The sequence below is a fragment of the Pokkaliibacter plantistimulans genome, from assembly GCF_003194385.1.
In the GTDB taxonomy this organism is placed as follows: Bacteria; Pseudomonadota; Gammaproteobacteria; order Pseudomonadales; family Balneatricaceae; genus Pokkaliibacter; species Pokkaliibacter plantistimulans.
Window position 1 is genome coordinate 1 of record NZ_LAPT01000038.1, and the last position, 55,987, is coordinate 55,987.

Genomic DNA, 55,987 nt, shown 5'->3' on the forward strand with positions numbered 1-55,987 from the left:
GGGCTGGGGGTGGCGCGGGCGGCACTGGATGAACTGCAGGCCATGGCCGGTGGCCGGGTGTCAGTCACCGGCGCGCCCAACCTTGGCCAGCGTCCTATTTCTCAGGTGGAAATCGCCAGAGCCGAAGCCGAATTGCGCTCGGCACGCGCCTTCTTTTACGACGCCATTGATGCGGCCTGGGCCTCGCTGCTGAGCGGTGATGAGGTACCGGCAGAGCAGATCAACCTGCTGCGGCTGTCCTCCACCCATGCGGTACGGGTGGCCGCCGAAGTCGCCCGTTCGGTGCAGATGCTGTCGGGCATGACAGGCGTCTATCGTGACAGCCCATTGTCACGCTTCGTCAACGACACCCTGGTGATCACACAGCATGCCTTTATGGGAGACATCACTTACCAGAACGCGGGAGCGATGTTTTTTGGGCAGCCGCCCTTACCCGGCTATCTCTGAGCCCGGATCTCTCTGATAACGAGGTCAGAAAGATCGTGCTGCAAGCCCGCATCCTGATTCAACCGACTGTTTTCGCTGGAGACTGACTATGACCGACAAGAAACCCCTGCGCGTGCTGTTCTGCATGGGCATCAACCAGAACTTCTTCGATGCACCACGCGCTGAGCAGCTGGAGGTATGGGCTGCGTTTGGCGAAATGTGGAATGGCATTCACGACATGGCCGGTATCGGTGTGCTCGGCAATATGGATGACGACCAGAGCATGGTGGGCCCGTCCGATGGCTGGCCGTGGACGACCTATCTGCTGGCGGATGTTGCTGACATCGACACCGTTCATGCCGCCTGCAATCTGTTTCGCACCACCGCAGTGGGCGATGGCACCTACAAACTGTGGCGGTACGCCAAGGTGGAAGCCCGGGTGGGCCGCGAACTGATCGTGCAGCGTGCCTGAGTCAGACAGAGGAAAGCAGGGCAATGACGACCGATGACGTGGTGACGCTGCAACAGCAGGTGGCGCAGCTGACGCTGCAGGTGGATCGCCTGCAGGCTGCGCAGGCGGTCAGTGCCTGCCTGCACCAGTACATGCAGCTGTGCGATGAGCTTGATGAAGGTTTCGACCTCGCCCCTCTGCTGGCGCTGTTCACCGAGGATGCGGTGTGGGAAGGCAAGGGCAAGCGCTATGCCGGTACCTTCGGGCGCTGTGAAGGCAAGGCGGCAGTGGCGGCGATGTTCGCAAAATATACCCGGCCTCCGGCGCACTTTGCCCTCAATGTGCACTTTCTGACCTCCGAGTGGATCGAGGTAGACAGCGCTGGCGGTTCTGGCGGTTCTGACCTTTCTGATCGTTCAGACAGTGCACGTGGCCGCTGGGTGCTGCTGCAGACCGCGACCTTCGCTGATGGCCGGTCACAGCTCAGCAGTGCCTTGCTGGAGGTGCATTTCCGCCGTCAGCAGGAGCGCTGGCTGATTGCCCATTTCTGTACCACCAGCCGCTTCAACCGGCCAGTAAACAGCCCCTGGGACAACCCGGTCCCTCTGCCCGTACCCAAGTGACCTGCCGGTCCGGTCAGCGGGGCTGGCCGGGTACAGCGATTAGACTGTGAGAGCGTAACGATGAGTGAATTGATCAAACTGCACAACGTCAGCCTCAAGGCGGCTGACATGGTGGAAGAAGGGCGGGTGCACAAGGCGCTGTATTCTGACCCGGCCATTTTCGAGCAGGAGCTGGACAAAGTCTTCAACCACACCTGGGTGTTTATTGGCCATGAAAGCGAAGTGCCTGAGGCTGGTAGCTACAAGACGGCCTGGGTGGGGCGTCAGCCGGTGATTCTCAGCCGTGACCGCAAAATGAACCTGCACGTTCTACAGAACCGCTGTCGCCACCGGGGCGCCACGGTCTGTGAAGGGCGCAAGGGCAAGACCAAAAGCTTCACCTGCCCCTACCACGGCTGGGGGTATGCGCTGGATGGCGAGCTGCGCGCCCTGCCCAAGCCCGAAGAGTACGAAGGCGTGCTGGACAAGGCCGAGCTGCCGTTGATGCGTCTGCGTCATGAGTCCTATCGCGGCATGGTGTTCGCGACCTTCCGTGACGACATCGAGCCGCTGGAGAGCTTCCTTGGCGGGGCGAAAAAGTGGATTGATCTGTTTATGAAACAGGGCGGTGGTTACCCGGTGAAGGTGCTGGGTGAGCATCGCTTCAACTTCCCCGGCAACTGGAAAATCCAGTTGGAGAACACCACCGACGCTTATCACTTCCCGATTATTCACAAGTCTTTTGTGTCATCGCTGGATGATGCCACGGCGGACATTTTTGACTTCCTGCACGGTGACGGCTTCGTCGAAGACCTCGGCAACGGTCACAGTGTGATGGTGATGATTCCTGAGCTGATTGATCTGGAGGCCGATCTCGATCAGCCCATCCCCGAGCGTTTCAGTGAGCTGGCGGTGGCGCTGCGCGAAGAAGGCCGCAGCGAGGAGGAGGTGAAACGTCTGGTACGGGCCGCTCACGGCACCGGCTTCAACCTCAACCTGTTCCCCAATGTGTCCTGCTCCATGGCGTTCTTCCGCGTCCTGCGTCCGGTCTCGGTCAATGAAACGGAAATACAGCATGTGGCGCTGGGCGGTGAGGGTGCACCGTTGCCATTCAACCGCAAACGCATGCGTCTGCATGAGCACTTTCAGGGCCCGATGGGGTTCGGCACGCCGGATGATGGCGAAGCCTGGGAGCGGGTGCAGAAAGGTTCACTGGCTGGCACCGATGGCTGGATTCTGGTTAACCGGGGCATGGGCAAATTGCGTCAGTCTGCCGATGGCAACGTGGCCGGAGCAGTCTGTTCGGAGACCGGCATGCGCGGTGCGTATCGCCAGTACAAGAAGATGATGGCGGCGGCTGAGGAGTAAGCAACGATGACATCCAACACTGAACTGCTGAACAAGGTCGCCGAGTTTATCTGGTACGAGGCCGACCTGCTCGATCACAAGGAATATCAGGACTGGCTCGGCCTGTGGTCCGCCGCTGGCCTGTATATCGTGCCGACCGACATCCACGAAACCGATTACCTCAATACGCTGAATCTGGCGCTGGACGATGCAGACATGCGCCGCATGCGGGTGGCGCGGCTGGAAAGCGGCGAGTCGGTGTCTGCCGATGCGGCCGGTAACACCGTGCGCATGGTGTCGCGGATTCGCCTGCTGGAGGCGGGCGAGGAACTGGTGATCGCCCGCTGTGCCATGACGCTCAACGAGCTGCGTCACGGCAAGCTGATTACCTATCCGGCGGATATGGAGTATCACCTGTTGCCGGTCGAAGGCGGTTTCCGCATCGAGCGCAAGGTTGTCCGTCTGCTGCATGCGGAAGGGTTCCTGCGTACGGTCAGCTTTATTTTTTGACAGTAAGCCATCTGCTTATTTTTACCCGCTCAAGGAGCCCCGTATGAACCCTTCAGAGCAACAGATTGCCCTGGTAACCGGCGCGGCCCGTGGCGTTGGCCGGCACATTGCCCGCCGTCTGCTGCAGGCAGGCTATCGTGTGGTGATCACCGATATCGACGGCGCTGCGGCCGCCCGTACCGCACAGGAGCTGGATGCCAGTGGTGAACAGGTACTGGCGCTGGCCCTCAATGTGGCGCGCAAGGACGATTTTGTCGCGGCACTGAACGCGGTGCTTGAGCACTGGGGCAGCCTGCAGGTGCTGGTCAACAATGCCGCCGTCACCCGTGCCACACCGGTCATGGAGATTGACCTGCAGGAGTTCAACGAGGTGGTCAGCATCAACCTTGGCAGCGTGTTCGCCGGCTGTCAGGTCATCGGTGGCTACATGGCGGAGCAGGGCTATGGCCGCATCATCAATATGGCTTCGCTGGCCGGACAGAATGGCGGCACCTCTACCGGTGCACATTACGCAGCGTCCAAGGGCGGCATCCTGACCCTGACCAAGGTTTTTGCCAAGGAGCTGGCTAAAGGCGGGGTGACGGTCAATGCCGTGGCGCCGGGGCCTGTTGATTCACCGATGGTCAGGGAGCTGGTCAGTGCTGAACGTTTGCCTGCACTGCTCAATGCCATCCCGGCCGGACGACTGGGTGATGCCGACTTTATCGGTGATGTGGTGGTGCAGCTGGCCCGCCCGGAAGCTTATTTCACCACCGGGACAACCTGGGATGTGAATGGTGGCCTGTTTATGCGTTAGCAGCCGACTCACGCGCCTGCGTGAGTCATTACCGTCGGCAAAGGTGCTGATATGTCTGAAGTGATGTCTGATTTACTTAAGGTTGTGGTGCGTCGTCGTGAGCAGCACGGTGAGGCGGTGATCGCGCTGGAGCTGGTCGACCCGAACGGGCAGCCACTGCCTGCCTTTGAAGCGGGTGCCCATATTGATTTGCATCTGGGGGAAGGGCTGGTACGCCAGTATTCCCTCTGTGGTGATCCGGCCGATACCAGCGCTTATCGTCTGGGGGTGCTGCGTGATCCGCAGTCACGCGGTGGTTCGGTGGCTGCTCACGCCCTGCAGGAAAGCAGCGAAGTGCAGATCAGTACGCCGCGCAACCTGTTCCCGCTGGCCAGCAATGCAGGCCATTCGCTGCTGATCGGCGCAGGCATCGGCATTACGCCGATGATCGCCATGGCCTATGCCCTGCATCGTGCCGGGCAGTCGTTCGAGCTGTATTACTGTGGCCGCTCCCGACAGAGCAGTGCCTTTGTCGAAGATCTGCTGCACAGCCCGTTTGCCGCACAGGTACGGCTGCACTTTACCGCCGAGCATGGCGGTGCGCGTCTGGACCTGCCGCAGCTGCTGGCCGGTGTCGCAGCAGAGCGTACCCATCTTTATGTCTGTGGCCCGGTCAGCTTCATGGACGCGGTGATCAGTGCCGGGCAGCAGCGTGGTCTGGCCGACAGCCAGATTCATCGTGAATTCTTTCAGGTTGAGGTCGACAGCCATGGTGACAGCTTCGAAGTGGTGGCCGAGCGCAGTGGCAAGACCCTGACCGTGGCTGGCGATCAGACCATCGTTGAGGCGCTGGCTGAGGTCGGTATCAGGGTCAAGGTGTCCTGCGAGCAGGGCGTCTGCGGCAGCTGCCTGTGTGATGTGCTGGAAGGGGAGCCTGACCACCGGGATGTTTATCTGACCGATGATGAAAAGGCCGATAACGACCAAATGACCCTGTGCTGTTCGCGGGCGAGAAGCCCGCGGCTGGTGCTGGATATCTGAAGCAGGAGAGTGACCATGATCGACTCACAACAATTTCGTAATGGCATGGCCCTGCTGGGCGGTGCGGTCTCCGTCATCACCACTGACGGTGAGGCAGGGCGCTTTGGTTTTACGGCATCGGCTGTATGCAGTGTTACCGACAACCCGCCGACGCTGCTGGTCTGTATGAACCGCAGTTCCTACGCCAACGCCCACTTCAAGGCCAACAAGGTGCTGTGCGTCAACGTGCTGACCGGTGCCCATCAGGGACTGTCAGGCGATTTCGCCAACCGTGACATGACCAGTGATGAACGCTTTGCCAGCCACGGCTGGAGTACGCTGGAAACCGGTGCACCGGCACTGGATGAGGCGCTGGTCAATTTCGACTGCCGCATCAGTGATATCCATGAGATTGGCTCGCACACGGTGTTCTATTGCCAGATCGCAGATATTCGCCTGAGCGGTACGGATCACGGGCTGGTCTATTTCAACCGTGCCTATCACTGTCTGGGGCAGACGCAGCAGTGTGTCGCCAAAGGTTGAAGTGCGTCTGCGGCCGGGATCTATTACCTTCCTTGCACCTGCTCACCCTTGGGTGAGCACCTTCCTACCTTCGCCGTGCACACCCTGGCACCACCTGCCGGTGTGCGCTGGCTGATGCAGATAACAGGGATGAACTATGCGGCGCTACTACCGGGGGCACGACCTGCAGCGGATTCACAGTGTGGCAGAGATGGCGGCGGCTGCGCGGGCGCGGCTACCTCATTTTGCCTGGGAGTACCTGGCCGGTGGCGCAGAGGATGAACTGACCCTGAGTCGCAACGTCAGCGATCTGCAGGCTATCGGCTTGCAGGCCCATACCCTGCGGCCCTGTGCCGAACCGAAGCGGGAAGTGACCCTGCTGGGCAAAGCCCGTCCGCTGCCCATCGGTATCGGCCCCAGCGGTTATAACGGCATGCTGTGGCCCGATGCTGATCTGGCGCTGGCCAGAGCAGCGGCCCGGCGCCGTCTGCCTTTTACCCTCAGTACAGTCTCCAACGCCACCATTGAAGCCGTCCGTCAGGCGGCGCCTGAGCTGGATTTCTGGTTTCAGTTGTATCCGATGAAAGCGGCCGAGATGCAGGAAGACCTGCTGCTGCGGGCGGAACGGGCCGGTTGTGAGGTGCTGGTGGTGACCACGGATGCCTCCATCCTCGGTAACCGTGAGTGGGACCGGCGCAGCTTTGCCCGGCCCCGGCAGCTGAGCCTGCGCAACAAGCTGGATGTGCTGCTACATCCCGGCTGGATGAAACGGGTGCTGTACCCCGGTGGCATGCCGGTGCTGGGTAATCTGGCACCCTATATTCCACCGGCGGAGCGCAATGCGCTGGGCTCGATGAAGTTTGTCAGTGAGCAAATGGATACGCAGTTCAGCTGGGACAAGCTGGCGCGGCTGCGCCAGCGCTGGCAGGGCAAGCTGGTACTCAAGGGCATTCTGCACGAAGAGGATGCCCTGCAGGCCGTCGCGCTGGGTATGGACGGTATTGTGGTCACCAATCATGGCGGACGTCAGCTTGATGGCTCCCTCAGTGCCATTCGCGCTCTGCAGCGTATTGCACCGGCAGTTGCCGGGCGCACCACCGTGCTGTTTGACAGTGGTATCCGCCGCGGTACGGATATCGTCAAGGCACTGGCGCTGGGGGCGGATGCTGTACTGAGTGCCCGCGCCACACTATACGGCGTGGCTACAGCTGGGGAGGCGGGGGCAGGCCGTGTGCTGGACCTGCTGGCAGAAGAGCTGAAGCGCAACCTGCAACTGATGGGCTGCGATGATATCAATGCACTGGATAGCCGCTGGCTGTGCTGAACAGCCAGCGCAATAGGGCCAGAGCCGTCATTGTCAGGCGTCACTGTCAGGAATAGTGCACTTCCTGCGCGGGCTGCGGCGCCGGAGCGGTTGCAGTTTCTCCCCTGTTACTGGCCAGTTTGCTGCGCATATTGCTGTTTTCGACCGAGGGGTAGCGCGACGAGGCATAGCGCACCACCAGATTGGCGAAGGCCAGCAGCAGAATGGCACCAGTGATGTAGACGATACCCATGTCGGGTTCACTGTGATGGGAAATGTCGGCGATCAGCAGACGGGTCAGGGCGGTGATGGCGACGTAGATAAGAAAACGCACCGGCATGTGATTGGTCTTGAAGTAGATGCCCACCATGGCGCCAAGCTCCAGATAAATAAACAGCAGCAGGACGTCATCCACGCTGATGTGATTCTTGGCCAGAATCAGCAGAAACTCGGCGATGGCGGCCCAGGCCGTGACGCCGCCGATGGCAAACAGGGCGAGGTAGTGAAAGCCTTCCACCAGCAGATTGCCCAGTGAGTCAGCACCTTCATGCATACGGTGGCGCAGGGCTTCTGCCCGTTCGGTGTTCATCGTCATTTCCTTGTCTACAAAATCAGCCTGTCATCCCGGGTTTGTCCGGCACCGTCGCATTGTGTGCCTGCCACTCAGTCTAACGGGCTGGCGTGACAGTTTGAGCTGCTGCAAAACCGGATGGCATGACTGCGGATTGCCCGTTTGCCATTGTTGGCACTATCCTCACATGCAGAAATAAGGCCAGAATAAGGATGGTTGGAATACGGGATATGTGCTGCGTCTTCTGTACGATGTTTGGCATGGAACTGCATTGACCGGGGTTCACCACTTATATTCACTTGCCGATATACATTTCCAGCAGCGGGTTCTTCTGGTAACCCATGACCCTCTTGGTGATGGTCTGTGTAATGAATAGCTCCTTGATAACGGACGGAAAGGTGTTATGGCGTCAGGCCTGAAATCCTTCTGGTTGAGCAGATGGCGTCGCAGCGGCGGTCGGCATGGCGGGTGGTCGCTGGCGCACTTGCTGGCCTTCATTATTGCCCTCGGTGCGGCCTTGTCGGGTGTGGCGGCGCCGGAGCGACGGCTGGTGGTGGGTGTCTATGATTTCCCGCCGCTGCTGTCCATGGAAGACGGTAAGGCCACCGGCTTTGCTGTGGAGGTCTTGCGCGAAATTGCCGACCGTCATGGCTGGAAACTGTCATTTCGTGAAGGCAGCCTGTACGAGCTGACCTATCATCTCAACCACGGTGAGATTGATGTGCTGCCCGGTGTGCTGGTGCGTCAGCCAACGCTGGTAAGCAGCGGTGTCGCCGTGGTGGATACGCCGCTGGTGGATGACTGGGGGGTGATCTACAGTGCGCCCGATGCCAAAGATGTGCAGTCGCTGACGGATCTGAGTGAACGACGGCTGGCCCGGCTGGATTCTGACTGGCTGGGGGGGCTGGCGGAATCGCAGTTCAATAGTGTAGGTCTGGGCGTCACCTGGTCTAACTTCCCCACCAATGAGTCGATGATCAAGGCGCTGCTCAGCCATCAGGTGGATGGCATCCTGTTTTCTCATCTGTTCGGTGATTATCGGGCAGGCTTCTATCACCTCAAGTCGTCACCGCTGATGCTCAGCCCGGAGCCACGCAGTTTTGCCCTGAGTCGCCAGAGCGCGGCGCTGAAGCCTGCCTTTGAGCGCGAGTTGCTGCGGTTGCGGGCTGATCGTGCATCGCTCTATTACGAAGCGCTGGATCGCTATTTCAACACATCCTTCGTCGACAAGCAGCGCCGCAACTCGGTGATGTTCATGAGTCTGGCCGGGGTGGGGCTGCTGCTGGCGCTGCTGATTCTCAGCCGCTATCTCAACCATCTGGTGGATCGCCGCACCGAGGAGCTGTCCGAAACCAATGAGCGCCTGTCGGAGCTGAACCGCAACCTGGATCTGATCGTGCGCTCCCGCACGCTGGCACTGGAACGGAGCAACGAGCAGCTGGCCCACAGTAATACTGCACTGGAACAGTCGCGTACGGATCTGCAGAGCAGCCTTAATTCCCTGCGTGATATGCAGTCGCAGCTGGTGGAGGCGGAGAAGATGTCATCGCTGGGTGGGCTGGTGGCCGGGGTGGCCCATGAGATCAATACGCCGCTGGGCATCGCTGTCACCAGTGAGTCACTGCTGGATGAGAAATTGCAGAATCTGGTCAGTGCCTATCGACAGGGCACCATGACCCGCACTGATCTGGAACGTTTCTTTGAGCTGGCGGGGGAAAGTGTGCAGATTCTCAAGGGCAATCTGCAGCGCGCCGCCGAGCTGGTACAGAGTTTCAAGCGCATGGCGGTGGATCAGTCGACGCTGGAGCGGCGTGAGGTGCTGCTGCTCGACTATATCGATGAGGTATTGCTGACCCTGCGCCCGCAGCTGAAAAAGCATGACGTCAAGGTTCACTTAAAGGGTGACAAGCAGCTGCGCTGGACTACCTATCCCGGGGCGATGGCGCAGATACTGACTAATCTGATCATGAATACCATCTATCACGCCTTTGCTGACAGCCAGCAGGACAGGCTGATCGAGATTGAGGTGGAGCGCGACGAGCGTGGTTTGCGCATCCTCTTCAGGGATAACGGCCGGGGCGTCTCTGCCGAGGTACTGGCCAAACTGTTTGAACCCTTTTTTACCACACGCAGGCTGGAAGGGGGTACGGGACTGGGGCTGCATCTGGTGTATAACCTGGTGACCCAGAGCCTGAAAGGGAGGATTCAGGCTAGCAGCGAGGAAGGTCAGGGGCTAAGTTTTATTATGCATGTACCTGAACTGGGCATGTCTGACGCAGGAGCAACTGTGGATGTCTGATGATCTGTTTGCCCCCGAGCGGGCTGAAGAAGGGCCTGGCCGTCAGCCCTGGTATGTGCTGATCGTCGACGATGAGGCCGAGGTTCACCGCATTACCCGGCTGGCCCTGCAGGACTTTCAGTTTGACGGGCGCGGGCTCAACTTTATCAGCGCTTATACAGGTACTGAAGCGCGCCTGCTGCTGAATAATCGCCATCAGGAGATTGCTGTGGCGCTACTGGATGTGGTGATGGAAAGCGATGATGCCGGCCTGACGCTGGTGGATTTCATTCGCAATGACCTTGATAACCAGCACATGCGGCTGGTGCTGCGTACCGGGCAGCCCGGACAGGCACCTGAGCATCGGGTGATCGTCAATTACGATATCAACGACTACAAGGCCAAGACGGAACTGACGGCGCAGAAGCTGTCAACCCTGATGCACACCAGTCTGCGCGGTTATCGCGACATCATGACCATTGAGGCCAACCGCCGTGGTCTGACCCAGGTGATTCAGGCTTCCGCCGATATTTTCCAGCGCCAGTCACTGATTCCGCTGCTGGATGGCGTGATTGAGCAGCTGATTGCGCTGGTGAAAATGGACAAGGGTTTGCTGCTGGAGCGGCGCCGTCATTTTGCCGCTCGCACCGAAGGGCTGGATTTGCAGGTGCTGGTGGCCAGTGATGGCTATAACCATCTGTCAGGCATGAGCACTGATGACATCCTTGCCCCTGCCGAACGCGGCCTTATCCGTGAAGCCATCGCCCGTAATCATCACATCTTTACCGACGAGGGCGCGGTGCTGCTGTGCTGCAATAACTTTGAGCGTTCACTAGTGCTGTTCCTCGAAGGTGGCAAGCCTATTGACCAGATGGATCGTCATCTGCTGGATCTGTTTATCCATAACGTTGCTATCGCTTTCGACAATGTGCGGCTGAACAGCGAGGTTGAGGAGACGCAGCGGGAGATTGTCTACCTGCTCGGTGAAACTGTGGAGACCCGCAGCCATGAAACCGGCAACCACGTCAAACGAGTGGCGGAGTTCTGCTATCTGCTGGCCACCCTGAGCGGGATGTCAGAGGAAGAGGCCAGTATCCTGCGCTATGCCGCACCTCTGCATGATCTGGGCAAGATCGGCATCCCTGACCATATCCTGCACAAACCTGGTCGCCATAATCATGAAGAAAGGGAGATCATGCAGACCCATGCATTCCTTGGTCACAGCCTGCTCAGCCAGTCTCAGCGGCCGATTTTGCATGCGGCTGCCATCATTGCTCATGAGCATCATGAAAAGTGGGACGGGTCGGGCTATCCGGTGGGTAAGCAAGGCGAAGATATTCATATCTTTGGCCGTATTGTCGCTCTGGCTGACGTTTTCGATGCGCTGTGCAGTGAGCGTTGCTATAAGCCAGCCTGGTCAACAGCCGATGCGCTGGCGTTTATTCAGGAACAATCCGGCAAGCACTTCGACCCGGCGCTGGTGCAGGTGTTTATGGCCAACATCGACGACTTCCTGCGTATTCGCGCGGCCTACGGCGACTGAACACCGGCACCGGAGCCGTTCACTGGCTGGTGCGCACGATGCTGGAACCTCTTCGCGCTGGCTGCAGCCGGTGCAGCATCACCAGCAGGCCGATGCCGAGAGTCATCATTGCGGCGGCCATCCATAGCGCACCACTGTACTGACCGGTTGCCGAAGCAATATAGCCGGTGATGGCCGGCGCGATAATCTGCGCAGCGCCATAACTGAGGGTCAGACGGGCCATGGCCTTGGCCGGATTGGCGGGGTAACAGCGGCCAATCAGGGTCAGGGTCAGGCTGACAATTCCCATGAAGGTGACGCCATAGAGGACGGCGCAGAGCAGGTAGGCGGGCAGTGACTGGCTGAAAACCGGCAGCATGATGGAAATGATCTGCAGCAGATAGGCCAGCATCAGGGTAGGAATATCCCCCAGACGGCGGTTGAGCTGATCCCAGATAAAGCAGGCGGGCGCCGCCGCCAGTCCGACGACAATCCAGATCAGGCTGCCACTGCCAGCCTGAGCAGAGGGTTGCTCCACCATCTCGACTATAAAGGTCGCGCTGATCACATAGCCAAATCCGGCACAGAAGTAGCTGGCGATCATCAGCAGCATCCAGCGTCGTTCAGGCGGTGGCGACTGCTGCTGTTGCTGGCGGCTGTCCAGCGTGACCGGCATCGGCATCCAGCTCCACGCTGGAATGAAGAACAGAATGCCCAGCACACCCAGTGCCAGCCAAAGCTCGCCCCACTGCAGCAGTGGCAGCAGGGCCGCCACAGCCAGCCCGGACACCACAATGCCCAGCCCCATGCCAGCAAAGTGAATCCCCAGTTCCAGACGCTGGTTGTGTTGCAGCAGCCAGTTCAGTACCAGCCCGGAGCTGATCAGCAAGCCAGCAACACTGCTCATGCCGCTGATATAGCGCAGAATGCCCCAGGCAATCACATTGTCGGTCATGCCCATGGCGGCGGTGCTGAGCAGGGCGGCCAGCAACCCCAGACGGTAAAGCTGAAACTTGATATCGAGGCGTTTGATGGTGGCGGCCAGCAGGGCACCGGACATATAGCCCGCGTAGTTGAAGGTCGCCAGCCAGCCCCCGGCCACTTCGGTCAGCCAGGTCTGGTCACGCATGACGGCCAGCATCGGCGTGTAGGCGAAGCGGGCCAGACCGACAGTGAGGATCAGACTACAGATCCCGGCGAAAACCACTTTCCAGGCTTGGGTGGAGTAAGCCACGCACTCTCTCCTCAGGCGGTTGTTATTGTTGTCGATCAGCAGGGGAAGCGTCGCAGGCATTGCTGTCAATCAGGGCGCAGACCGATCTCCCGTCATTCTAGCCTGCAAAGGATACGTTTCGCTTTGAGACCAAAGGTCTAGCAGCTGATCAGCGCTGACGTTCACTGCTTGTTGTATGAATAGATGGCTGTCGATACTGTACTGAAGGCATATCAGTCACTTGAATGCAGGCAGGGAGCGCTGCTCGGGAAAACAATACTATGAATCAGCTCCATCAGCGTGCCGACCGTTTCCAGCGTTTTACTGATTTTTACCCGTTCTATCTCAGCCAGCACGCTGATCCGGTGTGTCGTCGTCTGCATTTTGCGGGCACCAGCTGTGTACTGATGCTGCTGGGCTACTGCCTGTTCAGTCAGCAGTGGGGCTGGCTGTGGCTGGTGCCGCTGGCAGGTTATAGCTTCGCCTGGCTGGGGCATTTCTTTTTCGAGAAAAACCGCCCGGCGACCTTTACCTATCCACTGTGGAGCCTGTTTGGCGACTTTGTGATGTTCAGGGACATGTTGCTGGGCAAAGTACGCTGGTAAGTCGCAACGCCATGCCTTGAACCTGAGCGGGTCTGACACTAGAGTGGCACCTTCATGCCATAAACCCGCACTTTCCCGTCGTGGAGAGGTTCATCGTGTCGCAGTTATCCGCCCATTTCGCCGCCGGAGTCGATCCGGCCGTGCGCCGTGCCCGTGTTGCCGTCGCTTTTGTCTTTTTTGCCTGTGGAGTGATTTTCTCCTCCTGGGTGCCGCATATTCCGCTGGTACAGCAGCGCATCGGTCTTAGTGATGGTGAGCTGGGGCTGGCGCTGTTCTTTATGGCCATCGGCGCCATCAGTGCCATGCCGCTCTGTGGCTGGCTGACCGGCAAGGTAGGTGGCAAGCGGGTGTGCAGCATCAGTTCGCTGGCGTTCTGCCTTGCTCTTTATCTGCCCACCCATGCCGAGAGTTTCGCCCAGCTGGCGGCGGCCCTGTTTGTGTTCGGTGCCTGTAGCAGCGGGATGGATGTTTCCATGAATGCCGAGGCGGTGCGGGTAGAGAAGGATTTCGGCCGGGCCATCATGTCTTCCTTTCACGGCTTCTTCAGTCTGGGCGGCCTTACCGGCGCTTTGATTGGTGGCGGCCTGCTGGCACTGGGCGTGTCCTCGCAGCTGCATATCACCCTGATGATTGTTCTGATCGCTGTTCTTTGCCTGCTGGCGTTTCGCTACTTCCTGCACAATGCGCCGGAAGCGGCGGGGGGCCATACCTTTTCCCTGCCCAGCAAACCGGTACTGGCACTGGGACTGCTCGCCTTCGGTGCGCTGATGGCGGAAGGTGCGATGGCGGACTGGACCGGGGTGTATCTCAGCTCCGTGCTGGGCACCAGTGCCAGTACCGCGGCCATGGGGTTTGCCGCGTTCTCCGTTGCCATGGCTGCGGGGCGGTTGTCGGGGGATTACTGGACCCGCCGTCTTGGTCCGGTCAACCTGATGCGCTGCAGTGCCGTGATTGCCTCAGCAGGGCTGGTGATGGGTCTGCTGTTTGCTGAGCCGTTGCTGGCCATGGTGGGTTTTGCCTGTGTGGGGATTGGGCTGGCCAATATCGTGCCGCTGGTGTTCAGTGCGGCAGGCCGGGTGCCGGGCATGTCGGCAGGTAATGGCATTGCCGCAGTTGCAACCTCGGGCTACACCGGTTTTCTGGCGGGGCCGCCGCTGATTGGCTTTCTGTCGGAGCTGATGGGACTGGCACTGGCACTGGGCGTGGTGGCTGTGATTATTCTGGCTGCCGGCCCTTTTGCACACGTGCTGCGTAACCGGGCGTAGTTAGCAAACGTTCAATACCAGAAGCAAAAAGGTCAGCCGGGTGCTGACCTTGTTGTTTTGCGAGGGGTGCCTTGTGCTCAGATCACTCCACGTTCACTTTCATGCTGTTACTGGGAGCGCTGGCCATTCACAAACGCCGCCAGACGCCATTCGCCTTTCTCCTGTGCGAAGCAGAAACGCGGCAGCTCCCAGAAGCTCACCAGTGAGGAATGCACGTAGGCTTCATTGAGGTGGTTGAACTGCACCTTCAGCCAGAGATCGGGTGCCGAGGTCAGAATATTGGCCTTGGGTGACAGTGCCAGCGGCTCACCGCTGTCGGAACCCACCACCATCACATCGGCATTGCTGACCTCGTCCAGTACCGCTGACTGCAGACTGGGCGCAGCGCGCAGCCGTACATTGCCCTTGTCGATGCTGGCCAGATAATGCAGATCGGTATGGGCGCGAATATCTTCCAGTGCTGGCAGCGGCGCCGGGCAGACCCCCCACTGTGTGGAGAACAGCAGGCGGGGAGTCACACTGGAACGCAGGTTTTGCCAGATTTGCTTCTTGTAGCCTTCAGGCACCGGTGAGGGCAGGAAGACCCGGGCAAAATTGTCTTTGCCACTGCTCTGTTTGCTGAAGATGCCATCAGGATCGCGTTCATAGCGGAAATTATCGGCAACCAGCGCCATGACCGCTTCTCTGTCCTGTTTCTCGATGGCCTGACTGAGGTCCCGGTAAAAGCGGGTGAAACTGTCGGTAGGCTGGAACAGCTTGTCAGTGGCCTGACTGAGACCGCTGACCATGATGAGTACTAAACCGATGGCGAATCTGAACGCCGTATGCATTTCCTTACCTTACTTGTCTGGTGGAGTGCCACAAATCCAGCGCAATAGACTAGACCATCCGACCACGAAGTGTAAGCAGTTTATCAAATTGTTTCTATTTGCCCGGGTGGTCTGAGCGTACCCGTTACGCCCGGTCAGCGCTGTTATGGCAGGCGGAGGTAGCCTTGTTCTGAGGCGCTGAGAAAGGCAGGTTACGAGCCTGCTGGGTGTTCACACCGCAGACCTGCTGCGATGTGACCGGTGGGGCAGAACAGCAGGGGAGGCTTACTTGCGCAGCAGAAACTCGATGGCTTCGCCAGCTTCGATAATATGGCGCTGCAGCAGGCTGACGGCTTCTTCGATGTTGCCCTCACGGCACAGTTCCAGCAGGCGCTGGTGTTCCCGCTCGGCTTTGACGATGCCTTCGGTGAGCACCAGTTGCAGGCGAATATAACGGTCACTGCGCATATTCAGGCTGGCAATTACTTCCATGGAGAGGGGCTGATTGGCTGGCGCGTAAAGCGTCGCGTGAAACTCCTGATTGAGGCTGCTCCAGCTCTCAATCTGGGTGCCGGTATTCAGGGCATGGTCGAAGGCGGTGAGGATGACTTCTGCCTGACGGAAGGTATCAGCCGTCATATTGGGGATGGCTTTGGCCAGAATATGGCTTTCCAGCACTGCGCGCAGACTGAACAGCTCATGAATGTGTTCAACCGCCAGTTCGGAAACGGTAGCACCCTTGTGTGGCTCAAACTCCACCAGACCCTGCGCTTCCAGCAGCAGCAACGCTTCGCGGACGGGGATACGGCTGACGTTCAGTTCCTTGGCCAGAGCATCCTGACGTAACGCGGTGCCTGCCGGTATATCGCCACTGAGAATACGATCCTGCAGGATTTCGGCTACCAGCTGGGTACGGGTTTTATGAACGGGAACGGGTTTGGCCATAGTTCTCTTGTGTAGCAGAGAGGGTGCGCGTACTTCAGCACGGGGGCACCATCGGTTGTCAGTCGGTTGCTGCGCCGGATATAGCGAACCCGCGATACGCGTCAGTCGGATAACCGGGCATATGGCGGGCGTTCGTCACTTCATCGGCAGCTTTTATTCTTGTCTCGCAGGTTGCTCTGGCATCGCTGCGCAGGCTGCAAGTGTCGTGCATTTTGCCGGTGATGGCAAACGGCTGCTCCTTTGGGTGGATGATCCGCAGCCCGGGTTGCACCGCGGATGACCTTTATCTCTTCACATTTGCATCATCACTCCATGCTCCACCGGCCTGCACGGGTAGACCGGGGAGGAGAGGGACGCTGAGCCTGTTAACAAGCAGGATTGATGCCAGACGTCACGGGTTGATCAGTCAGTCACCTTCAGCTGACCATCCACCGTGCGGCTGGTATTGAGTGGATTGCTCGTCTTCAGGGCCACAGGCAATAAGCCATCGGGCAGATTCTGCAGACACACCGGGCGCACAAACCGCTGGATGGCATTGGCGCCCACTGACGTGCTGCGACTGTCGGTCGCTGCCGGGTAAGGGCCGCCATGCTGCATGCCATGACACACTTCCACGCCTGTGGGGTAGCCGTTGTACAGCAGTCGGCCAACCCGGTTCATCAGGATACGCACCAGTGGCTGCGCTTCCTGCTGGTCAGCCGTTTCGCCCTGCAGGGTCGCCGTCAGGTGGCCACTCAGGCGGCGGGCGACCTGCAGCATCTGTTTGTGGCTGTCGCACTCCACCAGCAGGCTGCAGGGGCCAAAGATTTCTTCTTCCAGATGAGGGTTAGCCAGCCAGTCGCGTGCCGAAGTGTGCAGTATGCAGGCATGGCCATGGGACTGATCGGGGTGGCCGGGTCGGGCTTCGGCCAGCACTGCCACTCCCTGCTGCAGTTTCAGGCTGGCCAGCTGCTGCTCGTAGTTGGCGGCAATGGCAGGGGTCAGCATGGTTTGCCAGGGTTGGGCCGGGATCAGCTCCTGCAGCTGTGCTTTCAACTGCTCCAGAGCCTCGCCTTTTACCGCAATCAGCAAGCCGGGGTTGGTACAGAACTGGCCACAGCCCAGCGTCAGGGAGGCGACGAAATCCTGAGCAATAACCGCACCGCGCAAAGCCAGTGCATGGCTCAGCAGGAATACCGGGTTGCTGCTACCCAGCTCACCGTAGAACGGAATGGGCTCTGGCCGCTGACAGGCAATGTCGAACAGAAGGCGGCCTACTTTCAGCGAGCCGGTAAAGCCGACGGCCTTGATACCGGGATGGGCAACCAGTTTCTGTGACAGCGCGGGCGAACGGCCCTGTAACAGGGCGAAGCAGCCTGCAGGCATTTCGCTTTCGGCCAGGGCTTCGGCAATCACTTCTGCGACCAGTGCGGCTGTGCCGGGATGTGCCGGATGCCCCTTGACGATTACCGGGCAGCCTGCCGCCAGTGCCGACGCGGTGTCGCCACCGGCAGTGGAGAAGGCCAGCGGGAAGTTACTGGCACCAAACACGGCCACTGGCCCCAGCGGTACAGGCATCAGGCGGATATCCGGGCGGGGTGGCTGACGCTCTGGCAATGCCGAATCGAGGGCCAGGTGCAGCCAGTCGCCGGCACGCAGGACGCCGGCAAACATACGCAGCTGATGACAGGTGCGGCCCATTTCACCGTTCAGGCGGCCTTCGGGCAGACCTGTTTCCTGCATGGCGCGCTGAACAATAACGGCCTGATGGGCTGCCAGTTTGTCGGCAATGCAGTCCAACAACGCGGCACGCTCGCTGTAGCCGTATTCCTGCAGAATCTCGAAGGCTTCACCAGCGACGGCCACAGCACTGTTCAGCTCGGCTTCGGTCGCTTCAAAAAAGGATTCGGGTAGCGGATTGTGGGTCGCCGGGTTGAGTGCGGAAAACACCTCAGTACCTGAGCTGGTCCACTGGCCATTGATCAGTTGTTGGGGGGATAACGCCCGCATCAGATACGCTCCTGTGACAAATGAATAATTTCAGTTCCATGGGCATCAGCGCCCTGACTATCAAGCGGCGATGATGGATAACGACGGTTAAGATGACGATTAGCCGACCCTGATCAATGGCGCAGGCAGTTGTCGCTCAACTTAGCAGAGTTGGCAAAGCGCGATGAACCAAAAAAGTGCGGCCATAATTGTATATTGCATGCAATATTGCAACGCAGACCTTCGCCTTCGCGCTCGTGATCTGCCGCGAGCCTTATCCGGTACTGAAAAGCACTGCGTCATCGCCTGTACGGGGGCGGTGGAATGACCACCCGTCAGCGCCGATTTTATGCCACTCGTTTGGCGTGGATTTAATGGACATAAAAGCGTTTATGGCGCCAAGCCACCAACGGCGCGCACTCAGCCTGCTCTCCTGCTAATTTGTCGGCCCTGCGCAGGGGGATAGGGAGCCCCTGACCGTGTCTGGTCGCTCTACCAGACACCACGGACGGTTCAGTCACGATTCCAGCAGATAACAATTCCAAAAACAGGAGAGGCTATGAACGCACTCGTATCCAAACTCGCGCCCGGTCGACAGGTGGGCGGCATGCCCTGGATCATGTTCGCGCTGATGGCAGCGTGCATTCTGTTCGCCAGCATCGAAGGCAGCCTGCCTGCCGGTATGGTTGGCGCTCTGGCGTTGATGTTTATTCTCGGAACTGCCCTCAATACGCTGGGGGATCGTCTGCCCGTCGTTCGCACCTATTTAGGTGGCGGTGCCATTGTCAGTATCTTTGGCGCCGCTGCCCTTTTTGAATATCAGTTGTTGCCCGCCAGCTCCGGCAAGATCATCAGTGACTTCATGCAGTCCGGTGGTTTTATGGGCTTCTATATCGCCAGTCTGGTGACCGGCTCGGTGTTCGGCATGAGTACCGATCTGCTGAAGAAAGCGGCCCTGCGCTATATCCCGGTAATCATCGCCAGCGTGGCCTTTGCCCTGCTGTTTGTAGGGATCGCGGGCATGCTGATGGGCTATGGCTTCAAGGCTGCGGTATTTCTGATCGGCCTGCCCATCATGGGCGGTGGCATGGGCGCTGGCGCTGTGCCGCTGGTGGAAATCATGTCTGGCCCGATGCATACCAGTGCCGCAGATCTGATGTCGAAAATGGTCCCGGCGCTGGCCATGGGCAATGCCATTGCCATCGTTACTGCCGGACTGCTGCACCGTCTGGGGCAACGTTACCCCGGCCTGACCGGCAACGGCCAGCTGATGCGCAGTGCCACCTTTGCGCCTGCTGATGAAACCGAAAGTGTGAAGGCTGATCCACAGTTTCTCGGCGTTGGTCTGTTCCTCAGCGCTTCGATGTTTGTACTGGGTGCGGTACTGAGCAAGTTCATCCCCATGCACAGCTATGCCCTGATGATTCTGTGTATTGCGCTGATCAAGGTGCTGGGGCTGATTCCCCGTCGCTACGAACTGGCTGCGGCCCACTGGTTCCAGTTCGTTGTAGTGAACTTTACCCCGGCGCTGCTGGTGGGGATCGGCGTGGCTTATACCAATATCGATGAGCTGATCAGCACCTTCTCCCTGACTTATCTGGTGCTGGTGTTTGTCACGGTTATCGGTGCGGTGGTTGGCTCTGCGCTGATTGGCTATCTGCTGGGCTTCCATGCGATTGAGGCCAGTATTACCGCCGGTCTGTGCATGGCCAATATGGGCGGCACCGGTGATGTAGCGGTGCTGGCGACCAGTCGGCGTATGACGCTGATGCCTTTTGCCCAGATTTCCTCCCGTATCGGTGGGGCGATGATGCTGGTGCTGGCGACCATGCTGATTCAGTTGTTTGCCGGCGGCTAAAAACACGCTTTTCAGGCCGTAGGTGATGCGGGTCTGATTCGGCCCGCAGTCAGTTTCCTCTTGTGGCACAACTCCGGTTGGCTCCACAGTTTCTGGAGAGGTCGCTTTGTGCTTCCTCTCTATTTTTCATTGTTTGCCGAGACCCTCCGGGCGGCCACTCTCTTGATTTACACCCGACCGTGTCACACCATCAGCGTTCCCATCCTTCAGGCATTCTTCCCACGATGAAGCTCCGTCAGCAGATCGCGCTGTATTCTGTCGGCCTGTCACTGGTACAGGCTCTGCTGCTGACGGCCCTGCTGGTGGTGGGGCTGCGGGTCGACTACCTCGATACCCTGACCCGTCATGGTGATCAGCTGGCGGAAGTGCTGGCACAGGATCAGGAAGTGATCGCCGCGTTGAGCACATCCACGGTGCAGAGCACCGCACAGTTGCAGAGCACCGCACAGTTGCAGCGCAGTATCGAGCACAAGCGCCAGCTCTCCGGCGCCGCGTATATTGTGGTGACTGACGAACAGGCCAGACGCTTGACGCACCCCCGCCCCGAGCTGATCGGCCAGCGCTTTATCGGTGAAGACATCTGGCCCGCGCTGCAACAGGGGCGACAGTATCACTCCGAAGCGACCGGCTCCCTCGGTAACGCCGTGCGCAGTTTTGCCCCGGTGCGGGATGCGCAGGGGCAGATTATCGGTGCGGTGGTGGTCGGCTATCTGCAGGCCACCATTAAAGAGCTGCTCAACGACAAGCTGCTGTGGCTGGTGGCACTGGTGCTGCTGGTGTGCTGTCTCACTGCCGCGCTGGCCTGGTTTATCCACCGCCGCTTACGCAAGACCCTGATGGACTGGGAGCCGGAGCAGATAGCGCGCAAGTTCACCGAGCAGGCACTGGTACTGGAGAGCGTTTTCGACGCCATTCTTGCCATCGATGCCGGGCAACGCATTCTCACCATCAACCAGACCGCCGTGCAGTGTCTGAAACTGGGCCGTTACAGCCCGGATGAGCTGGTCGGCCAGCCTCTGGCTGACGTCTGTCCGCTGGTGCTGCCGATGTTCAGCGACAACGCACAGGGGCTGTCCGAGCAGGGCTTTACCCTAGCCGGGCAAAGCTATTCCAGCAAGGTATTGCCGATGCTCTGGCGCGGCCGTGCCATGGGGCAGGTGATGACCTTCCGTGCGGAGGGGGATGTGAATGAGCTGTCTCACCAGATCAGCCATCTGCGCCAGTATGGTGACATGCTGCGTATGCAGACTCACGAGTACGCCAACAAGCTCAACTCTCTGGCCGGGCTGCTGCAGATGGGAGAAACCGACAAGGCACTGGCCCTGATTCACACTGAGAGTGAGGACTATCAGGCGCTGTTACAGCAGGTGATGGCGGCCATTGCCGACCGCCCGGTGGCGGGTCTGATTCTCGGCAAATTCAATCGCGCCCGTGAGCTGGGTGTGGCCTTCGAGTTCGACCCCCTGAGCCGCCTGCAGGAATATCCCCATGCCCTGTCGGTGGAGCTGATCACCATTCTTGGCAATCTGCTCGACAATGGCCTGCGTGCCGCTCGTGCCAATGCCGCCATACCGGCTCGTATCAGCCTGTCGATCAGTGATGCAGGCAAGCACATCATTCTGGAAGTGGAAGACAGTGGTGCAGGTGTGGATGAGCAACTGGCTGACCATCTGTTTGAATACGGCGTCAGCCAGCAGGCGGGGGACCACGGCGTGGGCCTCTATCTGGTCAAGGAGATCGTCAATCGTTATCAGGGCAGTCTGGTGTGGGAGCGCACACCGGAGCAGACCACCCTGTTCAGTGTCTACCTGCCCAAACCTGAGGAGAACAACTGATGAGCACACCCGCCCATCCCTTTCGGGTGATGATCGTCGAAGACGATCGGCGCATTAACCCCATCGTAGAAAGTGTGGTCAGCCAGCGCGCTGCTTTTGAGGTGATGGGGGTCGCGGAAAGTCTGGCTGAAGCCCGCACCCTGCTGCTGGGCGAAGTCCCGGATCTGCTGCTGGTCGACATGTCGCTGCCCGATGGCGATGGCCTCGAATTGGTGCGTTACTGCCGTCAGCAGGGCATGGCGTGCGACGTCATAGTGATTACGGCCAGTCGCAGTACCGAGGTAATTCAGGCCGCCATGCAGGAAGGGGTGTTCGACTACATCGTCAAACCCCTGCGGCTGGCCCGCATCGCCCAGAGCCTCGAACATTTCGTTGAGGTCAAGGCCACCCTGCAGCGGCAGGCGGAGCTGGATCAGCACAGCATTGATTCGCTGCTCGGGCGGCCCGCGGTGCCTGCACCACAGCGCGGCACCCCCAAGGGGATAGATGAGGTGACCCTCAGGGCGGTCACCGAGCTGCTGCGCGCTGCACCGGATGAAGGCTTTACCATTGAACGTATTGCGACCGAGCTGACCATTGGCAGAACCACCGCACGACGTTATCTGGAATATCTGGAAGCCGAACAGTTACTGAGTCTGGAACTCAACTATGGCACCCGCGGCCGGCCTGAGCGGGTGTTTCGCTGGTGCGGAACGGCAGCATAATTCTGTAATGCTCCTGATGCAGGCTGGATAAAATCGATCCTGACTCTGTGCATGGACTATGAGTTTTCGTTTTATTACTAAAATTTATTGCCATAGGTGTTGGGACGAAGGAACGAGTTTTGCTAGACTCTTTTCGACTTTAGTCTAACAGTTGATTGAACATCTTCCGGTGGACTCACCTGAAGCACAACGGAGCCGCCTCTGCCGGTGGCGCCGGTTCACTCTTCTGCTAAAACCCATTCGCCCGGTGTTCACCCGATCCGGATACCGGGCCTGTCTGGAACAGCCTATGCAACACGCTTCTCATCATGATCTGCGCCTGAGCTTCCGTCAGCTGCTGGAAAGCCAGGAGTGCTTTTACACTGCCTCCGTGTTTGATCCTATGTCTGCCCGCATCGCTTCCGACCTTGGTTTCGAAGTGGGGATCCTCGGTGGTTCCGTAGCGTCCATGCAGGTGCTTGCCGCACCTGACTTTGCGCTGATCTCCCTTAGTGAATTTGTTGAACAGGCCACCCGCATTGGCCGCGTTGCCGAGCTGCCGGTGATTGCTGATGCTGACCATGGCTATGGCAATGCCTTCAACGCCATGCGTACGGTGGTGGAGCTGGAACGTGCCGGGATTGCCGCACTGACGCTGGAAGACACCATGCTGCCAGCCAAGTTCGGGCATAAATCCACCGATCTGATCAGTATTGAAGAGGCCGTCGGCAAACTGAGTGCGGCGCTGGAAGCGCGGGTTGATCCGGCGTTGTCCATCATTGCCCGTACCAATGCCTCGGTCATCTCTACCGATGAAGTCATCCGACGGGTCAGCGCTTATCAGGCGACCGGCGTGGATGGTATCTGCATCGTGGGCATTGAAGACTTCGAGCATCTGGAGCAGATCGCTGCTGCGGTCAGTATTCCGCTGATGCTGGTGACCTATGGCAACCCCAAACTGAATGACCGTGCCCGTCTGGCCAGACTGGGTGTGCGTATTGTGGTCAACGGCCATGCCGCCTACTTTGCCGCCATTAAAGCCACCTACGACTGTTTGCGGCTGGAGCGTGGTGGTGAAGCCTCACCGCTGTCGGCAACGGCGCTGGCGCACAAATACACCAACCCGGAGGAATATATTGTCTGGGCGCGTGAGTATATGGATGTAGAAGAGTAAGGCGTTACCCATGCGGTGCTGAGCCAGATACGGCCACCCGCTGTTTGAACCCCGGCGTTAAAGTTGGTCTCTGAGCGAGTGGCATGGCTGGATGCAGCAACCCTTGTTCGACCAATTTAACCCAGGGCTTGCCAGCTTAATCCAGAGCCTGCGAGCTTAATCCAGAGCGTGATAGCCCTCAGATGCCCTCATGGTTTCAGGCGCGATGCGGTCAGTCACCACTCCCGCCGCCACTGTCTCCCCCTCCGTCACAACTGCTGCTGTCACTGCCTGAGCTGCTGTGATGGGAGTGAGCCGATGAGTCGTCATAGCTGTTGTTCATCGAAGTATCGGACGTGCTGCTGTCGTGCTGGCGAGATTTTGAGCTACGGATCAGGCGCACACAGATCCAGATCAATCCCAGCAGCGCCAGTATTCCTATCAGTTTTCCCATCGTGCTGTGCCTCTCTGAAGTGGCTCTCTGCAGTAAAAGTGACGACACCTGTCAGCTGGTGGAATGCAGCCCCCGACCCGTTCGCAGGTAATGCGCCCAGTCATTACGGCCACGGTTGGCAGCAATGCGTGCGGCCAGCTCATGGTCATAGGGGACGCGCACCAGTTCCACCTGCCAGCCCGCTTCGTGCCATTCCAGCAGGGCATAGCTGGCATGGGGGCTGAAGGTTTCCATACTGTGCGGCACCGGTTCGTCATCCATATACGCGGGCAGACCGACACTGCCGGGGTTGACGATAAGCTGGCCGGTGCTGAGTTTGACTACCCGTGGTGTATGGGTGTGACCGCAGAGAATCAGGGGTGACCGATGGCCATCCAGCAGACTGATGATTTCATCATCGCCACGTACTCTGGCGCTGCCGCTTTCCACATTTTCCAGCAGATAAATCAGGTCATTACTCGGCGAGCCATGGCACAGGTAGATCTCCTTGCTGGCATCCCCTTCAAACAGCCAGGCATCGAAGGGCAGGCCCTGCATCCAGTCCAGAGGAGCCTGCTCAAGATCCTGCAGGATAAACGCCAGCGTCGGATTGGCGGCAATGTCTGCCGGGCCGGATTCGTAGATCTGCCGGTCCTGATTGCCCCGAATGGTAATGAAGGGGTGCTTTTTCAGCACATCGTAGGTAGCCCGTGGCGCAATGGCGCCGTACAGGATGTCACCCAGATTGAGCAACTGTCTTGCTCCACGCCGCTGAGCGTCATTGATAACGGCTTCCAGTGCAAAAACATTGCTGTGAATATCAGACAACGCGGCAATCTTCATGGGCGCATCTCGTGGCTACAGACGTGTTGAGTTGAAGTCGAAAAGACTCTTCCGGGCGCCGGATGCTGCACGCCTCTGAAGACAGGGCTACTGCGGTGCTGCAGTGATCAGCAAAGCCGATTCACTGAGGTATTGCAAGCTGTTTCAGGTGAGGGGGTGGAGCCTGTTCACGCTGTGCGGTGGTCAGAGCAGCAGGCTGCTGTCGACAGGGTGGAATGCACTGGCGGCGTTGATCAGGCTGCTGGCCGTCAGGCGTGGTACGCCATAGACTTCGGCTTCAATACCGTACTTGTCGCGCACCTTGTGCAGCAACAGATCAAAATCCCCATCACCGGACAGCAGCACAATGCGCTCCACCGTGGCCGCGGTTTCCAGCACATCAATGGTGATGCCGACATCCCAGTCACCCTTGGCTGAGCCATCGCTGCGCTGGATATAGGGTTTGAGTTTGACCTCGAAGCCGATGTGCCTCAGGGCATCCTGAAATTTCAGCTGCTGTTCATCACCGCGATGAATGGCATAAGCGCAGGCGGTAACAATCTGCCCGCTCATGCTGAGCTGTTGCCACAGGGCGCGATAATTGAACGACCGGCCGTAGGCCTGCTTGCAGGTGTAGTAGATATTCTGTACGTCGGCAAAAACGGCAATACGCATAAGGGGTTACCTGCCTGACGGCACCGTAAGGAGTAGGGGGCACAGGATGGGCAAGACTATAGCACAGGGGTGTGGTGTGATTGGCGCGAAAGGGCGGCCCGGCCACGACCGATTTCTGGTAAAGTAGCCCGTTCTTTCGGGCGGCATGCGCGCCTGCCGCTGCCCATGACTCAGGTTGGTAATGTGACAAAAAACGATATTCTGCGCCGTATCCGCTATGTGTTTGATTTCAGCGATGATCAGATGATCGGGCTGTTTGCTGCGGCTGATGTGACGGTGACCCGTGCTCAGGTCAGCAACTGGCTGAAGAAGGATGACGTGGCGGATTTCGAGAAGATCCCTGACGTATTACTGGCCACCTTCCTCAACGGCCTGATCAACCAGCGTCGTGGCCGTCGTGAAGGCGCTCAGCCTGAGCCGGAAAAGCGTTTGAACCACAACATCGTGCTGCGCAAGCTGCGTATTGCACTGGATTTCAAGGAAGAGGACATGCTCGCGGTGCTGGCTCTGGCCGACTTCCGCATGGGTAAGCATGAGCTGAGCGCGCTGTTCCGTGCGCCTACTCACAAGCACTATCGCGAATGCCAGGATCAGGTATTGCGTAACTTCCTCAACGGCCTGCAGATCAAGTTCCGCGGCGCCCAGCAGGCAGACTGATCACGGTTAATGGCAGGCGGTGGCCATCACCGCCTGCGTTCACACCCGCAGGCTTAGCAGCCTGCACAACACTTCACTCCAGCCACAGACGATACCAGCCATTGTGCTGATGCAGCTCTACCGGCAATCCGTACATCTCACTGAGAATGGCACTGGTCAGCACTTCCTGCTTGGGGCCATCCGCCAGCACCCGCCCCTTTTGAATCAGAATCACCCGGTTGATCTCGGGGATGATTTCATCAATGTGATGGGTCGTCAGTAACAGGCTGTGCTGGGGCGTGCAGTAGTCGCGCATCAGTTTCAGCAGCCCGGCTGCCGCACCGATATCCAGCCCGTTGGACGGCTCATCGAAAATCAGCAGATCCGGGTTATGAATCAGGGCACGGCCAACCAGCAGCCGTCGCTTCTGGCCGGTCGACAGGCGCTGGAACATGGTGTCGTGATAATCGGCCATGCCCAGTCTGGCCAGGGTCTGCTCAGCAATCTGATGCTGTTCCGCGGTGGCCTGCAGATGGTCATGCTGGCCAATGGCACCGAGAAAGCCGGACAGAATGACCTCAAAGGCCGTGGTGTAGGGGGTGTAATCGTCCTGCAGGTCCTGCGACACCATACCGATATGCTGGCGCAGTTCTACCAGACTGAAACGCTGGCGGCCAAACAGACTGATATGGCTGTCGTCTTTCACCACTGGATAGATTTCCCGGGTGATCAGCTTCAGGAAGGTACTTTTCCCCGCGCCGTTAGGGCCAAGAATGGCGACCTTTTCACCGGCTTCAATGGTGATGTTGAGGTTGTCGAAAACCTTGTTGTCCCGCTGGAAGGCGGTGACGTTCTTCATTTCGATCATGCGGTTGCCTGCTAAGGGTGGGAAGGTGCTCAGAACGTTTTCACGATCTGCTGCGCGTCGGCCAGACAGGGTTGAAAAGAAGCCGATCAGACATTGGGGTTATCGCCTTCAATCCATGAATAGACTTCAAAGTCTTCACTGCGATTCTTCCATTGCATTTGCCGCCAGAAACCGTGGCCGTCCTGATTGTCTTTCAGCACGAATAAATGGCTTTTCAGTATGCCCTCTGCAGCCAGCGCGTCGACACAGGCTCTGGCCAGCTGACGGCCAAGGCCGCTGCCACGGGCGGATGTTGCCACCACCAGATGCTGCAGGTAGCCACGCTTGCCGTCATGGCCCGCCATGCAGCAGCCGGTGATGCGGCCCTGTTCTTCGGCCACAAAGCTCAAACCGGGATTGCGCTGCAGATAGCGGTCGATGTTTTCCCGCGAGTCGGCATCGCGCACGCTGATACCGGGCGTGGTAGTGAAGAGGGTGATGAGGTCGTCGTAATCCGCCAGAGTCATGGGGCGAATCATGGTAGGCATCCTTGTAGCTGGAAAGCGTTAGCGCTTTGTCGTTGGAAAGTGTTAGCGCTGGAAAATAATGCGAAGGCACAGAGTAGAGCCATGCCCCAAGTGCCGCAAGACAAAGCGCGGTACTGGTGTCACGTCAGCGGGCGACAGACTGTTGTGTGATGTACTGGCGGGGGAACCCTGACTGTTTTCTGCACACCCAACAGGGTAACGAAAACGTTATCGGGGCAGCGGGACCGGACGGGTCCCGCTGCACGGTGGTCGGCAGATGATGAAAGGAGAAAGCCATGCGCGTCGGGAGTGGCAGTGTTCAGGTACAGATCACATTGACGGACGGGCCTCAGCAGCAGGCCAGTCTTACACCGCCGTTGCAGGCTCGGGGGCAGGGCGTCAGCTTTGGCACGGGTAAAGGGGCTACGACAGTAACCTCTTCATCGACCCCTTCATCGATGGCCGCAGGCTGCAGCCAGCCGACCCTGCCCGACAGCGATCTGACGGCATCGTCGCTGCTCAGCGCCATTGCTGCACTGTTCAATGGTCACACCGGCAGCCCCCAGACGGTCAATCAGCAAAACCCGGTCGGCCCTCAACCGGGCGTGACGGACCCCGCTGCTCCGGCTACCACCAGCACAACCTCTACCACCAGTACGACCGCTGCCACCGCCACGCCTGCTCCCCCCTTCGTTGACAGCAAGACCGATCCCGCGGTACTCGCCAGTATCGACAACTCCCGTTTCAGCAGCCCTGAGCAGCTGAAAAAGTGGGACAGCATGGTCAGTCATCTGCCGCCCGAGCAGCGTGAAGCAGCCGCAAAGGAATTGAATCGGCCCTATGCCGCTGCACGTATGGCGGCAGGCAAAGGCAAGGAGGCGGAAGAAGGGATGGCTTATCTGATGGCCAACCCGGCACTGGCGACAGCCATTGATACCGGCGGCAAGGACGGTAAAGCCGACGGCAAAATCACCAAAAAAGATCTGAAGTCGTTTGCCAGCATTATGGACAAGCAGCTCAAGGGCGCCAATGAAATGTTGCAGGACTACACGAAGGATCATCCTGATGCTGATCCTCAGAGCCTGAGCATGGTGCGTTCCGCGGCAATGATGTATGCCAACGACGCGGTGCTGCGTGGTGCCGCTGACTACAAGAAGGTCGGCGCGAACAATCAGCAGGATACCCATTACAGCGCCCCGGCGGATTTTGAGGCGCTGGCCAATCCGGCCAATAACCCTGACCTCTCACCGCAGCTGGCGGAGGCTGCCAAACTGTGGTCCAACCCCGGCATGTTCAGCATTCTCGAAGATGCCGGGCTGAAAGGTAAGGATGTGGCGCGGCATGGCGGTGACGGGCTGGTCGCGAAAGGGGACTTCAAGGCCTTTGTGGAAAAGCTGGCACCGAAGAACGGGGCGGAGTTTTCCGATTTTATAGCTTACGCCGCCATGCTCAATGCCGCTGCCAAGGTGGATATCAGCAAGCTGGATGGCGATCTCTTCGAGCACCCTGCACAGTACAGCGGCGCTGCCAAGGCGGCGGTGCTGATGAAGTTGCAGAAAACGCAGCAATACGTGGTCGCGGGGCGGGATATCCGCAATACCGAGCAGACCGAAAAAGATATGCAGGCGAAGATCGATCAGCTGCAGAACGATGCCGATGTGCAGCGCTTCATGGAGACGCAGGTCAAGGCCAACAAGCAGGAAATCATCAACTCTTCACCCGAGCTGGCACGTAACGTTGGCCAGTATATACAGAGCGATGTGCTGACCGGTAACTCGCTGCGCAAGAGTCTGGATCAGCTGGGCGCTAATCCCTCGGCAGGCCAGGTCAGTAATGCGCTGGAGGACTTCCGTGGTGAGGTCCAGCAGTATCAGGATCTGACCGGGCGTGCCGTGGATGTCGCTGATATTGTTGCTTCACGGCCAGATCTGGCCAGCCGTCTGCGTCAGGCCGACAAGAGCGTGATGGACGGCAGTGCACTGACCGATCTGTTGCAGCAGAAGGGCGCCTCTACCGAGGGCGCGCTGGACAGTTACTGGAGCAGTGTGGCCTTTATTGATGATGCGTTGTCCAAAGCCCCCGGCGGTGGCGGACGCATGCCCAGTGCGGAAACGGTGACCAATGCCTTGCGCAGTGCTGGTGTGGATACCTCCAGGCTGTCTGCCATCAAGGATGCCACGCTGCAGGCCCTGCTGAAAAAAGGCGATAACCCCATGCTGGACCTGCTCGATCATTCCCGCGCAGGAGGCAACCGGCTGCTCAATGAAGTGAAAGAGAAGGCCATCAAGACAGCCGCCAAGCAGGCAGCCAAACAGGGCGCCAAGTTTGCTACTCAGCTGGTGGCCAATATTGCCGGGCGTGCCATCGGGCAGGCCGCCGGGATGGCGGTGGCTTCAACGATCAGTGCCGCTGCCGGGCCTATTGGTTGGGCAGCGGGGGCCGCCGTCAGCCTTGGCTTTGGTATTGCCGAGCTGGTCGACTTCTTCAAGAGCAAAGCGAAGAAGCGCCGCGAGCGGCGGGATTTTGACCGCACCGTGTCGCCCACGCTGGATCAGTTTGGCATCGCCAAACCCAAGTAAGGGCCATTCATTGTGAACAAGCTAGTTGTGCTGTGTCGGCTGTGCACGCTGTAAAAGCCTGTGCGGTTATGAACACGTCCTCCCATGCAATAAGCCCGGACATCCGGGCTTATTGTGGTCATATGACGGCAAACGCTGTTACTGGGTAATCCACTTGGCTTCCAGTTTGGCGAACTCGCCTTTGTCCTGCATCTTGAATACCCACAGATCGACCCAGTTATCAAAGGCAAAATCATCGCGGGGCATCATGTAACCAAAGTCATCCTTGGTGTAGGTGTTGGTCGGATCGACCGCGTACAGCTCAGGATGATGACGGGCAGAGATGATGGCTTCGACGTTATCGGTAAACATCACGTCGGCGTGGTTGGCGATCAGCTCACCGGGGATGTCCAGGTTCTTGGGAACGGTGATGATCTGTGCCTGCTTGATGTTGGCCTGCACAAACTTCTCGTTGGTACCACCGGGGTTCACGGCAATCCGTACGCCGGGCTGATCGATGTCAGCCAGTGACTTGAAGCGGTCTTTGTCAGCCAGACGAATAAGGGGGGATTTGCCGGTTTTGATATAGGGCAGGCTGAGGTTGACCTTCTTCTGGCGAGTCAGGTTACGGGTAATACCGCCCATGGCGATGTCGTATTTGTCACTGGTGATACCGTCCACCAGTTCCTTCCAGGTGGTAGCCACAAAGCGCACTTCCACTCCAAGGTCCTCACCCAGTTTCATCGCAGCATCGATGTCATAGCCTTCGTATTTGCCGGTCTCGGGGTTGAGGTAGGTGAAGGGTTTGAAGTCACCGGTGGTACCCACCAGGATGTAGCCGCGCTCAATGATGGTATCCAGACGCGAATCGGCAGCCTGAGTTTGCAGGGCAGTCAGGGCCAGCAGGGCAAACAGGGCATAGCTGAAGAAATGTTGCAGTCGTTTCATACGTTAAGGTCTCACAGGTTGGAGAGGTAAGAACTGTTCACGTTCTGCTGCACGTCGGCCATAGGGCGTGGTCTTCGGAAAGCGTATTCAGGATGACTGAACTCCGCTTCCTCAGCGCCTTTCGCCTTGTCGGGTTCTGGCGTGCGAGATCGTGAATAGGTTCTGAGAGTACGTCCAGGCTCACAGGTGGCATTCATCCGGGGGCGCATTGGCCAGTTGCTCTGGCTCTGGTTTGCGCCGGGTCTGTGTCCTGGTAGGGATAGTTATTCAATTAACGCGCCATTCTGCCATCAGGATGTGGTTATCTTTTGTCTTTATCGAGCATGATTGAAAGATGTTTTCTTATTTTTAAATTTTTAGTTAAAAAGTTTTCTTCTCAGACGAGATAGATTGTTCAACATGGCAGTCGTTTTCGGAAAGATAATTTCTTTTGCACAAAACCCTGATGACGTCAGGACGGCCGCTTAATGCGACCCTGAAGCAACGGTGCTGTGAGTAATGGGTGTGCATCAGCTGGTGAGAAGGTAACAAGGTGGGGCAAAGGAAACACCATACGCAGGGCTGAGGTGCAGGTAGCAACCATGGGCAGGGCGAGGATTCGGTGGCCAATCAGAGCGGAAGGGAATGCAGCAGCGCGAGGCACTGGACAGTGCGCGGGGGAACCCGGACGTTCCCTGTCCGGGCAAAGCTTCTCAGTGTTCAGTCAACTGCCAGCAATCAGGCCGTTTCAGTCACACCCTGAGCTTTGGCTTCACGAGTGAAGCTGTAGTGCATGTGCTCTTCCTTCAGCCCTTTCAGCAAACCAAACATCATGATGATCATGACGAAGGAGAACGGGAAGGAAGCGGTGATAGCCGAGGTCTGAATGGCTGACAGACCGCCACTCAGCAGCAGCACGGCTGCCGCACCGCCCATCAGTGCACCCCAGATAACGCGCTGGGAAGTGGGTGGGTTTTCATGACCATCGGCCAGAATGGTGGTCACGACCAGGGTGCCTGAGTCAGCAGAGGTGATGAAGTAGGTGGCGATCAGAATGGTGGACACCACGGCTGCCAGAGAGCCGATAACGCCGCCATCGACCTGCGCAATAGTGGCGTACAGTGCGGAAGCTACGTCTTTGTTCACCGCATCAATGATGCCTGCCTGACCTACCGCAGCCACAGTTTCACCTGCGGCGTTGACCACAGTGTGGAACAGTTCCAGATAGATTGCTGTGCCGCCAAACAGGGTCAGCCACAGAGTGCCCAGCAGGGTGGGGACCAGCAGTACGCCGATAACGAATTCACGGACGGTGCGGCCACGAGAGATACGAGCGATAAACATCCCTACGAAAGGCGCCCATGAGACCCACCATGCCCAGTAGAACACGGTCCAGCTGTTCTGCCAGGTGCTGTTGCTGAAGGAGTCGGTCCAGAACGACAGCGGGATCACGTTGGCCAGATAGTCACTGCTGGCTTGCAGCCAGGTGGACAGCAGGAAGCGGGTCGGGCCCCAGATGATCAGGAACGCCATGACCACAACGGTCAGCCACATGTTGAACACCGACAGCCACTTCACGCCACGGCCCACGCCGGAAACTACCGACAGGATGGCAATGGCAGAAATAACGACGATCAGGATCAGCTTGTTGGTCAGGTTCACTTCAATGCCAAGAATGTGGTTCAGACCGGCATTCATCTGCGTGACGCCAAGGCCCAGTGACGTGGCAACCCCGAACACCGTGGCAAATACCGCCAGTACGTCAACCGCGTGACCCCAGAAACCATTGGTCTGTTTGCCCAGAATGGGCGACAGGCAGGAACGGATGGTCAGCGGCATATTGCGACGGAAACCGAAGAAAGCCAGTGCCAGACCGGTCAGGCAGTAGATCGCCCAGGGGTGCAGACCCCAGTGGAAGAAAGTGATACGCAGCGCAGTGGTGGCTGCTTCTGGCGTCATGCCGGTGGTGATGAACGGGTTGCTCTGGAAGTGGTAGATCGGCTCGGCGATAGACCAGAACACCAGACCGATCCCCATCCCTGCCGAGAACAGCATAGAAAACCAGGTGGCGTAGGAGTATTCGGGCTTCTCATGATCCTGACCCAGGCGGATATGCCCATAGCGGCTGATGGCCAGCCATACGCAGTAGAACAGACAGGCGCCAACCAGGGCGATGAAGTACCACTTGAAGTTCTGCAGGATCCAGCCTGACAAAGCGCCAGCGGCAGACGACGTTTGTTCTGGCCAGATCACGCCCAGCAGAACAAACAAAGCCACAACAAGGGTGGAGAACAGGGTAACGGAGCGATTCATGGCTCCAGGTGGTGCTGCAATGCTCATGGGTTTTCTCTTCCGCTATATAAGTATCGTTATAAGTGTGCCAATGACGCAGAGCCTGAAGACGACGCTATCTGTAGCCACTGCGTTGTCGGCGCGGTGGCACGGATAATTAAAACCGGCTTCATGCTCTCTGAACGTATGCACGTACTGCAGTGCTTCACCCTGTCGGGATTTTCGTGCAGCACCGTGAATACCTTCTCAGGCTGTTGTGTCGACAGCCCTTTGAACCTGTGGTGCAGGGGTCATTGGCCTTGCTGCGGTCGGGTGATGGCGTTCCCCGAATTGCCTTGCAGGCCAGTTGTCGGCTGACCTCAGCGCAGTATCACGATCTGTTGTCCATGGACCTATGGCATTGGTCCCGGCTGATGGGAAAGTGAACAGCGCATGGCAGTGCGCAGACCGCTGTCAGAGTGCCTTATCAGTCACTTTGAACAGGCAGTTCACGTTCTGCTAATGCCCGGCAAAGACCACAGCAGTCTGATTAGATACCGTGAAGTTCATCAGCATCGGCTATCAAAAACGACATCAAATTAGCTGGGACAGTCAGCCATGCTGAAACCGACATTTGCCCTTGGGTAAATGTCGGTATGAGGAAAATCAGAAATAAAACTTCACCTGAAAAATTGCGGCGTCAGAGGCAAAGCGTCGGGGCAGGATGCGACCTGTACCCAGCTAAAGGCGACCTTGCCGCCGCCAGCATGAGGCGAAAACCTTGCGTCGCAGGGGGATCGTGCATAGATTCAAAATCATTCGATTTAATGTCGGGTGCAGCCCCCGACCGCCTAATCTGATGAACAGGAGTACAGGCCAATGATGATCGCAGACTTGATTGACCAGGATGACTTCCGCTCCTTGCTAAAAGGGCTGGGCATTCCCGTCGGCACCCATTCTGATGTCATGAGCTGTTGCCAGCAGGCACTGGAATGGCAGCAGCGCAGCGGAGGCTCCAGCCTGAAGGCACTGGTCAAAACCCTGCTGGACAAGCGCGATTCGCTGCATCCCGAAGTATGTCAGGCCGTTGAGCGTATTCTGGTGCCGGGGTTGGGCGGGGTGTAACTGACAGCGGGTAACACGGATGAATACCAAACGGACGCGCAGGCGTCCGTATTTATTTTTTTGTATTGGTTAATATAGTTCTTTCGTAATACCAGTTACAGTTTCCATATTTTCTGAGACAGTATAGTGCTTCGTGCGCAGCTTCAGATTCCCTGTAGAAAAAAACTAGTCTTCTCATCAGAGTCGGACTGATATTTCTTTTTAAAGGGATATTATTCCCTATATTGGTGCTTTTTATATACTCTGCTATTTCTTGCCAAGAATATTTTTTTGCGTATTTGTTTGATATGATTTCTATTATTCTTGTGATTGATAGATTGCTTGAGTCAATTGAATCTTGATTTGTGGCAACCCATCCATAGACAACTTGTCCGCTTGGTGTAAGTAAGGTTTGACTATTTACTTTGCAGTAGTTTAAATACTTGTGAATGCTTTCTTCTGTAGTTTTTTTAAAAAGCTTTAGTGTTATTTTTCTCAGCTTCTCAATTCTATGTATTATTTCTTGATTTTTTTTCGAGAAATTAAGGGGTAGTGCTTTAGCTCTGTCAAAGTAGTCAATATGTAACCAGACATGACGCTTGCTATGTGGAAGGTTCTGTAGTTGCTCATACACATTTCTTTCTTTCTCCTCTAGCCATTTTTTGTATATCCACTTTCTTTGGGGAGTGTTTAGTTCTCTGATTCTCTCAGCGTTAATTGATCTTATTCTATTTTTTCTTTCTGATAGTTCTTTTTGAATTAGGCTTTCTATTAATGTTGTTTCTATGTTGTTGTCTTTAATATATTGTTTAATTGGCCTTAAGCTTTCTATTGATCTGTATTCTGACCCATATTTTTCGTTGGTTTTATATGTTTTTGTAATCTTGAGAAGTTGACTCTCAATATCCTTTTCAATATATATGCTTTTTTTGTAATTGATTGCGCTTTTTGTGAATAGGCTAATGTCTTTAATTCTTAATAATAGTCGTGTAGTTCTGCCTATTTTTATAAATGAGCACTCATTGTTACTTAGAAACAAAATATATGTTGCGACCGTCATCACTTCATCTCTAGATGTTTTTTGAAATATAGCACCCTGCATCTTAGATAATAAGAACAGGGCGCTATGCAGCGCCCCGTCGTTTTTTCCTGTCTTGATGAGGAATACCTCACGCCAGATCAAAGCGATCCAGATTCATTACCTTGGTCCAGGCGGCAACGAAGTCGTTGACGAACTTGGCTTTGGCATCGGCGGTTGCATAGACCTCGGCCAGTGAGCGCAGGATGGAATTGGAGCCAAACAGCAGGTCGACCCGGCTGCCGGTCCATTTCAGTGCTCCGCTCTTGCGGTCACGCCCTTCAAACGCGGTTTCGTCTTTGGCAGTGGCTTTCCACACCGTGCCCATATCCAGCAGATTGACGAAGAAGTCGTTGCTTAGGGTGCCCGGTGCGGTGGTGAATACACCTTGCTGGTTGCCGCCATGATTGGCGCCCAGCACGCGCAGGCCACCGATCAGCACCGTCATTTCCGGCGCGGTCAGAGTCAGCAGCTGGGCGCGATCCACCAGCAGTTCTTCCGCCGACACCGGGAACGGCATCTGCTGGTAATTGCGGAAGCCATCCGCCAGCGGTTGCAGCGGCGCAAAGGAATCGACATCGGTCAGGTCCTGCGTCGTGTCCATGCGGCCAGCGGCGAAGGGAACCGTCACCGTCATACCGGCATCCTGTGCGGCTTTTTCCACACCGGCACCGCCCGCCAGCACAATCAGATCGGCCAGAGAGATTTTCTTGCCACCGCTGGCGCCTGCATTGAAGTCGTTCTGAATCCCTTCCAGTGTCTGCAGCACCTTGCCCAGCTGAGCTGGCTGATTGACGTCCCAGTCCTTCTGCGGTGCCAGACGGATACGGGCACCATTGGCCCCACCGCGCTTGTCTGAACCACGGAATGTCGAGGCGGACGCCCAGGCGGTGGAGACCAGCTCGGCCACCGTCAGGCCGGAGGCCAGCACTTTGGCCTTGAGGCCAGCGACGTCGGCATCGTCCACCAGTGGGTGATCCACCGGCGGGATCGGGTCTTGCCAGATCAGCTGCTCGGCAGGCACGTCCGGGCCAAGGTAACGTGCCCGCGGGCCCATATCACGATGGGTGAGCTTGAACCAGGCACGGGCGAAGGCATCGGCAAATTGCTCAGGATGTTCGTGGAAACGGCGGGAAATTTTCTCGTAGGCAGGGTCGAAACGCAGTGACAGGTCGGTGGTCAGCATGGTCGGGACACGGCGTTTGCTTGGATCATGGGCATCGGGAATTTCCCCGACACCGGCGCCGCCTTTGGGTTGCCACTGATGGGCACCGGCGGGGCTTTTGGTCAGTTCCCAGTCGTAGCCAAACAGGTTCTGGAAGAAGTAGTTGCTCCATTGCGTCGGTGTTTGCGTCCAGATGACTTCCAGCCCGCTACCGATGGCATCTCCGCCCATGCCGCTGCCGTACTGGCTGCGCCAGCCAAGACCCTGTTCTGCCATGGTGGCCGCTTCCGGCTCAGGGCCGACCAGAGCGGCATCGCCTGCGCCATGGGTTTTGCCGAAGGTATGGCCACCGGCAATCAGGGCGACGGTTTCTTCATCATCCATGGCCATACGGGCAAAGGTTTCGCGTATGTCGATGGCGGCCTTGAGCGGGTCGGGGTTGCCATTGGGGCCTTCCGGGTTGACGTAAATCAGCCCCATCTGCACCGCCGCCAGCGGGTTTTCCAGATCCCGTTCGCCGCTGTAGCGTTTGTCATCCAGCCAGGTGGTTTCAGACCCCCAGTAGATATCCTTTTCGGGCTCCCAGACATCTTCACGGCCGCCGCCAAAGCCAAAGGTTTTGAAGCCCATGGATTCCAGCGCGACGTTACCGGCGAGAATCATCAGGTCGGCCCACGACAGTTTGCGGCCGTACTTCTGCTTGATCGGCCACAGCAGGCGGCGTGCCTTGTCGAGGTTGACGTTATCCGGCCAGCTGTTGAGCGGGGCAAAACGCTGGGTGCCGCTCCCTGCACCGCCGCGGCCATCACCAATACGGTAGGTACCGGCACTGTGCCAGGCCATGCGGATAAACAGCGGACCATAGTGGCCGAAGTCGGCAGGCCACCAGTCCTGAGAATCGGTCATCAGGGCGTGAAGATCCTGTTTGACGGCATTCAGGTCGAGCGTTTTGAACTCTTCTGCGTAGTTGAAATCCGGCCCCATGGGGTTGGACAGCGAGGATTGCTGATGGAGAACGTCTAGCCGCAATTGATTGGGCCACCAGTCACGGTTCGAAGTACCGCCACCCGCACTGTGGTGAAACGGACATTTATTATCGGACATCGTTATGTACTCCTTTCGTGCTCCGGGCAGAGGACTACCGGCACCTTTAGGTATAGTTCTGTCGATGCTTTTTTGACCAATACACTGAGTGCATCACCCTGATAGCTTTTGACTGTTACCTCGTGCATACGGTGCAGGGGCATTGTGGTCAAAAACCAGTCAGGGTCGCGGTTGTCCTTATTGGTCGGCCGGACGTAAAGCAATGGCGGGCGGCTCTGATCTGTCACTTGCTGGTCGTATAGCCGTCGGTGAGGGTGCCGAGAAAAGCCACCACATCCTTGATCTGCTCGGCATCAAGGGCGGGGCGATCACCGGGATGACGATCCAGCGGCGCATCGCTGACATCAACATTCTTCACGTACTGCCGGGGCAGGTCATCATAGGCGATGGCTTTGCCGTCCGGGCCGGTGGCGTAGAACTGGCTGGGGTGCAGGTCACGATTAACGTACCAGTTCAGCACCTGTTCGAGGGTGTGGAAAACGCCGTTATGGAAGAACACCCGGCGAGTGGCACTGTTACGCAGGCTGGGGGTGAGAAACATGCCGCAGTACTGGGTCTGCTGCTGCAGATCCTGACGGAACGGGCCGCATAAACCCAGATCGTGAAAGGACGGGTCGGCATTGGCCGGAATCGCGGCATTGCGCGGTACGCCCAGCGCTTCGTACTGAAAGTCAGTCAACAGCGGCGGCAGGCCATCCTTGCCGGGTTTGTCCAGATGACAGGCGGCGCAGTTGCCTTGCCGGGGGTCATTGAACGCCAGATAGCCGCGAATCTGTGCGGGCGTCATCCGGGCGTTGCCCTGCAGCCAGGCGTCAAACTGGCTGGTAAAGGGGTGAAAGCTGCTGTCTTCGGTCTGAAAGCGGGCGAGGGCAAACATGGCTTCGGCCACGGTCTGCTGCGGATTGTCGAAGATATGCGCGCCGAACAGCGCACGGAAACGATCGGCATAGCTGGCCTGCTGCAGTGCCCGGGCGACGGTAGCGGGTGACTGGGCGGCCATTTCCACCGGATTGAACAGCGGCCCGCTGGCCTGCTGTTGCAGGGTATCGACCCGCCCATCCCAGAACAGACCGCCCATGGGCACCAGATTGCTGGCGGACAGGGCAGTGCTGTCGGCACTTTTCACCGCGCGGTTACTGGTCGTGGCCTGTTCTGCCTGCTGTTGCAGGGTCATCACCTGATCGTCATCCCCTTCCAGATCCGGGCCGATACTGAACAGTGGCTGGCGATACAGGTAAGCCAGTGAGGGGACGGCACGAAAGCCGCGCTGTTGCATCGCTATGCCGCCTTTGACCACAGCATCGTCACTGGCCGGACCATAGGCATGGGAAGGACTGTGGCAGCTGGCGCACGACAGCTGACCGGAGCCGGACAGACTGGGGTCAAAGAACAGCTGCTGACCCAGCTGCGCCATGGCAGACAGCGGATGCGAAGCGGGTACCGTTAGAGGCTGCGGAAAGGGGTTATAGCCCCGCGCCAGCGCATACGCCTGCCGGGGAGACTGCCACCAGAGCTGCCAGGGCACCGGGCTGGTGGTCACCATCACGGCGGCAAATACCAGAATGATCAGTAATGCCAGCACCGCCGTGAGCAGGTGCTGGCGGCGCCGGAAAAAGCCTGACTGGGCGGTGATGGGCAGCATGACGAAGGTTCCAAATCCCGGATCGTGAACAGGTTCTGACAATTACCAAAGGCCAGCCCCGTAAGGGGCTGGCCGATGTGCTCGGCGTCAGAGGGTAGGTGTGGTGCTGACCGCTTTGTTCATGGCGACCGGCGCGTTGGCGGGGGTGCCGTAGTAAGGGTCAAGGAACAGCGGAGTGCCGTCGGCATTCTTGAAGTCAAACAGATCCATGATGCTGCCTGCGCTGGCGTCGAAGGAACCGCCACCGATACGTTCACTCTTAAGCCAGTTGTCTTCGATAAAGCGCACGATGGAGGCCTGAGAAATGGCGGTGTGGCTGACGAAGTTGTGTTTGGCGTAGGGTGAAATCACCAGGAAGGGGATGCGTGTGCCGGGGCCGCAACGGCCATTGACCGGCTTGCCTTTCAATCCGGCAGGGGCATCACCGCTGCCACAGACACCCGCGCCGTTGAGCTGATCGGCTTCCTTGTCGTAGGAGGCGTGAGTGGTGTCAGCGTAGGCATGGTCATACCAGCCGTCGGAGTCGTCCCAGGCGACGATGACAGCGGTGTTCTTCCAGTCAGCCTGCTGCTGCAGGAAGTTGATGATCTGAGTGGTGAACTGCTGCTCATCCAGCGGATCGGAATAACCGGCATGGCCATCTTCAAAGGCGGGAGCCTTGAGGAAGGACACCGCCGGGTAATTACCCGCCCTGATGGCCTGATAGAAGTCGTTGACATCGTATTCGTGGTTGGCCGGTTCCCTGCTCTTGCCGTCTGCTTTGGTGGAATAGCCGATGGCCGCGACGCTGGATGGATGCGCGTGGCTGGGGTTGGAGGTGGACTGGTAGTACTGGAACCAGGCGTGGTGCGGGATGTAGTCAGTGACGGTGCTGTTGACCACAGTAGAGTAGGTGCTGCGCTGGCAACCCTTGCTGCCGTTGGCGTTGACCTGATCAAGATCGAAGCCACCCATGAAGCTGCCCCAGGAAATATTGCGGGTGTTGAGCAGATCACCAATGTTCTTGCCGGTCATCCAGACCTGATCGGTGGCTTTGGAGCAGACGTCGGTGGCGGGGTCGACATCGTTGATCATGGTGTAGCCGCCCTGACCGTCATCGACATAGTAGGAGTGCTTGGAGCTTTGCACGATCTCCATACCGTCGGTCTGGCCGGAGACCGCTTCCAGCGCACCGGGGGTGGAAGGGCCAAAGGTGTCGGTGTAGGCGTTGTCACTCATGGCAAAGCGCTGGGCGTAATTCCACAGGGAAGTCACGGTGTTGCCATCAAAGTAGCCCATGACCTGACCGCGTGTACCGAAGGCGCCAACGCTGCCGTTACTGCCGCGTCCGGTAAATTTGGGGAAGAGATCGGCCTTGCCCGCATCATAGGCCTGCTGTTCGGCGGTATAGGCGTGGTTCTGGTCAGCGGTGTTGGCCTGCGTGCGGTCCAGACGGAAAGGGTCTGCGGCATCCGCGCCGTTGTCTTTGTTGGTGAGATTGGGGTTGTTCTGCAGCAGATGGGCCGTCTGCAGATTATTCACAGCGGGGGTATTGGCTGCGGCTTTGAACGGGGGTTCCCCTGCCGGATTGGTGGCGTCGGGATAGGTGCCAAAGTAGTGATCGAAGGAAACGTTCTCGTTATAGATCACCACCACATGTTTGATTGGTGTGGCAGTCCTAATGCTGTCGGCAGCAGGGTGGCTGGTGCTGGCGGCAAAGCTGCTGCTGGCCAGTGCGGCTGAGGCAATCGCCAGGGCGATGGCTGTGGGACGGAACATGATCGGCTTCCTCACGGTTCAGGAGGGGGGAGTCATTTGATGGCGGCGGTTTCAGGACCGCTCTGGGTCAAGCGAGGCGATCATGGGAGAGAAAAATGACACTTCGGTGTCTGTTGAGTGTCAGCCGGAGGCATCAGGACGGGATCATTTTTCTTTCCGCAAAGACGGTCAATTGTCGAATGACTGCTGCCAATTTGCTGCGCAGAGTGTGCAGGGCCGGTACTGAATATGCAGAGAAGGTGGCTCTGGAGTGATCGTGCTGTCATCCGGCGGGCGGTTGATCCTGTCGCTGCGGCGCTGCTACACTTCCGCGGTCGAAAAAGGTGGACCGGCGTGGTGAGCCCCGGTCAGCTTGCCTCTTTGAGAGGGAAGTTCAATTCCAGCCCGTTCGGGCCGCGGACCACGACGAAGGCGGACGTGTGTCTGTTTCTCGTGGAGCCGGTCGACAGGGCAGGGCGTTCAGTCCCTGCTTTCGTACCTTACCGCTGATATACGCACGTCCCTTGAATTGCCATTCGGCTTTTTTGAAGGACATATCATGTCATATACCCCTGTTCTTATCGTTGGCGGCAGCCTGGTTGGTCTGTCTGCATCGCTGTTTCTTGCCGCCAGAGGCGTGCCTCATGTACTGGTGGAGAAGCACCCCGGCAGTTCTCCTCATCCCCGTGCTATGGGCTTTACCGAAACCACCATGGAGCACTATCGCACGGTCGGTATTGGCCACCTGATTCCGCAGGTGCCTGCAGAGACCCGCTTGCGTCGGGTGACCGTCGACAGCCTGACCGGCCAGTGGCAGAGCGAGCAAGTGTGGACGCCGGGTGCAGGCAGCCTGCGGGCCGCTGATCTCTCCCCCTGTAGTGGGGCGGCCATTGCGCAGGACAGGCTGGAGCCGATTCTGCGTGAGGCTGCCCTGACGCGCGGAGCGGATCTGCGCCTGAGCACCGAACTGCTGGATTTTGAGCAAAACGGACATGAAGTAGTGGCTTGTCTGCGTAATCGCAACAGTGGTGAAGAGTACAGGCTTGCGGCAAGTTATATGATCGCTGCCGACGGAGCAGACAGCCCGATCCGGCAGGCTCTGGGTATTCGCCGCGAAGGTGTCGGCCATCTGCGTACGCTGCAGAGTGTGCTGTTTCACTGCCCGCAGGCAGACTTCTGGCTGTCACGCGGTGCTCAGCAGTTCAGCATTGTGCAGGAAGGTTTTAGAGCATTTCTGACCACCTACGGCGACAGCCGCTGGGTGCTGATGCTGGATGATGATCAGCCCCGTTCAGACGAGGCGTTACAGCAGGCCATCAGACGTGCCCTCGGGCAGAACATGGCTTTTGACATTCTGGCGACGGGGCGCTGGGAAATGGCCGGGCGTATTGCCACCTGTTACCAGCAGGGCCGGGTCTTTCTCGCCGGTGACGCGGCACATCAGTTACCGCCCACGCGCGGTGGCTTCGGTGCCAATACCGGCATTGATGATGTCTGGAACCTTGCCTGGAAGCTGCAACATGTCCTGCGTGGTCAGGCTAGTCCAGCACTGCTGGAGAGCTATGATGCAGAGCGCCGCCCGATTGGCTGGCTGCGCCACCAGCAGACCTTCTCACGGCCGGATTATCTGCCCTGGGTCGGAGCTGACTTCCAGCCTGCGCCACTGTTGCCTGATGATGCGCTGGAGTTTGGTCAGCGGCTGTGTTCCCGGGCCATCGCCGCTGCAGATGCATCGTTGCCAGCCGCAGCTACACCACAGCAATGGGCCGGGCAGCCCGGCACACGCGCCCCTCATGTGTGGATCAAACGGGGAGGGGAGACATGCTCCAGCCTCGATCTGTTTGGTCAGGACTTTGTGCTGCTCAGTGGTGTTGCTCACTGGCAGACCGTCGCTGAGGAGTTGCAGTTATCTTTCGTGCACACAGAGGATGAGGTGCAGTTCCCGGCTGAACAGCTTTATACCGACATGTTTGGAGTGGCCCGGGACGGGGCTGTGCTGGTTCGCCCGGATGGCATCGTCGCGTGGAGAACGGATTGCCCGGTGCAGCAGGGAGGAGCCAATGAGCTGCGAGCAGCTTTTATCCAGCTGGCAATGCCGGCAGGCGATAGGGAGCCGTTGAGTCAGTGCGCGTCTACAGCGAGCGGGTTGCCCGGCGTGAGCAGTGAAGCGGCGGCCAGTGCAAGGACCGCTAGTTGAAGGGCAAATAGTTGAAGGACAAATAGTTGAAGGGCAGACAATGAAGGAACTGATCGTGAAAGATGCTGCCGTGAACGGCTAAACCGGGAAGATAGCGTGCGCGGCACAGATGCCGCGCACGCTATGGTCAGCCGGGATGGGGATCAGCTTTCCAGATCAACGTTGGTCAGACGGCGATATTTCTCGGGCACTTCCTTGCCCATGTTGTCCAGCACGCGCTCGCAGTACCAGTCGATAAAGTTGATAACACCGAACTCATAGGTCTTGGAGTAGGGGCCGGGTTCGTAAGCTCTGGAGTTGATACCCTGCTGGTTTTCTTCTGCCAGCACGCGGTCCTGATCGTTGGTGGCATCCCATACCTTGCGCAGGTTTTCCGGATCGTAATCGACCCCTTCAACTGCATCCTTGTGTACCAGCCATTTGGTAGTGACCAGCGTTTCCTGTGGGCCCAGTGGCAGCACGCGGAAGGTGATCAGGTGGTCACCCATGCAGTGGTTCCAGGAGTTGGGCAGGTGCAGGATACGCATGGAGCCGAGGTCGGGGTTCTTGATGCGTCCCATCAGCTTGGTGCTGCCTGACTTGCCGTCCATGGTCATGGAGACGGTGCCTTCCGCCAGAGGCATACGCACGATACGGTTACGCAGACCGGCAGAGACGTGGTGGTAGGGGATCTTTTCCTCTTCCCACTCGGCTTCCTTACGGGCTACGTGATCTTTAAAGGCCTGATCGGCACGAGGATCGTTGGTGTCGTCCCATTCCAGCAGGGTACGCAGCAGTTCGGGGTGAGAGCCGTCGCAGTGGTAGCACTCACGATTGTTCTCGATCACCAGCTTCCAGTTGCACTTCTCGACGATATGGGTTTCCACTGCGACCTTGGTGTTTTCCATGTCGTAGGGTTCCAGATATTCATCCAGCGTTGCCAGGAAGGCATCAAAAGCAGGTGGTTCGTCAGCCAGACAGACGAAGATAAAGCCGCCGCCGGTGCGCACGTGGACTTTCTTCAGGGAGAACTTGGCCATGTCGAAGCCATCGCCCATTTCGCTGCCTGCGTACAGCAGCTTGCCGTCCAGTTCATAGGTCCATTTGTGGTAGGGGCAGACCAGTTTGGCTGTCTTGCCGCGATGCTGAGTACAGAGGCGTGAACCACGGTGGCGGCAGACGTTGTAGAAAGCGTCGATTTTACCTTCGGCACCCCGGACGACCATGATGGGGTTGTCACCAATCTGAATGGTGAAATAGTTGCCCTTTTTGGGGATCTCGCTGACGACGCCGGCCATGATCCACTCTTTGTAGAAGACCTCTTCCATGTCGTGTTTGAAATAGGCCGGGCTGTTGTAGAAAGGCTGCGGCAGAGAGAGAAAACGATCACGTGTCTGCAGTTGGTCGGCCATTTCCTCCCGCGAGGAGGTTTGGTCGCACACATTATTCAGCAGCTTCATATCCGGGTTCATTTGGCTTTTCCTCGTCGCCCATGGTATGGGCATCAATGCATCTCTTCACGGTTCCAGACCTGAGCTGCTCCCCTGGCTTTGAGAGCACTGTTCACGAGGAAAGGCTCTGTGGGATTCAACCGGGTAGCGGCCTTGCGACAGGGTTGTTTCCCACTCTTTCTAGGTGGCGTTATGGACGTGCTCTCATTGCAGCGGTCACAGTCTGTTGATCGCATTGTGCGTGAGCGCACTGGGAGTGAGTTAGCTATAAACGACATCGGATTCGATACTTTGCGACCAGCCCCGCCCCCGCCTGCTGTGGAATTGGAGGCGGTGGATAAATTCATGTCGTTATCAGCTAAATGCCCGAGCGAGGGTGCGACCACAATCGGCTCATCAAATGACGGTGACTGACAACCATAGCGACATGCTGGTTCAACCTGTGATGGACCAGACATGTCGGTACAGAATAGCCTTCGTCGGGAAAACGCTGCAGATCAGCGTGGTTATTTTCCCCGGGCAGAAGCAGCTTAGCGCAGAGTGAGCAAGACCATGAGCAACGATTTCTTATCGCCCCTGAATACCCAGATGTGGGCCAACGGCCGCCATCTTGTGCGCTGCGTGAAGATCATTCAGGAAACCTGGGATGTGCGCACTTTCTGCTTTATGGCAGACCAGCCGCTGTTTTTCTTCTTCAAGCCCGGCCAGTTCGTCACCCTGGAGCTGGAAATTGATGGCCTGCCCATCATGCGTTCCTACACCATTTCCAGCTCGCCTTCGATTCCTTACAGCTTCTCCATCACCGTCAAGCGCGTACCGGGTGGCAAGGTATCCAACTGGTTGCATGACAACCTGAAAGAAGGCGACGAATTGCCCGTGCACGGCCCGGTGGGGCTGTTCAACATTATCGACTTTCCCTCTGATAAGGTGCTGTTCCTGTCGGGTGGGGTCGGGATTACGCCGGTGATGTCTATGGCCCGCTGGCTGTTCGATACCAATGCCAGCACCGACATGGTGTTTGTGCACAGTGCCCGTTCGCCGCGCGACATCATTTACCACCGCGAGCTGGAACACATGGCCTCACGGGTGAAGAACTTTGCTCTGCACCTGATCTGTGAGCGTTATGACATCGGCGAAAGCTGGTCTGGCTACCGTGGTTATCTGACCGAAGCCATGATGAACATGATTGCGCCGGACTTTATGGACCGCGAAATCTTCTGCTGCGGCCCGACGCCCTACATGAATGCCATCAAGCGCATCCTGCAGCAGTGCGGCTTCGACATGAAGCGCTATCACGAAGAGTCGTTCGGTGCGACGCCGACCGAGGTTAAGGAAGATGCCATCGAACAGGCCAAACAGGCGCAGGAAGCCGATGGCGAAGTCGACAGCTCCGAGTGGTTTACCGTGGAGTTTGCCCAGACCGGCAAGAGCATCCGTCTGGCGCCGGGAGAAACCATCCACGCAGCCGCATCGAAACTCGGTCTGCATATTCCCAAGGCCTGTGGTATGGGCATCTGCGGAACCTGCATGCTGGAGAAGCTCAAGGGCGAGGTGGAGATGAGCCACAACGGCGGCATCACCGATGAAGACATTGAAGACGGCAATATCCTGACCTGCTGCAGCATACCCAAATCTGACGTGGTGATTGATTACTGATCACGACGCGACTTTCCCCTGTGCGGCCAACGAACAGGGGAGGATGGACGTTGTTGCAGACTAAGCACAGGAGTTTGCAGTAACACTCTCGCCATCCTCCCCGCCTTTACGCCCTCATCCTGAACTTATCATCGTTATCTCTTCGCGCTTAAGCCCATCCTCACAGTGCTGTCGCACATCGCGCTTATCACGCCAGCCGTGCTGGCAGCGGAACCTGACACTCTGCATCGCCACCTATTCAGCAGAATGATGTTCAGTAAATAACTGAGGCGCGTGTTGATGAAAGTCGGGGGCCAGCCAGGGCTGACGCTAACGCTGCATGAGGAGCAGGAGCAGTCGCACAACGAAATCGGGCCAGCGACCCCCTCGGCATCCTCTCGGGTCGACAGCGCCGAACACCATCAGGCCCGGCCACAGGCTGAGCCGCCTCATCCGCACACTCCCGATCCTGCCGGTCATAGCCGTCAACCCCGAACCACACTGGCGCAGTTGCTGTTACAGGAACGTCAGGCGGAGTCGCCGGCCACGCGCGAACGCAGTGGCAAGCCCACGCTGGGCGAACTTCTGATCCAGACACATGATGAGTTCCATTCAACGTCAGCCGATCAGCCCGACAAAGCGCAGGGGAAAAAGTCGCGGCTGGGTAAAAGCTGGGGGGCATTCAAGCGGGCATTGCATATCACGCCTGCGGCTAAAAAGACGACAGAGCCTGTGGTTACCCAGCCTGCAGCCGCACCGGCCAATACCGAGACGGCGGATGTCACACCACAGCCCACCACTTCGCCAGTGAGACAGCCACCTGCAGCTGGGTTGCTTGAGCAGCAGATCCGCACTGAGACTCAGGATCTGTTCGGCTCGGTGTGGGAGGCTGCCGCACTGGCCGACCGAACGTCGACAACCTCATCAGACCCGGTGGCCTATCTTCGCGACCCGATGCTTAAGGCAGCTAAAGGGGCGGCCAGAAACGGTACGGTGAGCGCTGAGAACATGTATTCCAAGGGGAATATGTTCAACTCCATTGACCTCGGTGGCGACAATATCTTCAAGGCGCAGGCCAATATGATCCGGGCAGCGAAACAGGAGGTATTGCTGCAAACCTTTCAGTGGGAGCCCAATTCCAAAGGCGCCAATATGTTGCTGAATGCCCTGCATGATCTGGCTGCAGCACACCCGGGAGCGGATCCCCTGAGTAAGGTGCGCGGTGCCGACGGTCAGCCTGTCCGGGTACGTATTCTGGTGGATGAACTGGGGGATCGCGCCTTTAAAAAAATGTGGCCGGATGCGGTAAAGCCGGATATTGCCAATCCGCGAGTGCTGCTGGGGCTGGATCAGAGCAATGCGGATCCGCGCCATGAGCAGTTATTGCATCAGTTTGATTTTGAGGTGCGAACCTACAAGCACCAGCTGATCAATTCACTGCACAGTAAAACGCTGGTGGTAGACGGTGCGCATGCGGCACTGACCGGCGCCAATGTGCAGGAGCGCAATCATCCGGCTGAGCAGGTCGGCGACATTGCCAAGTTTTTTGATCTAGGGGTGACACTGGCCGGGCCAGCCGCGAAGGGCTTGCGTGAAGACTTTGCCTTTTCGTGGAACAAGGCCAGTAATCCGCATATGACGACTCAGAGCCTACCCCGGCAGGCGCCTGCCAGCTTTACCGTCTGGGAGGTGGAGGGCGGTGAAATGGCGGTGCTGAGCAAACAGCCTAATATCAATCCGCTCAATACCAGTGTTGATAATCCGCAGGATCAGGCCATTCTGGCGGCGGTGCGCCATGCCCGGGAGCGCATCCAGATTCTGTCACCGAACTTTAATACTCCCGCGCTGGAAGCTGCTTTGGCCAAAGCGGCGGATCGGGGGGTGAAAGTGGACATCCTGACCACTTCCTATGCCAACCGGGATCGTCTGGATAACAGCATCACCGGGCGCAGCAATCCTCAGGCTTACAATCATCTGCTGCAGAAGTGCAAACACCCGGAGAATCTCGATTTACGCTACTTTTCCAGTCTGGAACATCTTATGCCGATGCAGTATCAGAGCCAGCAGGATTGGGAAGACTTGCAGGAGCTGCGGCCCATTGGCAGCCACGCCAAACTGATGATTATCGATAACAAGGTGGCCATTACCGGCTCAGGCAATATGGATAAAACCAGCTGGCACTTTACCGGCGAGACCAACATAGCGCTGTTTGATCCGCAGGCTGCTGCTGCCATGCAGGACAAAGCCTTTGCACCGCTGTGGCAGGCCGCTCAGCGTGCACCGCGAATGTAGAGTTTCCTCGCGTTTAGTCGATATGAAATGCGGGTGAATTTTCGGTATGCCTTATCCTTTGGAATAAATTTTCCATATTGTCGTTATCCTGAGTTGCTCTTGCCCTTTGGGCAGGCAATACTGTGCGACCATAACCTTTACCTGACCGTCAACGGCAGGATCAATAACAACAAAGAAGAAAGGAATGACGCCATGTCAGCAAGTCTGGAAATCTCCCAGAGCCTGAATCTGTTCCTCGTCGCCGGAGGCATTCTCAGTCTGGTCGCCGCCATGGCCAACGTCGCCATGCTGGTGGGTGGGCCATCCTGTTATCGCTTCTTCGGTGCCAGCCAGCGTCTGGTCCAGTTGGCCGAACGCGGACACGCACTCCCTACACTGATCTCCGCTTTCGTCGCGCTGCTTCTGATGATCTGGGCAGGCTATGCCTTCTCTGCCGCGGGCATGATCGAGCGTTTACCGTTGATGAAGTTTGGTCTGGTGCTGATTGCGGTGGTGTACATCGCGCGCGCTGTACTGGCCATGGTCGCGTGGTTACGCAGTGGTGAAAAGGCCGCCATTGGCAGCTACTGGGCACCTTCACTGTGCCTGGTGTTTGGTGTGTCCTATCTGGTTGGTGCTGTGCAGCAGTGGCCTGCGCTGTAACCGCCTGATCACTGCTACAACCATCACTTATACAAACACTTATACAAACAAAAGCCGGAGCGCATCACTGCCTCCGGCTTTTGTTTTTCTGCGCGGGTGTGCCCGCTGTTTATTTCCCGCTTAACAGATGTTGCTGCTGTGCCTGCTCATGGGCTGCAACTTCGTCATCCATCGCCTTGTGGCTGAAGCGATCTGCCACTTTATCCAGATAGATGTAGATCACCGGGGTGATATACAGCGTCAGCAGTTGCGATACCACCAGTCCGCCGACCACGGTCAGGCCCAGCGGCTGACGCAGCTCGGCACCGGCACCGATACCCAGAGCGATGGGCAGGGCGCCCATCATGGCGGCCAGTGTGGTCATCATGATCGGGCGGAAACGCAGCATACAGGCCTCGACAATGGCTTCTTCCGCACTGATCTGACCGTCTTTGCGCCGTTCAACCGCAAAGTCGATCATCATGATGGCGTTCTTTTTGACGATACCGAGCAGCATGACGATACCGATCATGGCGATGACTGACAGGTCCATCTTGAACATCAGCAGTACCGCCAGCGCGCCGATGGCGGCAGAGGGCAGGCCGGACAGAATGGTGATGGGGTGCCAGTAGCTTTCGTACAGAATGCCGAGGATCACGTAGATCACGAACAGCGCGCTGAGGATCAGAATCACCTGATCTCCCTGTGACTGCTGGAAGGCCTGCGCAGTGCCCGCAAAGCTGCCGGTGATGGAGGCCGGAATATCCGCCTGTTGCTGTGCCTGATCAATCAGCGTCACGGCCTGACTGAGGGAGACGCCGCTGGCCAGATCGAAAGACAGGGTGACGGACGGCAGTGACGACTGGTGATTGACGGTCAGCGGGCCGGTATCACGGTGCAGGGTGGCAACGGCTGACAGCGGCACCAGCGCACCGTTACTGCCGGGCACATAGAGGCCATCGAGAGACGCCTGACTGTTTTTCTCGTTGTAGGCACTTTCCAGAATGATGGCGTAGTCATCGGTCGAGGTGTAAATGGTGCCGATCTGGCGGGTGCCATAGGCCGAATAGATCTGGCTGCGGGCCGCACTGACGGAGACGCCAAGGCTGGAGGCCTTGTCCCGGTCAATATCTACCCGCAGTTGCGGGTTGGTCACCTGCAGGTCGCTGGTGACACCCGTCAGCTGTGGCAGGGCTGCCAGTTTCTGCTCCAGCCGCTGGGAGGCAGCATTCAGCTCACTCAGATCGCTGCCCTGCAGGGTGTACTGGTACTGGCTCTTGGATGCCCGTCCGCCCAGACGCAGGTTCTGAATCGGCACCATGAATACGTTGATGCCGGGAATATTTCTGGCCCGATGACGAATGCGATTGATCACCTGACGGGCGGAGGCATCCCGCTCTTTCAGGGGCTTCAGCGCGATAAACATCCGCCCGGCGTTACTGGTGTCATTGGGGCCGCCGGAGCCGACACTGGAGTTTACCGTGGCTACCGCAGGGTCTTTGAGCACGAGGTCCAGCACCTGATTCTGCAGTTTGACCATGGCCGGGAAGGCCACGTCTTCACGCGCTTCGGTACTCATGATGATCAGACCGGTATCTTCCTCGGGGAAGAAGCCCTTCGGCACGATCTGGAACAGCCACACCGAGATGCCGACCGATGCCAGCGTCAGCAGCAGGGTAATCAGGCGCACACGCAGCACGGCTTTGAGGCTGCTGCGATAGCCCGCCAGCACGGCATCAAAACCGCGCTCGATAGCCTGATAGACCCGGCCATGCTGTTCGTTGTGACGTACCTTGAGGCGGCTGCACATCATCGGCGTCAGGGTCAGGGAAATGAAACCCGAGATAAAGATGGCCATGGCCATGACGATGGCGAACTCATGGAACATACGGCCAACGATGCCGCTCATGAACATGACCGGGATAAACACGGCGACCAGCGACAGGGTCATGGAAAGGATGGTAAAGCCGATTTCTCTGGCGCCGCGGATCGAGGCTTTGAACGGATGCTCGCCGTTCTCGATATGGCGCATGATGTTTTCCAGCACCACGATGGCGTCGTCAACGATAAAGCCCACGGCCAGTGTCAGTGCCAGCAGCGACAGGTTATCGAGGCTGAAACCGAACAGGTACATCCCGGCAAAGGTGCCGATCAGCGCAATCGGCAGGGTGACTGCGGGGATGATGGTCATGGCCAGATTACGCAGGAACAGGAAGATCACCATCACCACCAGCACCATGGTGAACAGCATGGTCAGCTGCACATCATGCACCGACTCGCGAATGGAGGCGGAACCGTCGTTGAAGGGGATCAGCGTCACGTCGGCAGGCAGCATCTTCTGCAGCACCGGCAGCTGGGCCTTGACCGCATCCACCACTTTCAGGGTGTTGGCACTGGACTGCTTGCGCACGGCCAGCACGATGGCGGTCTTGCCATTGAAGGAGCTGGAGACCTTTTCGTTCTCGATGCCATCCCGTACCTCGGCCACATCACTCAGCCGGACCGGCTTGCCATCGACATTGGCAATGATGACCCGGGCGAATTCAGCAGCGCTTTTCAGCTGGCCCGAGGCTTCAATGGTCAGGCTGGTCTGATCGCCGCTGACCGAGCCCAGTGGTGAGTTGGAGTTGGCGGTAGAAATGGCGCTTTCCAGATCAGACAGGCTCAGGCCCATGGCGGCCAGCTTCTGCGGATCAGCCTTGACGCGCACGGCGTATTTGCGGCTGCCGTAAACATCCACTTCAGAAATACCGGTGAGGGTGGCGAGCCGCTCCGACACCAGCCCTTCGGCCAGTTCATCCAGCCGGGTCAGCGGCAAAATATCGGAGCGCAGGGCGATCAGCAGTACCGGCCGGTCAGCCGGGTTGGACTTGCGATAGCGGGGTGTGGAAGTCATCTCATCCGGCAGGCTGCGCTGCGCCTGACTGATGGCGGTCTGCACATCCATGGCGGCGGAGTCGATGTCCCGTGACAGGTCAAATTCCAGCGTAATACGGGTTGAACCCTGGGTACTGGAGGAGGTGATGGCCGTCACCCCGGAGATGGTGGCGAATTCCTTTTCCAGCGGCGTGGCCACCGACGCAGCCATGGTCTCCGGGCTGGCGCCCGATAACGAGGCTGATACCGAAATGGTCGGATATTCCACCTGTGGCAGTGCTGATACCGGCAGCATGCGATAGGCAAAGCTGCCGAACACCACAAAGGTCAGCATCAGCAGGACCGTCATCACCGGACGGCGAATACACAGCTCTGACAGATTCATGCGGCAGGGGCCTCGGCTTGCTTGCTGGAGGAGGTGTGGCTGCTCTGCTTGTGGGCACTGTCGGCGGTGGCATGGCTGTCACTGTCGGGTGTTTCCACCTTGACCTTGATGCCATTGCGCAGATTCTGCTGGCCGGTGGTGATGACACTTTCACCGTCCTTCAGCCCTTCACTGACCACGGCCTGACTGTAGCTGATACGGTCGAGGGTGACATTGCGCTGGGTAACCGTGCCATCGGCATTGAGGATAAATACATAGGGGCTTTCCGGACCGTCCTTGATGGCGGTTTCCGGCACTACGGTTGCGCCCTTGTCGACACCCAGTTGCAGGGTGACCTGGGCAAACTGGCCGGGCCACAGCTTGTGATCAGGATTGTCGAACTCGGCATAGACCGGCAGGGTGCCTGACGCGGTATCGATATTGTTATCGATATAGGCCACATGACCGGTAAAGCTCTGCTCGCCCTGACTGGTGGTGAGCACCAGTTTGACCGGCACCTCACTGCCTTTGCTGTTGAGCTCGGCCTGCAGCTGGTTGAAGTAACGCTCCGGCAGAGAGAACAGCACTTTTACCGGCTCCAGCTGGCGTACGGATACCAGCGCCGTGGTGGCAGAGGTCTTGATGATGCTGCCGACATCGACGCTGATATTACCGATACGACCCGTCAGCGGTGAGCTGATCTGGGTATAGGACAGCTGGGTCTGGGCCAGACTGATGGCCGCCTTGTTGGCATCAATACTGGCCAGCAGGGTGTTGTAACTGGTCTGGGCATCCTCGACATCCTGCTCACTGGCCGCCTTGCGGGCGAACATGGCTTTCTTGCGGTCCAGCGTGGTTCTGGCGCCGCGCAGAGAGGCCTGATTCTGTTCGAGGCTGGCTTTGGCCTGTGCCAGTTCGGCCTGCAGGGCACGGTCATCAAGGGTGAACAGCAGGTCGCCCTTGTTGACGTACTGACCATCCTTGACGCGGATGCTGGTCAGCTGGCCGTCAACCCGGGGGAAGATGTCCACGCTGGCGGAGGCTTCGACATGGCTGAAGGTGCTGTATTCCTGCGGCATGTCTTTCAGCTCCACCCTGGCGACGGTCACGGGAGGAGGCGCACTTTGTCGGCCTGCCGTGGCGGGCACGCTCGTGTGCTGACGGCTGTAATAGAGGTAGCCCCCTGCCGCCAATACGATTATCAGAATCCAAAAAACTGCCTTTTTCATGGGTCGGCCTTTGTCTCTTTCACGGCTGTCAGTCCCGCTCCGGCCGGGCGGGGGCGTGGTTATTGTTGTGAAGTTGCAGATGGTTCGCTGGCGGGCACGGGCAGTGCTGCAGCGGCTGCCTGCGGGGTGCCTGAGCGGTTCCACCAGCCACCTCCCAGTGCCTGATACAACGCCACGGTGTCTGTCAGTCTTGCCGCCTGAGCCTGAACTCGCAGCAAGCGGGCATTCAGCAGTGTTTTCTGTGCATCCAGCAGGGTCGAATAGGAGGTGCCACCGGCCTTGTACTGCTCATCGGCAATCTTCTCGCTGCGGGTCGCGGCTTCCTCGGCGATGACGCGGGCACGCAGCGTCTGGGCATCGTAGTTCAGGGCATCGAGGACATTGGCGACATCCTGAAATGCGCTCAGCACCACACTGCGGTAGCTGGCCTGCGCCTGATCGTAGGCGGCTTCGCTGGCCCGGGTCTGATGGCGCTTGATGCCGCCATCGAAGATGCTCTGGGTGATGCTGGAGGCCAGATTCCACACCAGCGTGCCGGGCGAGAACAGTTCGGCAAAGGTGTTGCCTTCACTGCCGTAACTGCCGGTAATGCCAAACTGGGGCAGCTGGTTCGCAGTAGCAACGCCCACTTCGGCGGCGGCCTGATGCATCAGCGCGGCAGAGGCCCGGATATCCGGGCGCTGTGCCACCAGATCGGAGGGCAGGCTGAGTGGCAGTTGCTGTGGCAGTGTCAGCTGATCAAGGGTGATCGGATCCATGGACAGTTCACTGGGCGCCTTGCCCAGATACACCGCCAGTTGGTTACGCAGCAGCGCCAGCGATTTTTGCAGCGGCGGCAGACTGGCCTGAGTGGCGGCAATCGACGCCACCTGAGATTCCACATCAGCCTGAGAAATGCTGCCGAATTCAAACTGGGTCTGCAGAATGTCCAGCAGCTGTTGTTGCAGCTGGATGATGTCTTTGGTGGTAGCGATCTGCTCGCGATAGGAAGCTTCACTGATGGCCGCATTGATCACATTGGAGGCGAGGCTCAGATAGGACGCTTCCAGCTCAAACTGCTGATACTCGTGACTGGCCTGCAGGGCTTCATAGGCGCGACGGTTGCCGCCGAACACGTCCAGCTCATAACTGACATCCACCGAAGCATTGAAGGTGTTGTAGACCCGTCCACCATTGGAGGAGCTGGAGCCTGAACTGGACGAGTGCTGGCGCTTGGAATCCAGACCACCGCTGATGCTGGGGATCAGGGCGCCGTGTGCCGCCTGCATATTCTCGCTGGCTTCACGCAAGGCCGCCTGCGCGGCGGCCAGATCAGGGTTGGCCCGGAAAGCTTCGGCCACCAGCTGGTTAAGCGTGGCGGAATCAAACGACTGCCACCAGCGTGCACTGACCGGCAAGCCGTGGTCCAGCTGCTGGGCGGCACCTGCGGCCAGCTCCGTCTGGTCGGAAGCGGCGACGGTACGTTGCAGAGGGTCAGCACTGTAGTGCTGTAGCGTGGGCGCCTGCGGGCGGCTGAAATCCGGCCCGACCATGCAGCCACTGACCAGCACAGTCGCCAGCGCGACGGTCAGCGGTCGCAGAGAGCATAAAGGTGATGGCACAAAGATATCCCGTTTACTTTGCACAAGGGTTCGCCTGTTCACGGTGTGTCATGTTTTTACGCAGCCTGTTCAGATCCGGAGGAGGGCAGGCTGCCGTTATTTTGTTGTTACGGGTAAAGGCTCGTAGCGAGCACAGAATCACTGTCGACGGCGATCAGAGAACTGTCAATGCTGTTTATCTATTACGTGATTGATTACTATGCACTTCACCACCGCGGCTATTCCGGGTCGGATGTGTTAGCGCTAACGTGTCAGGTCAGAGAATAGCGAACTGCGGTGTCAGCCAGGTGACTGTGTAAAGAGTCTGACTGCACGTTGTAAAGCGCTGTTGGGGCATCATGGCACGATTGCACTGTCGTGTTTGTTGATTTCTATGACACGGGATGACACTTGCAAGCGGAAAGCGGAAAGCGGAAAGCGGAAAGCGGAAAGCGGAAAGCGGAAAGCGGAAAGCGGAAAGCGGAAAGCGGAAAGCGGAAAGCGGAAAGCGGAAAGCGAGCTGCGGTCTCTGGCAGACCGCAGCAGCAAGTGAGGCGGGATTAAATCACAACCCG

At 58.1% G+C, this 55,987-nt stretch carries 45 protein-coding genes; 24 read left to right on the forward strand and 21 right to left on the reverse strand.

The features are described 5' to 3' along the window. The 9 genes from WH50_RS09065 to WH50_RS09105 form a co-directional block, all read left to right on the forward strand. Positions 1-447, forward strand: a 447-nt coding sequence (locus tag WH50_RS09065) for an acyl-CoA dehydrogenase family protein (protein WP_279305915.1), incomplete at its 5' end; no start/stop codon positions are given. Positions 448-535: 88 nt separating this feature from the next. Further along, a complete protein-coding gene (locus WH50_RS09070) occupies positions 536-898 on the forward strand; it encodes an IacB protein (RefSeq protein WP_104154654.1) in 363 nt (120 codons plus the stop codon). A gap of 23 nt (positions 899-921) precedes the next feature. Continuing rightward, positions 922-1,500: a nuclear transport factor 2 family protein gene (locus WH50_RS09075; RefSeq protein ID WP_110187016.1), complete on the forward strand. Its 579-nt coding sequence runs from the start codon at positions 922-924 to the stop codon at positions 1,498-1,500. A gap of 60 nt (positions 1,501-1,560) precedes the next feature. Next, a complete protein-coding gene (locus WH50_RS09080) occupies positions 1,561-2,847 on the forward strand; it encodes an aromatic ring-hydroxylating oxygenase subunit alpha (protein ID WP_110187017.1) in 1,287 nt (428 codons plus the stop codon). 6 nt (positions 2,848-2,853) lie between these two features. Next, positions 2,854-3,336 (forward strand): aromatic-ring-hydroxylating dioxygenase subunit beta, encoded by a 483-nt coding sequence (locus WH50_RS09085; protein ID WP_104154657.1) that lies wholly within the window; start codon positions 2,854-2,856, stop codon positions 3,334-3,336. A 43-nt stretch (positions 3,337-3,379) separates the two neighbouring features. Continuing rightward, entirely contained in the window at positions 3,380-4,132 is a 753-nt protein-coding gene (locus WH50_RS09090) for an SDR family NAD(P)-dependent oxidoreductase (RefSeq protein ID WP_110187018.1), read from the forward strand. 51 nt (positions 4,133-4,183) lie between these two features. Then, the gene (locus tag WH50_RS09095) at positions 4,184-5,152 is read left to right on the forward strand and encodes a PDR/VanB family oxidoreductase (RefSeq protein WP_110187019.1); all 969 of its coding nucleotides are present in this window, start codon (positions 4,184-4,186) and stop codon (positions 5,150-5,152) included. 15 nt (positions 5,153-5,167) lie between these two features. Beyond that, positions 5,168-5,674 carry a flavin reductase gene (locus tag WH50_RS09100; protein ID WP_110187020.1) on the forward strand — a complete coding sequence of 169 codons (507 nt, stop codon included), beginning with the start codon at positions 5,168-5,170 and terminating at the stop codon, positions 5,672-5,674. A gap of 136 nt (positions 5,675-5,810) precedes the next feature. After that, positions 5,811-6,977 carry an alpha-hydroxy acid oxidase gene (locus tag WH50_RS09105; RefSeq protein ID WP_110187021.1) on the forward strand — a complete coding sequence of 389 codons (1,167 nt, stop codon included), beginning with the start codon at positions 5,811-5,813 and terminating at the stop codon, positions 6,975-6,977. A gap of 46 nt (positions 6,978-7,023) precedes the next feature. On the opposite strand, the gene WH50_RS09110 is transcribed toward WH50_RS09105, so the two are convergent. Further along, positions 7,024-7,545: a phosphate-starvation-inducible protein PsiE gene (locus WH50_RS09110; protein ID WP_110187022.1), complete on the reverse strand. Its 522-nt coding sequence runs from the start codon at positions 7,543-7,545 to the stop codon at positions 7,024-7,026. A gap of 385 nt (positions 7,546-7,930) precedes the next feature. On the opposite strand from WH50_RS09110, the gene WH50_RS09115 reads away from it, so the two are divergent. Together WH50_RS09115 and WH50_RS09120 are read left to right on the forward strand one after the other, a co-directional pair. Beyond that, entirely contained in the window at positions 7,931-9,826 is a 1,896-nt protein-coding gene (locus WH50_RS09115; RefSeq protein ID WP_110187023.1) for an ATP-binding protein, read from the forward strand. Further along, entirely contained in the window at positions 9,819-11,348 is a 1,530-nt protein-coding gene (locus tag WH50_RS09120; protein ID WP_110187024.1) for a DUF3369 domain-containing protein, read from the forward strand. The genes WH50_RS09115 and WH50_RS09120 overlap by 8 nt, the downstream gene beginning before the upstream one ends. A gap of 19 nt (positions 11,349-11,367) precedes the next feature. Here the strand turns inward: WH50_RS09120 and WH50_RS09125 are convergent, their stop codons facing one another. Continuing rightward, positions 11,368-12,561 carry a YbfB/YjiJ family MFS transporter gene (locus WH50_RS09125; RefSeq protein WP_243410047.1) on the reverse strand — a complete coding sequence of 398 codons (1,194 nt, stop codon included), beginning with the start codon at positions 12,559-12,561 and terminating at the stop codon, positions 11,368-11,370. Positions 12,562-12,821: 260 nt separating this feature from the next. Here WH50_RS09125 and WH50_RS09130 point away from each other — a divergent pair, with 260 nt between their 5' ends. Together WH50_RS09130 and WH50_RS09135 are read left to right on the forward strand one after the other, a co-directional pair. Next, positions 12,822-13,145, forward strand: a complete 324-nt coding sequence (locus WH50_RS09130; protein WP_110187026.1) for an Mpo1-like protein — start codon at positions 12,822-12,824, stop codon at positions 13,143-13,145. Between the two features lie 95 nt (positions 13,146-13,240). Then, positions 13,241-14,410, forward strand: coding sequence for an MFS transporter (locus tag WH50_RS09135; RefSeq protein ID WP_110187027.1), 1,170 nt, complete (start codon positions 13,241-13,243; stop codon positions 14,408-14,410). A gap of 107 nt (positions 14,411-14,517) precedes the next feature. On the opposite strand, the gene WH50_RS09140 is transcribed toward WH50_RS09135, so the two are convergent. The 3 genes from WH50_RS09140 to WH50_RS09155 form a co-directional block, all read right to left on the reverse strand. After that, a complete protein-coding gene (locus WH50_RS09140; protein ID WP_110187028.1) occupies positions 14,518-15,240 on the reverse strand; it encodes an SH3 domain-containing protein in 723 nt (240 codons plus the stop codon). A gap of 264 nt (positions 15,241-15,504) precedes the next feature. Then, a complete protein-coding gene (locus WH50_RS09145; RefSeq protein WP_104152569.1) occupies positions 15,505-16,164 on the reverse strand; it encodes a GntR family transcriptional regulator in 660 nt (219 codons plus the stop codon). A 402-nt stretch (positions 16,165-16,566) separates the two neighbouring features. After that, positions 16,567-18,153, reverse strand: coding sequence for an aldehyde dehydrogenase (NADP(+)) (locus WH50_RS09155; protein WP_110187030.1), 1,587 nt, complete (start codon positions 18,151-18,153; stop codon positions 16,567-16,569). 538 nt (positions 18,154-18,691) lie between these two features. Here WH50_RS09155 and WH50_RS09160 point away from each other — a divergent pair. The 4 genes from WH50_RS09160 (at position 18,692) to WH50_RS09175 (ending at position 23,682) form a co-directional block, all read left to right on the forward strand. Next, complete coding sequence (locus tag WH50_RS09160) at positions 18,692-19,990, forward strand: 2-hydroxycarboxylate transporter family protein (RefSeq protein WP_104152567.1); 1,299 nt, start codon at positions 18,692-18,694, stop codon at positions 19,988-19,990. Positions 19,991-20,214: 224 nt separating this feature from the next. Continuing rightward, on the forward strand, positions 20,215-21,825 hold the full coding sequence (locus WH50_RS09165; protein ID WP_110187031.1) for an ATP-binding protein: 1,611 nt from the start codon (positions 20,215-20,217) through the stop codon (positions 21,823-21,825). After that, positions 21,825-22,529, forward strand: a complete 705-nt coding sequence (locus WH50_RS09170) for a response regulator (RefSeq protein WP_207780237.1) — start codon at positions 21,825-21,827, stop codon at positions 22,527-22,529. The genes WH50_RS09165 and WH50_RS09170 overlap by 1 nt, the downstream gene beginning before the upstream one ends. 289 nt (positions 22,530-22,818) lie before the next feature. Next, a complete protein-coding gene (locus WH50_RS09175) occupies positions 22,819-23,682 on the forward strand; it encodes an isocitrate lyase/PEP mutase family protein (RefSeq protein ID WP_104152565.1) in 864 nt (287 codons plus the stop codon). Positions 23,683-23,893: 211 nt separating this feature from the next. Here WH50_RS09175 and WH50_RS26090 read toward each other — a convergent pair whose 3' ends face one another. The 3 genes from WH50_RS26090 to WH50_RS09185 all read right to left on the reverse strand — a co-directional run bounded on the left by WH50_RS26090 (position 23,894) and on the right by WH50_RS09185 (position 25,591). Beyond that, complete coding sequence (locus tag WH50_RS26090; RefSeq protein WP_133251283.1) at positions 23,894-24,115, reverse strand: hypothetical protein; 222 nt, start codon at positions 24,113-24,115, stop codon at positions 23,894-23,896. A 51-nt stretch (positions 24,116-24,166) separates the two neighbouring features. Then, complete coding sequence (locus tag WH50_RS09180) at positions 24,167-24,937, reverse strand: metallophosphoesterase family protein (RefSeq protein ID WP_104152563.1); 771 nt, start codon at positions 24,935-24,937, stop codon at positions 24,167-24,169. A 183-nt stretch (positions 24,938-25,120) separates the two neighbouring features. Beyond that, the gene (locus WH50_RS09185; protein WP_110187032.1) at positions 25,121-25,591 is read right to left on the reverse strand and encodes a LabA-like NYN domain-containing protein; all 471 of its coding nucleotides are present in this window, start codon (positions 25,589-25,591) and stop codon (positions 25,121-25,123) included. 183 nt (positions 25,592-25,774) lie between these two features. On the opposite strand from WH50_RS09185, the gene WH50_RS09190 reads away from it, so the two are divergent. Continuing rightward, complete coding sequence (locus WH50_RS09190; protein WP_104152594.1) at positions 25,775-26,248, forward strand: YehS family protein; 474 nt, start codon at positions 25,775-25,777, stop codon at positions 26,246-26,248. 73 nt (positions 26,249-26,321) lie between these two features. On the opposite strand, the gene WH50_RS09195 is transcribed toward WH50_RS09190, so the two are convergent. Both WH50_RS09195 and WH50_RS09200 read right to left on the reverse strand, forming a co-directional pair. Continuing rightward, entirely contained in the window at positions 26,322-27,095 is a 774-nt protein-coding gene (locus WH50_RS09195) for an ABC transporter ATP-binding protein (RefSeq protein ID WP_104152561.1), read from the reverse strand. A gap of 86 nt (positions 27,096-27,181) precedes the next feature. Continuing rightward, positions 27,182-27,613: a GNAT family N-acetyltransferase gene (locus WH50_RS09200; protein WP_104152560.1), complete on the reverse strand. Its 432-nt coding sequence runs from the start codon at positions 27,611-27,613 to the stop codon at positions 27,182-27,184. Positions 27,614-27,897: 284 nt separating this feature from the next. Here WH50_RS09200 and WH50_RS09205 point away from each other — a divergent pair, with 284 nt between their 5' ends. Continuing rightward, positions 27,898-30,180: a type III effector HrpK domain-containing protein gene (locus tag WH50_RS09205; RefSeq protein WP_110187033.1), complete on the forward strand. Its 2,283-nt coding sequence runs from the start codon at positions 27,898-27,900 to the stop codon at positions 30,178-30,180. A gap of 138 nt (positions 30,181-30,318) precedes the next feature. Here the strand turns inward: WH50_RS09205 and WH50_RS09210 are convergent, their stop codons facing one another. Further along, on the reverse strand, positions 30,319-31,107 hold the full coding sequence (locus tag WH50_RS09210) for a transporter substrate-binding domain-containing protein (RefSeq protein WP_110187034.1): 789 nt from the start codon (positions 31,105-31,107) through the stop codon (positions 30,319-30,321). 717 nt (positions 31,108-31,824) lie between these two features. Next, entirely contained in the window at positions 31,825-33,426 is a 1,602-nt protein-coding gene (locus WH50_RS09215) for a BCCT family transporter (RefSeq protein WP_207780238.1), read from the reverse strand. A gap of 810 nt (positions 33,427-34,236) precedes the next feature. Between WH50_RS09215 and WH50_RS09220 the strand changes: the two genes are divergently transcribed. Further along, on the forward strand, positions 34,237-34,482 hold the full coding sequence (locus WH50_RS09220) for a hypothetical protein (protein WP_104152557.1): 246 nt from the start codon (positions 34,237-34,239) through the stop codon (positions 34,480-34,482). Between the two features lie 52 nt (positions 34,483-34,534). On the opposite strand, the gene WH50_RS09225 is transcribed toward WH50_RS09220, so the two are convergent. From WH50_RS09225 to WH50_RS09240, 4 genes are all read right to left on the reverse strand, one after another. Next, positions 34,535-35,521 (reverse strand): hypothetical protein, encoded by a 987-nt coding sequence (locus WH50_RS09225; protein WP_133251284.1) that lies wholly within the window; start codon positions 35,519-35,521, stop codon positions 34,535-34,537. Between the two features lie 109 nt (positions 35,522-35,630). Further along, complete coding sequence (katG, locus tag WH50_RS09230) at positions 35,631-37,808, reverse strand: catalase/peroxidase HPI (RefSeq protein ID WP_110187036.1); 2,178 nt, start codon at positions 37,806-37,808, stop codon at positions 35,631-35,633. Between the two features lie 223 nt (positions 37,809-38,031). Continuing rightward, positions 38,032-39,450: a cytochrome-c peroxidase gene (locus tag WH50_RS09235; RefSeq protein ID WP_110187037.1), complete on the reverse strand. Its 1,419-nt coding sequence runs from the start codon at positions 39,448-39,450 to the stop codon at positions 38,032-38,034. 87 nt (positions 39,451-39,537) lie between these two features. Further along, the gene (locus tag WH50_RS09240) at positions 39,538-41,208 is read right to left on the reverse strand and encodes a phospholipase C (RefSeq protein ID WP_110187038.1); all 1,671 of its coding nucleotides are present in this window, start codon (positions 41,206-41,208) and stop codon (positions 39,538-39,540) included. Positions 41,209-41,746: 538 nt separating this feature from the next. On the opposite strand from WH50_RS09240, the gene WH50_RS09245 reads away from it, so the two are divergent. Continuing rightward, a complete protein-coding gene (locus WH50_RS09245) occupies positions 41,747-43,384 on the forward strand; it encodes an FAD-dependent monooxygenase (RefSeq protein WP_110187039.1) in 1,638 nt (545 codons plus the stop codon). Between the two features lie 143 nt (positions 43,385-43,527). On the opposite strand, the gene WH50_RS09250 is transcribed toward WH50_RS09245, so the two are convergent. Further along, the gene (locus WH50_RS09250) at positions 43,528-44,835 is read right to left on the reverse strand and encodes an aromatic ring-hydroxylating oxygenase subunit alpha (protein WP_279305916.1); all 1,308 of its coding nucleotides are present in this window, start codon (positions 44,833-44,835) and stop codon (positions 43,528-43,530) included. A gap of 531 nt (positions 44,836-45,366) precedes the next feature. Between WH50_RS09250 and WH50_RS09255 the strand changes: the two genes are divergently transcribed. The 3 genes from WH50_RS09255 (at position 45,367) to WH50_RS09265 (ending at position 49,383) form a co-directional block, all read left to right on the forward strand. Continuing rightward, positions 45,367-46,470, forward strand: a complete 1,104-nt coding sequence (locus WH50_RS09255) for an FAD-binding oxidoreductase (protein WP_110187040.1) — start codon at positions 45,367-45,369, stop codon at positions 46,468-46,470. 279 nt (positions 46,471-46,749) lie between these two features. Further along, positions 46,750-48,741, forward strand: coding sequence for a phospholipase D-like domain-containing protein (locus WH50_RS09260; protein ID WP_110187041.1), 1,992 nt, complete (start codon positions 46,750-46,752; stop codon positions 48,739-48,741). A gap of 192 nt (positions 48,742-48,933) precedes the next feature. Then, the gene (locus WH50_RS09265; protein ID WP_110187042.1) at positions 48,934-49,383 is read left to right on the forward strand and encodes a hypothetical protein; all 450 of its coding nucleotides are present in this window, start codon (positions 48,934-48,936) and stop codon (positions 49,381-49,383) included. Between the two features lie 109 nt (positions 49,384-49,492). Here WH50_RS09265 and WH50_RS09270 read toward each other — a convergent pair whose 3' ends face one another. The 4 genes from WH50_RS09270 to WH50_RS26580 all read right to left on the reverse strand — a co-directional run. Then, positions 49,493-52,624, reverse strand: coding sequence for an efflux RND transporter permease subunit (locus WH50_RS09270; protein ID WP_110187043.1), 3,132 nt, complete (start codon positions 52,622-52,624; stop codon positions 49,493-49,495). After that, entirely contained in the window at positions 52,621-53,832 is a 1,212-nt protein-coding gene (locus tag WH50_RS09275; RefSeq protein WP_110187044.1) for an efflux RND transporter periplasmic adaptor subunit, read from the reverse strand. Before WH50_RS09275 ends, WH50_RS09270 begins: the two co-directional genes overlap by 4 nt. A 59-nt stretch (positions 53,833-53,891) precedes the next feature. Further along, positions 53,892-55,433 carry an efflux transporter outer membrane subunit gene (locus tag WH50_RS09280; protein WP_133251285.1) on the reverse strand — a complete coding sequence of 514 codons (1,542 nt, stop codon included), beginning with the start codon at positions 55,431-55,433 and terminating at the stop codon, positions 53,892-53,894. A gap of 336 nt (positions 55,434-55,769) precedes the next feature. Next, a partial coding sequence (locus tag WH50_RS26580) for a hypothetical protein (protein ID WP_423808463.1) occupies positions 55,770-55,987 on the reverse strand: 218 nt, incomplete at its 5' end.

Excerpts from the sequence above, each read along its gene's own strand:
- WH50_RS09070 (WP_104154654.1), top strand. The coding sequence starts at position 536 with ATGACCGACAAGAAACCCCTGCGCGTGCTGTTCTGCATGGGCATCAAC.
- WH50_RS09075 (WP_110187016.1), top strand. The coding sequence starts at position 922 with ATGACGACCGATGACGTGGTGACGCTGCAACAGCAGGTGGCGCAGCTG.
- WH50_RS09080 (WP_110187017.1), top strand. The coding sequence starts at position 1,561 with ATGAGTGAATTGATCAAACTGCACAACGTCAGCCTCAAGGCGGCTGAC.
- WH50_RS09085 (WP_104154657.1), top strand. The coding sequence starts at position 2,854 with ATGACATCCAACACTGAACTGCTGAACAAGGTCGCCGAGTTTATCTGG.
- WH50_RS09090 (WP_110187018.1), top strand. The coding sequence starts at position 3,380 with ATGAACCCTTCAGAGCAACAGATTGCCCTGGTAACCGGCGCGGCCCGT.
- WH50_RS09095 (WP_110187019.1), top strand. The coding sequence starts at position 4,184 with ATGTCTGAAGTGATGTCTGATTTACTTAAGGTTGTGGTGCGTCGTCGT.
- WH50_RS09100 (WP_110187020.1), top strand. The coding sequence starts at position 5,168 with ATGATCGACTCACAACAATTTCGTAATGGCATGGCCCTGCTGGGCGGT.
- WH50_RS09105 (WP_110187021.1), top strand. The coding sequence starts at position 5,811 with ATGCGGCGCTACTACCGGGGGCACGACCTGCAGCGGATTCACAGTGTG.
- WH50_RS09110 (WP_110187022.1), bottom strand. The coding sequence starts at position 7,545 with ATGAACACCGAACGGGCAGAAGCCCTGCGCCACCGTATGCATGAAGGT.
- WH50_RS09115 (WP_110187023.1), top strand. The coding sequence starts at position 7,931 with ATGGCGTCAGGCCTGAAATCCTTCTGGTTGAGCAGATGGCGTCGCAGC.
- WH50_RS09120 (WP_110187024.1), top strand. The coding sequence starts at position 9,819 with ATGTCTGATGATCTGTTTGCCCCCGAGCGGGCTGAAGAAGGGCCTGGC.
- WH50_RS09130 (WP_110187026.1), top strand. The coding sequence starts at position 12,822 with ATGAATCAGCTCCATCAGCGTGCCGACCGTTTCCAGCGTTTTACTGAT.
- WH50_RS09140 (WP_110187028.1), bottom strand. The coding sequence starts at position 15,240 with ATGCATACGGCGTTCAGATTCGCCATCGGTTTAGTACTCATCATGGTC.
- WH50_RS09145 (WP_104152569.1), bottom strand. The coding sequence starts at position 16,164 with ATGGCCAAACCCGTTCCCGTTCATAAAACCCGTACCCAGCTGGTAGCC.
- WH50_RS09155 (WP_110187030.1), bottom strand. The coding sequence starts at position 18,153 with ATGCGGGCGTTATCCCCCCAACAACTGATCAATGGCCAGTGGACCAGC.
- WH50_RS09160 (WP_104152567.1), top strand. The coding sequence starts at position 18,692 with ATGAACGCACTCGTATCCAAACTCGCGCCCGGTCGACAGGTGGGCGGC.
- WH50_RS09165 (WP_110187031.1), top strand. The coding sequence starts at position 20,215 with ATGAAGCTCCGTCAGCAGATCGCGCTGTATTCTGTCGGCCTGTCACTG.
- WH50_RS09170 (WP_207780237.1), top strand. The coding sequence starts at position 21,825 with ATGAGCACACCCGCCCATCCCTTTCGGGTGATGATCGTCGAAGACGAT.
- WH50_RS09175 (WP_104152565.1), top strand. The coding sequence starts at position 22,819 with ATGCAACACGCTTCTCATCATGATCTGCGCCTGAGCTTCCGTCAGCTG.
- WH50_RS26090 (WP_133251283.1), bottom strand. The coding sequence starts at position 24,115 with ATGGGAAAACTGATAGGAATACTGGCGCTGCTGGGATTGATCTGGATC.
- WH50_RS09180 (WP_104152563.1), bottom strand. The coding sequence starts at position 24,937 with ATGAAGATTGCCGCGTTGTCTGATATTCACAGCAATGTTTTTGCACTG.
- WH50_RS09185 (WP_110187032.1), bottom strand. The coding sequence starts at position 25,591 with ATGCGTATTGCCGTTTTTGCCGACGTACAGAATATCTACTACACCTGC.
- WH50_RS09195 (WP_104152561.1), bottom strand. The coding sequence starts at position 27,095 with ATGATCGAAATGAAGAACGTCACCGCCTTCCAGCGGGACAACAAGGTT.
- WH50_RS09200 (WP_104152560.1), bottom strand. The coding sequence starts at position 27,613 with ATGATTCGCCCCATGACTCTGGCGGATTACGACGACCTCATCACCCTC.
- WH50_RS09205 (WP_110187033.1), top strand. The coding sequence starts at position 27,898 with ATGCGCGTCGGGAGTGGCAGTGTTCAGGTACAGATCACATTGACGGAC.
- WH50_RS09210 (WP_110187034.1), bottom strand. The coding sequence starts at position 31,107 with ATGAAACGACTGCAACATTTCTTCAGCTATGCCCTGTTTGCCCTGCTG.
- WH50_RS09215 (WP_207780238.1), bottom strand. The coding sequence starts at position 33,426 with ATGAGCATTGCAGCACCACCTGGAGCCATGAATCGCTCCGTTACCCTG.
- WH50_RS09220 (WP_104152557.1), top strand. The coding sequence starts at position 34,237 with ATGATGATCGCAGACTTGATTGACCAGGATGACTTCCGCTCCTTGCTA.
- WH50_RS09225 (WP_133251284.1), bottom strand. The coding sequence starts at position 35,521 with ATGACGGTCGCAACATATATTTTGTTTCTAAGTAACAATGAGTGCTCA.
- katG (WP_110187036.1), bottom strand. The coding sequence starts at position 37,808 with ATGTCCGATAATAAATGTCCGTTTCACCACAGTGCGGGTGGCGGTACT.
- WH50_RS09235 (WP_110187037.1), bottom strand. The coding sequence starts at position 39,450 with ATGCTGCCCATCACCGCCCAGTCAGGCTTTTTCCGGCGCCGCCAGCAC.
- WH50_RS09240 (WP_110187038.1), bottom strand. The coding sequence starts at position 41,208 with ATGTTCCGTCCCACAGCCATCGCCCTGGCGATTGCCTCAGCCGCACTG.
- WH50_RS09245 (WP_110187039.1), top strand. The coding sequence starts at position 41,747 with ATGTCATATACCCCTGTTCTTATCGTTGGCGGCAGCCTGGTTGGTCTG.
- WH50_RS09250 (WP_279305916.1), bottom strand. The coding sequence starts at position 44,835 with ATGAACCCGGATATGAAGCTGCTGAATAATGTGTGCGACCAAACCTCC.
- WH50_RS09255 (WP_110187040.1), top strand. The coding sequence starts at position 45,367 with ATGAGCAACGATTTCTTATCGCCCCTGAATACCCAGATGTGGGCCAAC.
- WH50_RS09260 (WP_110187041.1), top strand. The coding sequence starts at position 46,750 with ATGAAAGTCGGGGGCCAGCCAGGGCTGACGCTAACGCTGCATGAGGAG.
- WH50_RS09265 (WP_110187042.1), top strand. The coding sequence starts at position 48,934 with ATGTCAGCAAGTCTGGAAATCTCCCAGAGCCTGAATCTGTTCCTCGTC.
- WH50_RS09270 (WP_110187043.1), bottom strand. The coding sequence starts at position 52,624 with ATGAATCTGTCAGAGCTGTGTATTCGCCGTCCGGTGATGACGGTCCTG.
- WH50_RS09275 (WP_110187044.1), bottom strand. The coding sequence starts at position 53,832 with ATGAAAAAGGCAGTTTTTTGGATTCTGATAATCGTATTGGCGGCAGGG.